At 70.8% G+C, this 56,004-nt stretch carries 51 protein-coding genes, 1 tRNA gene and 1 pseudogene (1 of these 53 only partly in view); 24 read left to right on the forward strand and 29 right to left on the reverse strand.

Annotated features, from left to right (window positions below):
* Positions 1 to 154 precede the first annotated feature (154 nt).
* Positions 155 to 382, forward strand: a complete 228-nt coding sequence (locus tag ABD366_RS05185) for a DUF5133 domain-containing protein (protein ID WP_324767572.1) — start codon at positions 155 to 157, stop codon at positions 380 to 382.
* Between the two features lie 64 nt (positions 383 to 446).
* Here ABD366_RS05185 and ABD366_RS05190 read toward each other — a convergent pair whose 3' ends face one another.
* Both ABD366_RS05190 and ABD366_RS05195 read right to left on the reverse strand, forming a co-directional pair.
* Positions 447 to 1,187: a VOC family protein gene (locus tag ABD366_RS05190; RefSeq protein WP_324767570.1), complete on the reverse strand. Its 741-nt coding sequence runs from the start codon at positions 1,185 to 1,187 to the stop codon at positions 447 to 449.
* Between the two features lie 81 nt (positions 1,188 to 1,268).
* Entirely contained in the window at positions 1,269 to 2,312 is a 1,044-nt protein-coding gene (locus ABD366_RS05195; RefSeq protein WP_324767569.1) for a LacI family DNA-binding transcriptional regulator, read from the reverse strand.
* Between the two features lie 219 nt (positions 2,313 to 2,531).
* On the opposite strand from ABD366_RS05195, the gene ABD366_RS05200 reads away from it, so the two are divergent.
* From ABD366_RS05200 to ABD366_RS05240, 9 genes are all read left to right on the forward strand, one after another.
* Positions 2,532 to 3,677: a Gfo/Idh/MocA family protein gene (locus ABD366_RS05200; RefSeq protein ID WP_324767568.1), complete on the forward strand. Its 1,146-nt coding sequence runs from the start codon at positions 2,532 to 2,534 to the stop codon at positions 3,675 to 3,677.
* Complete coding sequence (locus ABD366_RS05205; protein WP_324767567.1) at positions 3,674 to 4,594, forward strand: DUF6807 domain-containing protein; 921 nt, start codon at positions 3,674 to 3,676, stop codon at positions 4,592 to 4,594. The genes ABD366_RS05200 and ABD366_RS05205 overlap by 4 nt, the downstream gene beginning before the upstream one ends.
* A 50-nt stretch (positions 4,595 to 4,644) precedes the next feature.
* Positions 4,645 to 5,979 (forward strand): ABC transporter substrate-binding protein, encoded by a 1,335-nt coding sequence (locus ABD366_RS05210; protein WP_324767566.1) that lies wholly within the window; start codon positions 4,645 to 4,647, stop codon positions 5,977 to 5,979.
* Positions 5,976 to 6,941, forward strand: a complete 966-nt coding sequence (locus ABD366_RS05215; protein ID WP_324767565.1) for a carbohydrate ABC transporter permease — start codon at positions 5,976 to 5,978, stop codon at positions 6,939 to 6,941. Before ABD366_RS05210 ends, ABD366_RS05215 begins: the two co-directional genes overlap by 4 nt.
* Positions 6,938 to 7,774: a carbohydrate ABC transporter permease gene (locus ABD366_RS05220; RefSeq protein WP_324767564.1), complete on the forward strand. Its 837-nt coding sequence runs from the start codon at positions 6,938 to 6,940 to the stop codon at positions 7,772 to 7,774. Before ABD366_RS05215 ends, ABD366_RS05220 begins: the two co-directional genes overlap by 4 nt.
* A 6-nt stretch (positions 7,775 to 7,780) precedes the next feature.
* Complete coding sequence (locus ABD366_RS05225) at positions 7,781 to 8,395, forward strand: hypothetical protein (protein WP_324767563.1); 615 nt, start codon at positions 7,781 to 7,783, stop codon at positions 8,393 to 8,395.
* 56 nt (positions 8,396 to 8,451) lie between these two features.
* Positions 8,452 to 10,248 (forward strand): glycoside hydrolase family 2 protein, encoded by a 1,797-nt coding sequence (locus ABD366_RS05230; RefSeq protein ID WP_324767562.1) that lies wholly within the window; start codon positions 8,452 to 8,454, stop codon positions 10,246 to 10,248.
* Between the two features lie 67 nt (positions 10,249 to 10,315).
* Positions 10,316 to 13,240: an alpha-glucuronidase family glycosyl hydrolase gene (locus tag ABD366_RS05235; protein WP_324767560.1), complete on the forward strand. Its 2,925-nt coding sequence runs from the start codon at positions 10,316 to 10,318 to the stop codon at positions 13,238 to 13,240.
* Positions 13,241 to 13,360: 120 nt separating this feature from the next.
* Positions 13,361 to 14,794: an MFS transporter gene (locus ABD366_RS05240; RefSeq protein WP_324767559.1), complete on the forward strand. Its 1,434-nt coding sequence runs from the start codon at positions 13,361 to 13,363 to the stop codon at positions 14,792 to 14,794.
* A gap of 21 nt (positions 14,795 to 14,815) precedes the next feature.
* On the opposite strand, the gene ABD366_RS05245 is transcribed toward ABD366_RS05240, so the two are convergent.
* The gene (locus ABD366_RS05245; RefSeq protein WP_324767558.1) at positions 14,816 to 15,928 is read right to left on the reverse strand and encodes a MerR family transcriptional regulator; all 1,113 of its coding nucleotides are present in this window, start codon (positions 15,926 to 15,928) and stop codon (positions 14,816 to 14,818) included.
* A gap of 159 nt (positions 15,929 to 16,087) precedes the next feature.
* On the opposite strand from ABD366_RS05245, the gene ABD366_RS05250 reads away from it, so the two are divergent.
* Positions 16,088 to 16,699: a dihydrofolate reductase family protein gene (locus ABD366_RS05250; RefSeq protein ID WP_324767557.1), complete on the forward strand. Its 612-nt coding sequence runs from the start codon at positions 16,088 to 16,090 to the stop codon at positions 16,697 to 16,699.
* Between the two features lie 85 nt (positions 16,700 to 16,784).
* Here the strand turns inward: ABD366_RS05250 and ABD366_RS05255 are convergent, their stop codons facing one another.
* A complete protein-coding gene (locus tag ABD366_RS05255; RefSeq protein ID WP_324767556.1) occupies positions 16,785 to 16,949 on the reverse strand; it encodes a hypothetical protein in 165 nt (54 codons plus the stop codon).
* Between the two features lie 197 nt (positions 16,950 to 17,146).
* Between ABD366_RS05255 and ABD366_RS05260 the strand changes: the two genes are divergently transcribed.
* The gene (locus ABD366_RS05260) at positions 17,147 to 17,800 is read left to right on the forward strand and encodes a histidine phosphatase family protein (protein WP_324767555.1); all 654 of its coding nucleotides are present in this window, start codon (positions 17,147 to 17,149) and stop codon (positions 17,798 to 17,800) included.
* A 38-nt stretch (positions 17,801 to 17,838) separates the two neighbouring features.
* Here the strand turns inward: ABD366_RS05260 and ABD366_RS05265 are convergent, their stop codons facing one another.
* Entirely contained in the window at positions 17,839 to 18,612 is a 774-nt protein-coding gene (locus tag ABD366_RS05265; RefSeq protein ID WP_324767553.1) for an SDR family oxidoreductase, read from the reverse strand.
* Positions 18,613 to 18,717: 105 nt separating this feature from the next.
* Between ABD366_RS05265 and ABD366_RS05270 the strand changes: the two genes are divergently transcribed.
* The 4 genes and pseudogenes from ABD366_RS05270 to ABD366_RS05285 all read left to right on the forward strand — a co-directional run.
* On the forward strand, positions 18,718 to 19,605 hold the full coding sequence (locus ABD366_RS05270) for a sigma-70 family RNA polymerase sigma factor (protein WP_324767552.1): 888 nt from the start codon (positions 18,718 to 18,720) through the stop codon (positions 19,603 to 19,605).
* A 101-nt stretch (positions 19,606 to 19,706) separates the two neighbouring features.
* Positions 19,707 to 20,876, forward strand: coding sequence for a winged helix DNA-binding domain-containing protein (locus ABD366_RS05275; protein WP_324767551.1), 1,170 nt, complete (start codon positions 19,707 to 19,709; stop codon positions 20,874 to 20,876).
* A 208-nt stretch (positions 20,877 to 21,084) separates the two neighbouring features.
* Positions 21,085 to 22,107, forward strand: a complete 1,023-nt coding sequence (locus tag ABD366_RS05280; RefSeq protein ID WP_344441181.1) for a DNA-directed RNA polymerase subunit alpha — start codon at positions 21,085 to 21,087, stop codon at positions 22,105 to 22,107.
* Between the two features lie 306 nt (positions 22,108 to 22,413).
* Positions 22,414 to 24,771, forward strand: a pseudogene (locus ABD366_RS05285) (GH92 family glycosyl hydrolase); the annotation flags it as partial.
* 45 nt (positions 24,772 to 24,816) lie between these two features.
* On the opposite strand, the gene ABD366_RS05290 reads toward ABD366_RS05285, so the two are convergent.
* The 9 genes from ABD366_RS05290 to ABD366_RS05330 all read right to left on the reverse strand — a co-directional run bounded on the left by ABD366_RS05290 (position 24,817) and on the right by ABD366_RS05330 (position 31,287).
* On the reverse strand, positions 24,817 to 26,055 hold the full coding sequence (locus tag ABD366_RS05290; RefSeq protein ID WP_324772807.1) for a cytochrome P450: 1,239 nt from the start codon (positions 26,053 to 26,055) through the stop codon (positions 24,817 to 24,819).
* Positions 26,056 to 26,084: 29 nt separating this feature from the next.
* Entirely contained in the window at positions 26,085 to 27,281 is a 1,197-nt protein-coding gene (locus ABD366_RS05295; RefSeq protein ID WP_324772808.1) for an NAD(P)/FAD-dependent oxidoreductase, read from the reverse strand.
* Positions 27,278 to 27,478 (reverse strand): ferredoxin, encoded by a 201-nt coding sequence (locus ABD366_RS05300; protein ID WP_324772810.1) that lies wholly within the window; start codon positions 27,476 to 27,478, stop codon positions 27,278 to 27,280. The genes ABD366_RS05295 and ABD366_RS05300 overlap by 4 nt, the downstream gene beginning before the upstream one ends.
* Positions 27,479 to 27,509: 31 nt before the next feature.
* Positions 27,510 to 28,160 (reverse strand): TetR/AcrR family transcriptional regulator, encoded by a 651-nt coding sequence (locus ABD366_RS05305; RefSeq protein WP_324772812.1) that lies wholly within the window; start codon positions 28,158 to 28,160, stop codon positions 27,510 to 27,512.
* Positions 28,161 to 28,340: 180 nt separating this feature from the next.
* Positions 28,341 to 28,652 (reverse strand): hypothetical protein, encoded by a 312-nt coding sequence (locus ABD366_RS05310; protein WP_324772814.1) that lies wholly within the window; start codon positions 28,650 to 28,652, stop codon positions 28,341 to 28,343.
* A gap of 162 nt (positions 28,653 to 28,814) precedes the next feature.
* Positions 28,815 to 29,303 carry an NUDIX hydrolase gene (locus ABD366_RS05315; RefSeq protein WP_324772816.1) on the reverse strand — a complete coding sequence of 163 codons (489 nt, stop codon included), beginning with the start codon at positions 29,301 to 29,303 and terminating at the stop codon, positions 28,815 to 28,817.
* 146 nt (positions 29,304 to 29,449) lie between these two features.
* A tRNA-Ser gene (locus ABD366_RS05320) sits at positions 29,450 to 29,519 on the reverse strand.
* A gap of 111 nt (positions 29,520 to 29,630) precedes the next feature.
* Positions 29,631 to 30,557, reverse strand: coding sequence for an NADP-dependent oxidoreductase (locus tag ABD366_RS05325; RefSeq protein WP_324772904.1), 927 nt, complete (start codon positions 30,555 to 30,557; stop codon positions 29,631 to 29,633).
* Positions 30,558 to 30,711: 154 nt separating this feature from the next.
* Positions 30,712 to 31,287 carry a TetR/AcrR family transcriptional regulator gene (locus tag ABD366_RS05330; protein WP_324772818.1) on the reverse strand — a complete coding sequence of 192 codons (576 nt, stop codon included), beginning with the start codon at positions 31,285 to 31,287 and terminating at the stop codon, positions 30,712 to 30,714.
* An 86-nt stretch (positions 31,288 to 31,373) separates the two neighbouring features.
* On the opposite strand from ABD366_RS05330, the gene ABD366_RS05335 reads away from it, so the two are divergent.
* The gene (locus tag ABD366_RS05335; RefSeq protein ID WP_324772820.1) at positions 31,374 to 32,267 is read left to right on the forward strand and encodes an NADP-dependent oxidoreductase; all 894 of its coding nucleotides are present in this window, start codon (positions 31,374 to 31,376) and stop codon (positions 32,265 to 32,267) included.
* A 269-nt stretch (positions 32,268 to 32,536) separates the two neighbouring features.
* Here the strand turns inward: ABD366_RS05335 and ABD366_RS05340 are convergent, their stop codons facing one another.
* From ABD366_RS05340 to ABD366_RS05355, 4 genes are all read right to left on the reverse strand, one after another.
* Positions 32,537 to 32,959: a PPOX class F420-dependent oxidoreductase gene (locus tag ABD366_RS05340; protein WP_324772822.1), complete on the reverse strand. Its 423-nt coding sequence runs from the start codon at positions 32,957 to 32,959 to the stop codon at positions 32,537 to 32,539.
* 191 nt (positions 32,960 to 33,150) lie between these two features.
* Entirely contained in the window at positions 33,151 to 33,498 is a 348-nt protein-coding gene (locus tag ABD366_RS05345) for a YciI family protein (protein ID WP_324772824.1), read from the reverse strand.
* Between the two features lie 53 nt (positions 33,499 to 33,551).
* Positions 33,552 to 34,193 carry a CatB-related O-acetyltransferase gene (locus ABD366_RS05350; protein WP_324772826.1) on the reverse strand — a complete coding sequence of 214 codons (642 nt, stop codon included), beginning with the start codon at positions 34,191 to 34,193 and terminating at the stop codon, positions 33,552 to 33,554.
* A 31-nt stretch (positions 34,194 to 34,224) separates the two neighbouring features.
* The gene (locus ABD366_RS05355; RefSeq protein ID WP_324772828.1) at positions 34,225 to 34,623 is read right to left on the reverse strand and encodes a VOC family protein; all 399 of its coding nucleotides are present in this window, start codon (positions 34,621 to 34,623) and stop codon (positions 34,225 to 34,227) included.
* Positions 34,624 to 34,828: 205 nt separating this feature from the next.
* Here ABD366_RS05355 and ABD366_RS05360 point away from each other — a divergent pair, with 205 nt between their 5' ends.
* Positions 34,829 to 35,419: a TetR/AcrR family transcriptional regulator gene (locus ABD366_RS05360; protein ID WP_324772830.1), complete on the forward strand. Its 591-nt coding sequence runs from the start codon at positions 34,829 to 34,831 to the stop codon at positions 35,417 to 35,419.
* Positions 35,420 to 35,519: 100 nt separating this feature from the next.
* Here ABD366_RS05360 and ABD366_RS05365 read toward each other — a convergent pair whose 3' ends face one another.
* Together ABD366_RS05365 and ABD366_RS05370 are read right to left on the reverse strand one after the other, a co-directional pair.
* Positions 35,520 to 36,548: a zinc-binding dehydrogenase gene (locus ABD366_RS05365; RefSeq protein WP_324772832.1), complete on the reverse strand. Its 1,029-nt coding sequence runs from the start codon at positions 36,546 to 36,548 to the stop codon at positions 35,520 to 35,522.
* Between the two features lie 88 nt (positions 36,549 to 36,636).
* Complete coding sequence (locus ABD366_RS05370; protein WP_324772834.1) at positions 36,637 to 37,614, reverse strand: aldo/keto reductase; 978 nt, start codon at positions 37,612 to 37,614, stop codon at positions 36,637 to 36,639.
* Between the two features lie 215 nt (positions 37,615 to 37,829).
* On the opposite strand from ABD366_RS05370, the gene ABD366_RS05375 reads away from it, so the two are divergent.
* The 3 genes from ABD366_RS05375 (at position 37,830) to ABD366_RS05385 (ending at position 40,202) form a co-directional block, all read left to right on the forward strand.
* A complete protein-coding gene (locus ABD366_RS05375) occupies positions 37,830 to 38,738 on the forward strand; it encodes a helix-turn-helix transcriptional regulator (protein ID WP_324772836.1) in 909 nt (302 codons plus the stop codon).
* A 115-nt stretch (positions 38,739 to 38,853) separates the two neighbouring features.
* Positions 38,854 to 39,852 carry a DNA polymerase Y family protein gene (locus ABD366_RS05380; protein WP_324772838.1) on the forward strand — a complete coding sequence of 333 codons (999 nt, stop codon included), beginning with the start codon at positions 38,854 to 38,856 and terminating at the stop codon, positions 39,850 to 39,852.
* Between the two features lie 5 nt (positions 39,853 to 39,857).
* Positions 39,858 to 40,202 (forward strand): DUF6233 domain-containing protein, encoded by a 345-nt coding sequence (locus tag ABD366_RS05385; protein WP_324772840.1) that lies wholly within the window; start codon positions 39,858 to 39,860, stop codon positions 40,200 to 40,202.
* A gap of 99 nt (positions 40,203 to 40,301) precedes the next feature.
* On the opposite strand, the gene ABD366_RS05390 is transcribed toward ABD366_RS05385, so the two are convergent.
* Entirely contained in the window at positions 40,302 to 41,027 is a 726-nt protein-coding gene (locus ABD366_RS05390) for a TetR/AcrR family transcriptional regulator (protein ID WP_324772842.1), read from the reverse strand.
* 208 nt (positions 41,028 to 41,235) lie between these two features.
* Between ABD366_RS05390 and ABD366_RS05395 the strand changes: the two genes are divergently transcribed.
* A complete protein-coding gene (locus tag ABD366_RS05395) occupies positions 41,236 to 42,690 on the forward strand; it encodes a serine hydrolase domain-containing protein (RefSeq protein WP_324772844.1) in 1,455 nt (484 codons plus the stop codon).
* 13 nt (positions 42,691 to 42,703) lie between these two features.
* Here ABD366_RS05395 and ABD366_RS05400 read toward each other — a convergent pair whose 3' ends face one another.
* Positions 42,704 to 43,762, reverse strand: a complete 1,059-nt coding sequence (locus ABD366_RS05400; RefSeq protein WP_324772846.1) for an MASE1 domain-containing protein — start codon at positions 43,760 to 43,762, stop codon at positions 42,704 to 42,706.
* Between the two features lie 78 nt (positions 43,763 to 43,840).
* Positions 43,841 to 44,665 (reverse strand): PP2C family protein-serine/threonine phosphatase, encoded by an 825-nt coding sequence (locus tag ABD366_RS05405; protein WP_324772848.1) that lies wholly within the window; start codon positions 44,663 to 44,665, stop codon positions 43,841 to 43,843.
* A 127-nt stretch (positions 44,666 to 44,792) separates the two neighbouring features.
* Between ABD366_RS05405 and ABD366_RS05410 the strand changes: the two genes are divergently transcribed.
* Positions 44,793 to 46,052: an ROK family transcriptional regulator gene (locus ABD366_RS05410; RefSeq protein WP_324772850.1), complete on the forward strand. Its 1,260-nt coding sequence runs from the start codon at positions 44,793 to 44,795 to the stop codon at positions 46,050 to 46,052.
* A 44-nt stretch (positions 46,053 to 46,096) separates the two neighbouring features.
* Here the strand turns inward: ABD366_RS05410 and ABD366_RS05415 are convergent, their stop codons facing one another.
* Genes ABD366_RS05415 through ABD366_RS05430 form a run of 4 tightly spaced genes read right to left on the reverse strand, consistent with a single transcriptional unit; the run spans position 46,097 to position 50,522 of the window.
* Complete coding sequence (locus ABD366_RS05415; protein ID WP_324772852.1) at positions 46,097 to 47,500, reverse strand: GH1 family beta-glucosidase; 1,404 nt, start codon at positions 47,498 to 47,500, stop codon at positions 46,097 to 46,099.
* 10 nt (positions 47,501 to 47,510) lie between these two features.
* The gene (locus ABD366_RS05420; RefSeq protein ID WP_324772854.1) at positions 47,511 to 48,353 is read right to left on the reverse strand and encodes a carbohydrate ABC transporter permease; all 843 of its coding nucleotides are present in this window, start codon (positions 48,351 to 48,353) and stop codon (positions 47,511 to 47,513) included.
* 5 nt (positions 48,354 to 48,358) lie between these two features.
* Positions 48,359 to 49,303 (reverse strand): carbohydrate ABC transporter permease, encoded by a 945-nt coding sequence (locus tag ABD366_RS05425; RefSeq protein ID WP_324772856.1) that lies wholly within the window; start codon positions 49,301 to 49,303, stop codon positions 48,359 to 48,361.
* Positions 49,304 to 49,319: 16 nt separating this feature from the next.
* Complete coding sequence (locus tag ABD366_RS05430) at positions 49,320 to 50,522, reverse strand: ABC transporter substrate-binding protein (protein ID WP_324772905.1); 1,203 nt, start codon at positions 50,520 to 50,522, stop codon at positions 49,320 to 49,322.
* A 576-nt stretch (positions 50,523 to 51,098) separates the two neighbouring features.
* Here ABD366_RS05430 and yicI point away from each other — a divergent pair.
* Positions 51,099 to 53,327 (forward strand): alpha-xylosidase, encoded by a 2,229-nt coding sequence (yicI, locus tag ABD366_RS05435; RefSeq protein WP_324772858.1) that lies wholly within the window; start codon positions 51,099 to 51,101, stop codon positions 53,325 to 53,327.
* A gap of 19 nt (positions 53,328 to 53,346) precedes the next feature.
* Here yicI and ABD366_RS05440 read toward each other — a convergent pair whose 3' ends face one another.
* Complete coding sequence (locus tag ABD366_RS05440; RefSeq protein WP_324772860.1) at positions 53,347 to 54,696, reverse strand: family 43 glycosylhydrolase; 1,350 nt, start codon at positions 54,694 to 54,696, stop codon at positions 53,347 to 53,349.
* Positions 54,697 to 54,708: 12 nt separating this feature from the next.
* On the reverse strand, positions 54,709 to 56,004 hold the 3' portion of the coding sequence (locus tag ABD366_RS05445; protein ID WP_324772907.1) for a sulfatase family protein. It continues 192 nt past the right edge of the window; 1,296 of the gene's 1,488 nt are visible here — the last part of the coding sequence; its start codon lies beyond the right edge, outside the window — the gene reads right to left on this strand; its stop codon occupies positions 54,709 to 54,711.

The following is a 56,004-nucleotide window of genomic DNA, read 5'->3' on the forward strand; positions in this document are numbered from 1 at the left end:
CCCTGCCCAGCAGGTCACACACCACACCACGACCGAGACAGACCTAACGGAGTCCTAGCCAGGCCTGAGGAAAGAACGATCAAGGAGGTGTGGGCAGGGGATGCCCGGGCACGGGGGACTCGAATCGCCCACCGTGCCCGAAGGAGTCGACGTCATGCTGATGGCGCACCCGGCTGTCCTCAACGACCTCATCCAGCAGTACGAGACGCTTCAGGCGCTCAACGCCTCGCAGGGCAGTGCGCGGGTGCGGCAGCGGATGGATGACGTCGCCTACACGCTGTGCATAGCGACCGGCACCGCCGACATCGACGCCGCTCTGATCGCCGCCCGGCACCGACTCCCGGGAGCCCGCCCCGAGGACGACTCCCTCGCGGCCGCCTGAACCCCTTCGGACCTGTTGCGGCGCCGGGCCCCGTGGCCCGGCGCCGCAGTGGTGCAACCCTGCGTCAGGAACGGCCGAGGACGCAGAACTCGTGCCCCTCCGGGTCGGCCAGGCACGTCCACGGAACGTCGCCCTGACCGAGGTCGAGGTCGGTGGCGCCGAGGGCCCGCAGCCGGTCCACCTCCGCGTCCTTGTCGTCACCGGAGTACGGCAGCAGGTCGATGTGCACACGGTCCGGCACGGTCTTCGCGCCCGAGCGCAGGAACTCCAGGTACGGGCCGACCCCCTTGGCGGAGCGCAGCACCGCACGGTCGTCGCTCACCTCGTGCAGGGTCCAGTCCACCGCCCCGTCCCAGAACCGGGCCATGGCCCGCGGATCCACGCAGTCGATGACGACCGCGGCGATCGGCCCGGTGTCCCGGTAGATCTCCCGGGGCTCCAGCACACAGAACTCGTTGCCCTCCGGGTCGGCCAGGACCGTCCACGGCACGTCGCCCTGGCCCACGTCCACGGGCGTCGCACCGAGGGCCTTCAGGCGGGCGACCGACTCCGCCTGGTGCGCCGCCGAGGTGGTGGCGAGATCGAGGTGCACACGGTTCTTCGTCGCCGTCTTGGGCTCCGGGACCTTGACGACGTCGATGCAGACGGCCGTCGCGTCGGGCCAGACGAAGCCGCCGCCGGGTTCGACGTTGGTCACGCCGGGTCCCTCGCTGGAAACACCCCAGCCGAGCGCTTCGGCCCAGAACCGGCCGACCACCTCGTCGTCCAGGGCCTTGAAGTTCACGTTCACAGGTCGCAGTGCCATGCCGGCGACCCTATGCACTGCACCACGCCCGGCGCACGTGGCTTGTCCGATCGGAGATCAACTCGGCGGTCGGGGCCGCTTTCAGAGGGTCAGCGGCCGTCGGACCGCCGCCGTGGACTCGCGGACGTCGAGCCAGTGCGGGGCCACATGCACCTCGAAGGGCAGCGGCTCCGCCGAGCGGATGCGGGCCGCCAGGCACTTCACGGCCAGGGAGGCGATGGCCCCCTTGTCAGGAACCAGCGTCGTCAGTGACGGCGTGCTGTACAGGGCCTCCTCGGACCCGTCGATACCCGCCAGCGCGATGTCACCCGGCACACTCAACGCCGCTTCGTGCACGGCCCGCTGCGCCCCGACCGCCAGCAGGTCGCTGAAGCAGAAGACAGCGTCGGGGCGGATGTCGGGGGGCAGGGCCAGCAGGGCCCGCATCGCCAGCAGACCGTTGCCGCGGTTGAACTCCGTGATGGTGGGGGCGAGCCGCGGATCGAACGGCAACCCTGCTTCGTGCAGGGCCAGTTGGAACCCCTCGAGACGCTGACGGCTGGTGGCCGACGCCTTCACGTCGGCGCCGATGGCCGCGATGCGCGTACGGCCCAGACCGATCAGGTGGCCGGTGACGTCACGCGCCGCCGCGACATTGTCGATGAGGACGTGGTCGGCGACCACGTGATCGCGCTGGTAGCTGCGCTCGCCGAGGAGGACGAGCGGGAACGCGTCGGCGACCGGCGCGAGTTCGGTCGTGGTGACGTGCAGCGGCGAGAGGATCACCCCGTCCAGCAGGGACGCGCCCACCCCGGTGGCCAGGCGCAGTTCCTCCGCCGGGTCTCCGAGCGTCTCCTCGATGAGGACGGTCAGCCCCAGTGCGGTGGCCTCCGCGCGGATGTGGTGGGCGAGCTCCGCGAAGTACGGCGTGGTCAGGTCCGGGACGGCGAGGGCGATCAGACCGCTGCGGCCCGTACGCAGTCTGCGCGCGGACGGGTTGGGACGGTAGCCGAGCTCGCGGACCGCGCGCATCACCCGCTCCCGCGTGTCCGCCGACACCTTGGGCGCATCGCGTACAACGTTGGAAACCGTCTTGATCGACACACCTGCGCGCATCGCCACGTCTTTGAGTGTCACGGCTGTCACGGATCGGCCCCCTAGTTCAAGTTGCCCCCTGATTATGCACTTCCGTGCACCCCGGGCCGGCGCGCAGCCGAGAAAGACTGGTGCGTGACGAAGGGTTGACCCCGTGGACACGCGGCGGTTACAACGTTGGAACCACATCGACGGCAAGCGCTTGCTGCGGCCTTTTCGCGCTTGCTGCCGCATCGCCGGGCGCGCCCGTCCGTCTCCCGAGAGGACCGCATGTCTTCGCTTCGCTCACCTCTTCCGCTGCGCACCGCCGTGATCGGCACCGGAGGGATCGCGCGCTCCAGCCATCTGCCGGCGCTGCGCAAGCTGGCGGCGGAAGGGGGAACGGAGGTGGTCGCGGCGGTCGACACGGACGCCGGTTCCGTCGGCAGATTCGCCGACGACTTCGCGATTGCCTACCGGACCACGGATCTCGCCGCCATGCTCAGCGAAGTGCGGCCGGACCTCGTGGTGCTGTGCACTCCGCCCGCCGTCCACCGTGAACAGGCCGAGGCCGCGCTGCGGGCCGGAGCCTGGGTGTGGTGCGAGAAGCCGCCCTGCCCCTCGCTGGCCGACTACGACGCCGTCGCGGCGGCGGAGCGGGGCGGCGGCTCGGACCCGTACGCGTCCATCGTCTTCCAGCACCGCTTCGGCTCCGGGGCCCGGCACGTGCGGCATCTGCTGCGCGAGGGCGCCTTCGGGCGGCCGCTCGTGGCGCACTGCCAGACGACCTGGTACCGGGACACCGCCTACTACGCCGTTCCGTGGCGGGGCCGCTGGGCGACCGAGGGCGGCGGCCCGGCGATGGGCCACGGCATCCATCAGACGGATCTGCTGCTCGACCTGATGGGGCCGTGGAGCGAGGTGCGCGGCATGGCGGCCCGCCTCGTGCACGACGTGGAGACCGAGGACGTGTCCACCGCCCAGGTCCGGTTCGAAAGCGGCGCCCTCGCCACGGTCGTCAACAGTGTGCTCAGCCCGGACGAGGTCAGCCGGATCCGCATCGACTGCGAGCACGCGACCGTCGAAGTGACCCATCTGTACGGCTACCGCAACGCGGACTGGCGGATCACCCCGGCTCCCGGCGTGCCCGAGGAGACGGCGGCCGCCTGGCGGGACTTCGGTGTCGACGAGCCCAGCTCGCACCTGGCCCAGCTGCGCGCGCTCGTCGCCGACATCCGGGCCGGGCGACGCCACGCCACCAGCGGGCAGGGCGGCCGGCAGACCCTCGAGTTCATCACCGCCCTGTACAAGTCCGCGTTCACCGACGCGCCCGTCCACGCGGGCTCCATCGGCCCCGGCGACCCGTACTACACCCAGCTGCACGGCGGCGCCCCGCAGTGGGCCCCCGCCACGCACCCGGAAGGGACCTCCGTATGACACTCGCGCTGACCCACGCCCACGGCGACCGCATCACCGTGGCCCACGAGGCTTCCGGCACCGACCTGTTCTCCTACGTGTACCGCCCCGAAGCGGCGTGGGAGGCGCCCAAGCCCTATCTGCACCCGCTGCGCACGCTGTCCGGCGCCCTCGTCACCGACTACCGCCCCAACGACCACCGTTGGCACAAGGGACTGCAGCTGACGGCCTCCCACCTGTCGGGGCAGAACCTGTGGGGCGGAAACACCTACGTCCACGGCGAGGGGTATCTCGCCCTGCCCGACCGGGTCGGCTCGATGGCACATGTGTCCTTCGAGGAGGTCTCCGCCTCGGGCGAGCACGCCGTCATCGCCGAACGCCTGACCTGGCACCCGCACGACGGGGAGCTGTGGGCCGAGGAGGAACGCCGGATCGAGGCCCGCGTCGACGCCGGGACCGGAAGCTGGTCGCTGACCTGGACCTCGGCCGTCACCAACCGGCGTACCGAACCGCTGCGCTTCGGCAGCCCCACCACCCACGGCAGGCCGGCGGCCGGTTACACCGGTCTGTTCTGGCGCGGCCCGCGCGCCTTCCGCGACGGACGGACCTTCACCTCGGAGGCCGACGACGGCGACCTGATGGGCACGCGGGCCGACTGGCTGGCCTACGTCGGTGAGCACGACGGCCGCGACGGCCACGCGACGCTCGTCTTCGAGCACGCCCCGGCCAACGACCACAGGGGCGAGAAGGGGACGCACCCCGCGCACTGGTTCGTCCGCAGTGATCCGTTCGCCGCGGTCGCCCCTTCCTGGGCGTTCCACGACGAGCTCGTCCTCTCCCCCGGCTCCACGCTCAGCCGCGGCTACCGCGTGACCGTCGCCGACGGCGCCTGGGACCGCGCGCAGGTGACCTCGCACCTGCGGGACCTCACCTGGTGAGCACCGGCAACTGACCCACAGCCCCCTCCCCCTCCCTCTGGAAGGCACCCATGCCCGAGCCCCGAAGCGGCGAACGCCGGCTCCCGGCCCGCCGGGCCGTCCTGGCCTCGGCCGCCGTCGGCCTCAGCAGCGCCCTGACCGCCGGTCTCTCCGGCTGTTCCACCGCGAGCGGCAAAGGCGGCGGCGTCTCGCTCACGTTCGCCTGGTGGGGCAACGACGACCGTGCCGCCCGCACCGAGAAGGCGGTACGGCTCTTTGAGAAGGAACACCCCGGCGTCACCGTCCGCACGTCCAACGCGGAGTTCGGCGCGTACAAGCAGAAGCTGGCCACGCAGGCGGCGGGCGGCGGCATCCCCGACGTCGCGCAGCTCGACTACCGGCAGGTCTCCCAGTACGCGGGAGGCGGCGCGCTGCTGTCCCTGGGCGACATCATCGAGAAGCAGCAGATCCGGACGTCGGAGATGGACAAGTCCTTCCTGCGCACCGGGAGTTATGAGGGCGAGCAGTACGCCGTGCCGATGGGGCGCGGCATCACCGGTTACGCCTACGACGCGGCGATCTACAAGAAGGCGGGTATCCCCACACCCCAGCCGAGCTGGACGTGGCAGGACTGGGCCGAGGCGAACAGGAAGATCGCCGCGCTGGGGCTCAAGTCCCCCGACGGACGCCCGCTCACGGGCTGCAACGACGGCGGCGGCAACGAGGACGTCTTCGAGGACTGGCTGCGCGGCCGCGGCGGACGGCTCTACGCGAGCCAGACGCGGCTGGGCTTCACCGAGGACGACCTGACGGAGTTCTGGACCTTCTGCGACCGGCTCCGTAAGGACGGCTCCGTCGCGGCGGCCCGGGACTCGACGCAGGCCAAGTCCACCGAGACCAGCCCGATGGGCCGCGGCCTGGCCGCCGCCGACTTCACCTGGGACGCCCCCTTCCCCGGCTACCCGGCGCTGCTCGGTGACGACGTGCACTACGCGCCGGTCCCGACCACCGGCGGACGTCAGGGCGCCTACTTCAAGCCCTCGATGCTGCTCGGCGTAGGAGCACACACCGCGCACCCGAAGGAAGCCGTCGCTCTGGTCGACTTCCTCCTCAACGACCCGCGGGCCGGCGACATCCTCAGCTTCACCCGCTCCACGCCTCCCAACCGGAAGATCGCCGCCCGGGTCGCCGCCACTCTGGAGGGCGCGGAGCGGGAGATCTACGACTACGCCCAGAAGCTGGAGAAGTACGGCCTGGACGCGCCTCCCACCGCCCCGCCGAAAGGTGACATCCCCGTCCAGATCGCCTTCGGGCGTGCGTACCAGCGCGTGATGTTCGAGCAGGCCACACCGCGTCAGGCGGCACGCGAACTCATCGACGAGGCCAACCGGGAGCTGCGGTCATGAGCACAGTCACGACCGGCGCGCCGCCGCGCGCCGACGACACCACCCCGCCGCGCCCCGCGTCCGGGCGCCGCCCACGGCGTGAACGGCAGTGGCCCGCCTACGTGTTCCTCTCCCCCTGGATGATCGGCGCGCTCGTCCTGACGCTGATCCCGATGGCGGTGTCGCTGTACCTGTCGTTCACGGACTACAACCTGTTCGACCCGCCGCACTGGGTGGGCCTGCGCAACTACACGGAGATGCTCACCGAGGACCCCCGCTACTGGCGGTCGGTCGGCACCACCCTGCTGTACGTGGTGATCGCCGTACCGCTGAAGCTGGCCTTCGCGCTCGGCGTGGCCATGCTCCTGCGCAGCCTCGGCCGCGGCCGCGCCTTCTACCGCTCCGCCTTCTACGCGCCCTCGCTGCTCGGCGCGAGCATGACGATCGCGCTGGTGTGGCGGGCCCTGTTCAACGACGGCGGCTCCGTCACCCACGTCCTGGACGCGGTCGGCATCCACACCGGCGGCTGGATCGGCAACCCGGACCTGGCCGTGTACGCGGTCGTGCTGCTGACGGTCTGGCAGTTCGGCGCCCCGATGGTCATCTTCCTGGCGGGGTTGCAGCAGATCTCGCCCGACCTCTACGAGGCGGCGGCCCTGGACGGCGCGGGCCGCTGGCGGCAGTTCGTCTCCATCACCGTGCCCATGCTGTCCCCGGTCGTCTTCTTCAACCTGGTCCTGGAGATGATCCAGTCCTTCCAGGTGTTCACCCCGGCCTTCGCCATCAGCGGCGGCGACGGCGGCCCCGCCGACTCGACGCTCTTCTACACGCTCTACCTCTACGAGCGCGGATTCACCGCCTCGCACATGGGCTACGCGGCGGCGATGGCCTGGATGCTGCTGATCGCGGTCGGCGTCATCACCCTGATTCTCTTCAGGACGTCCCGGTCCTGGGTCTTCTACGCGGACGAGGAGGGGCGATGAACCTCGCCACCAAACGCTGGCTGCCGCACACGATCGCGGCCGTGGCCCTGCTCCTCCTGCTCTACCCCCTGGCCTGGCTGCTCGCCACGTCCCTCAAGCCGGCCGACGAGGTGGTGACCAGCCTCGACCTGTGGCCCAGCCACCTGGAGTGGTCCAACTACACGACCGCCCTGGACGGCGTCTCCGGCATCTCGGTCACCCGCCTGCTCGGCAACACCCTGACCATCGCGATCGGCGCGGTCATCGGCAACGTCCTGTCCTGCTCGCTGGCCGCCTACGCCTTCGCCCGGCTCCGCTTCCGGATGCGCAAGGGCATGTTCGCGTTCATGGTGGCGACGCTGATGCTGCCGCACCACGTCGTCCTGATCCCGCAGTACATCATCTTCAACCGGCTCGGCCTGGTGGACACCTACTGGCCGCTGATCCTGCCGAAGTTCCTGGCCACCGAGGCGTTCTTCGTCTTCCTCATCGTCCAGTTCATGCGCGGCCTGCCCCGCGAACTGGAGGAGTCCGCCCGCATCGACGGCTGCGGCGCCTTCCGCACCTACTGGTCCATCACCCTGCCGCTGAGCCGGCCCGCGCTGATCACCACCGCGATCTTCACGTTCATCTGGACGTGGAACGACTTCTTCACGCAGATGATCTATCTGTTCGCGCCGGAGAAGTTCACCATCACGCTCGCCCTGCGCAGCTTCGTCGACCAGTCCAGCACCTCCGCGTACGGGCCCATGTTCGCCATGTCGGTGATCTCCGTGCTGCCGATCGTGCTCTTCTTCTTCGTCTTCCAGCGCTACCTGGTGCAGGGCATGGCCACCTCCGGACTGAAGGGCTGAGCGACCATGACGACCCACACGCCCGCACCGCCGCGCGAACGCCGCGAGCCCGGAGAGGTCTTCGGCTCGGGGTTCTCCCTCTTCGCCGACATGCTGCTCGTCGGCCTGCTCACGAGCCTCGCCTGCCTCCCGGTCCTGACACTGCCCGCCGCGTTCTCCGCCGCGTCCGCCACGCTCGGAGCGAGCGCCCGCACCGGCGCGCCGGTCACCACCGCCACGTACGTACGCCATCTGCGGGCGCACCTCTCCGCGCGCAGCCTCGCCGGCGGGTTGCTGCCCCCGCTGCTGGTCCTGGTGCTGCTGACCGATATGGCGCTGCTGGACAGCGCGCTGCCCGGCGCGCCCGTCATGGCACCCGCGCTCGTCCTGCTCGCCCTGGGCATGACGACCGTGGCGCTGCGCTCCACCGCGCTCGACGGCGCGCACCGTCTGTCCCTGCGCGAGGCGCTGGTCCGCTCGGCCGCTGAGCCGCGCTCCACCGTCCTGCTGGCCGGCGCCGTGCTCCTCGCGGCGGTCCTCGCCTGGTCGATGCCGCTGCTGGTGCCGCTGCTGCCCGGGCCGCTGGCGTTCGCCGCCACCGTTGTGGACCTCCGCTCCCCCGCGCGCACCGAGGAACGCTGAACCGGCACAGCGCCGCCTTCCCCCGAGATCCCGTACGACATCACGGAGTTCATCGCATGCCCCGCACTCATCTGGAAGCCGCCGGTCACCCGCGCCCGCAGCTCGTCCGTGACCCCGGCTGGCACGACCTGAGCGGCACATGGCAGTTCGCCCACGACGACGCGGACGACGGCCGGACCGGCCGCTGGATGGATCCTGACGTGACCGCGCCCTTCACCGGCACTGTCACCGTCCCCTATCCGCCCGAGTCCGAGGCTTCCGGCATACAGGACACGGACTTCCACCCAGTGCTCTGGTACCGGCGCACGATCGACGTGCCGCGCCCGGCGGCCGGCAAACGCCTGCTGCTGCACTTCGGGGCGGTCGACTACCGGGCCGAGGTCTGGCTGGGCGGCCGTTTCGTGGGCCGGCACGAGGGCGGCCACACCGGCTTCACCTGCGACCTCACCGACGCCGTCGACCGGGACGGGGAGCAGGTCCTGGTGGTCCGCGCCGAGGACCAGCCGCTCGACGCCACGCAGCCGCGCGGCAAACAGGACTGGCGCCGGGACCCCCACGTCATCTGGTACCACCGCACCTCGGGCATCTGGCAGCCGGTCTGGCTCGAGGAGGTTCCGGACGAGCACATCGCGTCCCTGCACTGGACCCCCGATGTCGCCCAGGCCCGCGTGCGCTGCGACGTGCGCCTCGGCCGGTGGCCCCAGCGCCCTCTCGCCCTGACGGTCCGTCTGACACAGGGCGAGCGGGTGCTCGCCGAACAGCGGGTGCTGACCGACGGGCAGGAGACGGCGTTCGACGTCGCGGTCCCCGCTCTGCGGCACGGGCAGGACCTCGACGACCTGCTGTGGAGCCCGGAGCACCCCCGTCTCGTCGACGCGACGGTGGTCCTGAGCGGCGCGGAGGACGACACCGCCGTCGACCGCGTCGGCTCCTACCTCGGGCTGCGTGACATCGGCTGGGACGACGGTGTCTTCCTGCTCAACCACAAGCCGTACTTCCTGCGCATGGCACTGCAGCAGGGCTACTGGCCCGCCTCCCATCTGTCCGCCTCCGCCGACGAGCTGCGCCGCGAGGCCGAACTGGCCAAGGAGATCGGCCTCAACGGACTGCGCATCCACCAGAAGATCGAGGACCCGCGCTTCCTCTACTGGGCCGACCGGCTCGGCCTGCTGCTGTGGGAGGAGATGCCGTCGGCGTACGTCTTCGGCACCGCGACCGTCGAGCGGGTCGTCGCCGAATGGACCGAGGCGATCGCGCGGGACCGCAGCCATCCCTCGATCGTCGCCTGGGTGCCGGTCAACGAGTCCTGGTCGGTGCCGAACCCGGCGCTCGTGCCCGCCCAACGCCATTTCATGGACGCCCTGTTCCATCTGACGAAGGCCCTGGACCCGTCCCGTCCCGCCGTCTCCAACGATGGCTGGGAGATCTCCGCCGCCGACATCTGGGGCGTCCACGACTACACCCAGCGCGCGGAGGTCCTCGAGGAGCGCTACGGCCACGCCTCCTTGCGCCAGGGCGAGATCGCCGAGCAGTGGCCCGGCGCCAAGCGCCTGACGCTGGACGGTGTCCGCCACCGCGGGCAGCCCGTCGTCCTCAGCGAGTTCGGCGGAGCCACGTTCGAACCGGCCGAGGACGCCGAGTGGTTCGGCTACGACACCGTGGCCACGCAGCAGGACTTCGCCGACCGGCTCGCCTCCCTGGTCGGGGCGGCGGTGAACTCGGGCCTCGCGGGCTTCTGCTACACGCAGTTCACCGACACCGAGCAGGAGACCAACGGCCTGCTCACCCCCGATCGCCAACCCAAGATCCCCCTGGCAGACCTGTGCGCGATCCTCACCCGGACCCGCACGTAGACCCCGACGCCAGGGCGCGCAGGCACCGTTCGTTCATCCACGGAAGTCATCGACGGAAGTGAGAGACATGAGCTCAGGAATACGCCGCCGCTCCCTCCTGACCGCGGCCACGCTCGGCAGCGCCGCCGGATCACTCGCCCTGGCCGTACCGGCATCGGCCGCGCCGGCTCCTGGTACTGAAGCCCCTGCGGGCGGTGCGCCGCCCGCCGAGGACGGCTACGAACTGTGGCTCCGTTACCGCAAGGTGGAGGACCCCGGACAGCTCAAGCGCTACCGGGCCGCCTTGAGCAACCTCGTCCGGCAGGGCGGCGGCCCCCTCCAGAAGTCGGCCGCCGACGAGCTGGCCCGGGGGCTGTCCGCACTGCTCGGCACCAAGGTGACACCCCGCGCCGCCGCTCCCTCGGGTCCGGCGCTGGTGGTCGGCACACGGGACAGCTCCCCTCTCATCAGGTCGCTGGTCCCCGCGGCCGACCTCGCCGACCTCGGCGAGGAGGGGTACGTCGTCCGCCGGGTCACGAAGAACGGCAGCTCACACGTGGTCGTGGCGGCCCACGGCGACCGCGGTGTCCTCTACGGCGCTTTCCACCTGCTGCGACTCGTCCAGACCTGCCGGCCGCTGGAACACATCGACCTCACGGAGTCGCCGGCCGCCCCGCTGCGCGTCGCCGACCACTGGGACAACATCGACGGATCGATCGAGCGCGGCTACGCGGGCCTCTCCTTCTTCGACTGGGCGGAGCTGCCGAAGCTCGACGAGCGGTACACGGACTACGCGCGCGCCCTGGCCTCCCTCGGCATCAACGGCGCCGTGATCAACAACGTCAACACGCCCGCGACCTACCTCGCCGAGCCGTTCCTCACCAAACTGGCCGCCCTGGCGGGCGTACTGCGCCGCTACGGCGTCACCCTGTACGTCACCGCGAACTTCGCCGCGCCCATCGATCTGGACGGCCTCGCCACCGCCGACCCGTTCGACCCGGGGGTGCGGAGCTGGTGGTCGAAGAAGGCCGACGAGATCTACCACCGGATCGAGGACTTCGGCGGCTTCCTGGTGAAGGCCAACTCCGAGGGCCGGCCGGGGCCGCTGGACTACGGCCGCACCCACGCCGACGGCGCCAACCTCCTCGCGGACGCGCTGAGACCGCACGGCGGCATCGTCATGTGGCGGGCGTTCGTGCACGACACCGACGCGAAATGGGACCGGCAGGGCTACCTCGACTTCACACCGCTGGACGGCAAGTTCGCCGACAACGTGGTGCTGCAGATCAAGAACGGGCCCATCGACTTCCAGGTCCGTGAACCCGCCCATCCCCTCTTCGGCTCCCTCCCCCACACCAACTCGATGATCGAACTCCAGGTGACCCAGGAGTACACGGGCCACTCCACCCACGTCTGCTACCTCGTCCCGCAGTGGAAGGAGGTCCTGGACTTCGACACGCTCAAGGCCGGTCCGGGCAGCACGGTGGCCGCCGTCGTCACGGGCGAGGTGCACTCCTACACGCACTACGGTTTCGCCGGCGTCATGAACTTCGGCGACTCCAGGAACTGGACGGGCTCCCACCTCGCCGCCGCCAACACCCACGGCTACGGACGACTCGCCTGGAACCCACGGCTGTCGGCGGCCGAACTCGCCGACGAGTGGACCCGGCTGACCTTCGGCAACGACCAGCACGTCGTCACCACCGTGACCACCCTGCTGCTCGGCTCCTGGCACACGTACGAGGACTACACCGCGCCCCTGGGCACGGGCTACATCACGCATCCGCCGGACGGCTCGGTCACCGGGCACTTCGACCCCAGCCCGACCACGACCACCCAGTTCCACAAGTCGGACCGCGACGGCATCGGCTACGACCGCACCGCCGCCACCGGTGACGGCTACACCGAGCTGTACGCCCCGGCCGTCCGCGACGCCTACGAGTCCCTGGAGAACTGCCCCGAGGAACTCCTCCTCTTCCTGCACCACGTCCCGTACACCCACCGCCTGGACAGCGGGAAGACCGTGATCCAGCACATCTACGACACACACTTCTCCGGCGCCGCGAAGGTCGGGGAGATGCGCGAGGCCTGGAACGGGCTCCGCCGCCGCGTCGACCGCCGCCGACTCACCGACGTGGACCGGCAGTTGGGCGAGCAGCTGACGCAGGCGGCACGGTGGCGGGACACCCTGGTGGCGTACTGGTTCGAGCTGAGCCGGATCCGTGACGAGCACCGCGGCTGGCTCCAGGCCGTCGTCGCCCCGGCCGACACCGCCCTGCTGGGCGGCGAGCGCAACGAACTGCCGGTCCAGGTGGTCAACGCGACCGGCTCCGGACTGCGCACGGACGTCTCCCTCGACGTGCCGGAGGGCTGGGCCGCGGAGCCGGCGACGTGCTACGTGGCCTCGCGCGAGGACGAGACGGTGAAGCTGACCGTCGTCCCGCCCCTCGCCCCCGCACTCACCACACTGCACGCACGGCCGAGGTCAGGTGCGGTGCAGGTCCTCGACTCCTCGCTGCGCAGCATGGCCGACACGGTCGTCGTCCCGCCGGCCGCCCGCTGCGTGCACGCGCTGGACGCGGGCCCGGCGACGGCGCCGGTCCTGAAGGACTACACCCGCCTCGCCCCCGACAGCACCTGGCACGACGGCGCGGACTTCGGCTGGGTCGACAACACGCCCGACGCGACCGACACCGGCCTCTTCGACGTCGTACGCCGTGACTACGTACGGGACAGCGCACCCGCCGTGCTCCGGCTCAAGCTGCCCGCCGGCCGCTGCACCGCCCACCTCCTCACCGGCGACCCCAACACGTTCAACCGGACACTGATCGTCCGCGTGGACGGAACCGAGAAGGCCCGCAGCGAACGGCTGGACGGGCGTGAGTTCACCTGGCTCCGAGTCCCGCTGGACGGCGGGCCCACCGGGCGGGAGGTGGACGTGGAACTTTCCGGCAAGGAGAAGGAGACCTGGCACCTGACCGCGTGCGTCGTCCTGGCGGACGGGACGCCCTAGCGGCGCGGCGCGGGCCCTCGTCACCCGGCGCCCGATGACGAGCCCGGTGCGAGGCAGACGCGCTCGATGGTGGCTTTAAGGCGTGGCGGCCATGGCTCGCCGCTCGGTACGGTCGCGGCCATGTCGAAGCAACGGGCGCGGAACGGCGCGGTGTTGACCGTCTCCGCGGGGTCCAGGGGCGGCCGGGGCTGGGCCGTGCTGCTCGTCCTGTGCGGCACGATCTTCCTGGAGGGCAGCGATGTCGCCATGCTGGCCGTGGCCGTCCCCACCATCCGCGCCGACCTCGGCCTGACCACCGGCACCGCGGCGTGGGTGATGAGTGGCTACGTCCTCGGCTACGCCGGTTTCACCCTGCTCGGCGGACGCGCCGCTGATCTGCTGGGCAGGCGGCGGATGTTCCTCACCTGGCTGGGTGTCTTCCTGGTCTTCTCCACGCTGGGCGGCTTCGCGACCAGCGGCTGGATGCTGGTCGCGGCTCGGTTCGTCACCGGCGTGGCGGCGGCGTTCATGACCCCCGCCGCCATGTCGATCATCACGACCTCGTACCCCGCGGGACCCCGGCGCGACAAGGCCCTGCTGGTCTTCGCCGGTGTCGGCGCCGCCGGGTTCTCCCTGGGCCTCGTCATCGGCGGGCTGCTGACCGAACTCGGCTGGCGCTGGGTGTTCTTCGCGCCCGTGTTCCTGGCCGCCGCCATCCTGCTCGCGGCACTCAGGCTGCTCCCGCCCGAGGTCCGCCCCGGGTCCGCCCGGCGCGGCTACGACCTGCCGGGCGCGGCGGCCGCGGCAGCCGCCATGCTGCTGTTCGCCTACGGCATCGTCCGGCTCGAGCACGGCGGCGAGGGACTCGGCCTGACGCTCGGCGCACTCGCCGCCGGAGCGGCACTGGTGGCCGTGTTCCTCCTGATCGAGCGACGCGCCGAGGTGCCGCTCGTCCGGCTGGGGATCTTCCGCAAGGCCGCGATGGTGCGGGCCGACGTCTGTGCTCTGCTGTTCCTTGGCGCGTTCTTCGGCTTCCAGTTCATCGTCACGCTCTACTTGCAGGAACTGCGCGGCTGGTCCTCCCTCCAGGCCGCGATCGCGCTGATCGCCATGGGCTGCGACGCCGTGCTGGCGCCCGCCCTCACCCCGCGACTGGTGCGCCGCTACGGCACCGGCCGGGTGATCCTGGGCGGTTTCCTGCTGGCGATCGCCGCCTACGGGCTCTTCCTGCCGGTCGGCCTGGACTGGTCGTACGCGGCGATGTTCCCGAGCCTGATCATCGCGGGCATCGCCTTCGCCCTCGCCTACGGCCCGCTCACCATCGCCGCGACGGACAGCGTGGACATGGACGAACAGGGCCTGGCCGGCGGGCTCCTGTACACGTTCACCCAGTTCGGCGCGGCGGTCGGCATCTCGGCGGTGACGGCGGTGTACGGAATCACGGCGTCCGGCACCGACGGCTCACCGGCCGCGGCACTGGACGCCTACCGCACCGCGCTGGCCGTCCCGGTGGCCATGGTGCTCCTGGGAGCGGCACTCAGCGCCTTCGGGTCACGCGAAGCCGAACGCCGCTGAGTTCCGCCGCCTCCCCTGCGGCTACGGCAACGTCACCACATCGGCGACCACGCAACTGACGTTGTCGTCACCGCCGGAATCATTGGCCAAGGCGACCAGTTCACGGACCGCTCGCCCGGGCTCCGCGGCATCGGACAGCACCCGGCGTATCTCCTCGGCCCGGACGAAACTCGACAGGCCGTCGGAGCACAGCAGGTACCGGTCTCCTTCCAGGGCATCGTGGAGACGCAGGTCGGGAGTGCCGTCGGCGCCCTGCCCCAGAGCACGTATCAGCAGTGACCGCTGGGGGTGGGAGACCGCTTCCTCCGGGCTGAGGCGCCCTTCGTCGATCATCGACTGGACCATGGTGTGGTCGTGGGTGATCTGGAACAGCTCTCCGTCGCGCAGGAGGTAGCCGCGAGTGTCGCCGATGTGCACGAGGGCGAGCTGTGATCCGGTCCAGAGCATGGCGGTGAGGGTGGTCCCGGCCTCTCGGTCAGTGGATCCGGTCGCGGTTTCCGTCACCGCCCCCGTCTCCGTCTTCCTCCCGGCAAAGCCGTGTACGGCCTGTTCCGCCTGAGCGATCGCGTCTTCGAGCACGTTGAGGAGATCGCCCGCCTGGATGCCGTCGGCTTCGAGGCGCTTGAGCGCGTCGACGGCGGCCGCGCTGACGGAACCTCCCCGACCGCCGAATCCGTCGGCGACGGCAAGCAGCCGGGAGCCTGCGTAAGCCATGTCCTGATTGCTCTCACGGACGCGCCCGGCATCGGAGAGCACGGCGTGACGGATTCCGAGGGACTTCACGGTCGGAGACATGGCGGGGTCCTTCCTGGACAGGTGGTCGATGAGGAAAGCGGCCAGATCGCGCCGGACGACGGTTTCGGCTTCGGCCTGCGCCCAGAACGCACGGATCTCCTGGGCCGCCGGGCCCGCCTCCAACGCGCAGACCCGCTCGATGCGGGTGAGAGGCATCCCCAGTCGTCGGAGCCAGGCGATCAGTCGGGCCTGGTCCAGTTGGTCCGGTGCGTACAGGCGGTAGCCGGTCACCGGGTCGACGCGAGCGGGGGGCAGCAGACCGAGTTCGTCGTAGAGACGCAGCGCCTTCGGTGACAACCGTGACGCTCTCGCGAACATGCCGATGGTCAGCAACCCCATGCCCGTTCCTCCTTGCCCGGGCACGTCGCCCGGCCCCACCGATGCTGCGGGCTCCCCCAGGGTGAAGGTCAACCACGGCCCGACCGATGAGTTTCCGCGCGGCCGGGCGTCTGGGAAGAGTGAGGGTCAGGCCGCTGCCCCCGGAGAGAACGGTGTGCGATGAGACTGGTACTGCAGGAGTTCCTGTCGCTGGACGGCGTCTACCAGGGCCCGGGGTCCCCGGACGAGGACACCAGCGACGGGTTCACCAAGGGCGGCTGGTTCGTGCCGCACATGGACGAGGAGTTCGAGCGGCGGGCCGGCACCTGGCTCGAAGGGGCGGACGGGTTGCTGTTCGGCCGCCGTACCTACCTGAGCTTCGCGCGGGACTGGCCGAAGATGACCGAACATCCCTTGGCGCACATCATGAACGGGCTGCCGAAGTACGTCGCCTCGCACAGCCTGGACCGAGCCGAATGGAACCCGGCCACGATCCTGTCCGGTGACATCCCCGCCCGGGTCGCCGAAGTGAAGCGGCAGTCCGGCCGTGAGCTGCAGATCCACGGCAGCGGCCGGCTGGCCCAGTCCCTGCTGGCCGCCGGCCTGATCGACGAACTGCGCCTGGTCATCGCCCCGGTCGTCGTGGGCGAGGGCCGCCGCCTCTTCCCCGACGGTGGCGCCCCGGCGGGCCTGCGGCTCCTGAGCAACGAGACAACCCCCGGCGGACTGGCCGTCCACGTATACGAGTCGACCGGGCTTCCTGCCTACGGGACATACGGGGCCGGCGCATAGCCGCCCCGGGCCGAACCCCCGATGGTGCCGCGCCACGCACCAGGCGTCGGCGCGGCACCAAAGGGTTCAATGCCTGCTGTTCCGGTCAGTCCAGTTCCATGTCGCCGAACTGAACGACGTTGGTGTCGTGGTTGACGACGGCGGTGTCGCCGTCACTGAAACCGTCGTTGTCGGCGGCGGCGAAGCCCGCACCACCGAGAACGGCGAACGCGGCAAGAACGGTGGCGGTGACAGCTGTACGCAAACGCATGAGGCAGTCCTCTGCTTCGTGGGTGGAAAGATCGAACGAACGGAGGCTTATCCGATCTGTCCGGTTCGTACACGGGATTCGTACAGCCCCACTCGTCCGTGGGTTCCATTCGGCCGATACGCGGAGCGCATTCAGGGGCGCACAATCGGCTGCGACCCGTACCGCGAACCCGCCACCTACCAGGAGGACACGCGCCCATGCGCACGCTTCACGTCGTCACTCACCCCGAGGCCACGCACCATGTCGAGGGGGTCGTCGGCGGATGGCACGACTCGCGGCTGACGCCCGCCGGTGTCCGTGCGGCGGCGGCCGTCGCCCGGGCGTTGCGGTCCCGGGTCCCGGACGGAGCGCCGGTGCGGTTGATCTCCTCGGACCTGCGGCGCACCGTACGGACGGCCGAGGAGGTGGCCGAGCTGTTCGGCGTGCGGCCGGTCCTGGACCGTCGGCTGCGGGAGAAGTCCTACGGCGAGGCGGGCGGAAGGCCGCAGGAGTGGCTGGACCGGCGCTTCGTCCCGCCGCCGGCCGTCGGGGAACGAATGGACCACGACGAGGGCGTGGCAGGCGCCGAGACCAAGGCGGAGTGGGCCCGGCGCATCTACGAAGCCATGGACGAGATCCTGCGGGACCCCTGCGAACACCAGATCATCGTGACCCACGGCGGCTCCCTGACGTTCGTCGTCGCGGCCTGGATCAAGATGCCGATCCAGTCGGCCGACCACGTCAGCTTCCGGGCGCCCGCCGGCAGCATCACCACCCTTCGCGAAGACGACTACTTCCATAACCGTCAGGTCGTCACCCTCGGAGACATCCGCCATCTGGACCCCGCCCAGGGTGCTCGGGACGGGCGCTGAACCTTTCGGGCGGGGACGCCGTCGGCGCGGCGGTGCCGTCACGCGGCCCGCTCCGCCAGGAACGCCTCCCACGTACGGTCGCCGTGGACCGCCTGCGCCGACTGCGCGAGGTTCACGCCGTCGCGGTAGGCGCGGCCAACCTTGCCGGGCATCCGCATCCCGAGGACCGGGCGGCGGCGTCCGGTGGCGCCCAGGTAGCGGCGGACCACGTCGTCCATCGTGTAGACCGTCGGGCCGGCCAGCTCCGCCACCAGACCGGCCGGTGCTCCCAGGGTCAGCTCGACCAGGCGCTGGGCGACGTCGCGGGCGTCGACCGGCTCCAGGCGCATCCCGGGCGCCGGGACGAGGGGCAGCTTGGCCATCTTGGAGACCATCGTGTGCACCAGGTCGTGGAACTGGGCGGCCCGCAGCAGCGTCCACGGGATCCCGGAGCCGGTGATCACTTCCTCCGCCGCGCGCTGCGTCGCGAACCACGCCATCGGCATCCGGTCCGCGCCGATCACCGAGATGTGCACGATGTGCCGCACACCTGCCTCGCGGGCCGCCTCGACCAGGTGCGTCGCCACGACGTCGTCGCCCTTGGCGCCGCCCGCCAGGTGCAGCACCGTGTCCACCCCGGCCATCGCGGCCGCGACGTGTTCGCCGGTCATCAGGTCGCCGGTGACGTACGTGATCCCGTCGGCGTCCGGCCGCTCGCCGCGGCTGAGCACCCGCACCCGACGGCCGGGCGCCGCCTGCCGGAGCAGCGGGAGCACGTGGCGGCCGAGCGTGCCGGTGCCACCGGTGACGAGGATCGTGGTGTCAACAGACATGATGTACCCCTCAGTTACTGGTTCTCGTGGTGTGCTCGTGGCGTTCTCGTGCTGTGCGAGCTTCGGTTCTGCCGCTCTGACACGCCGCGAAGGGGGATGTGACGGATGAACGAAAAGAATCTTGAGAAGAGTCTTCGGGCCGGGGATTTCGAGGCCCACCGCCCCCACCTGCGCGCGGTCGCCTACCGCATGCTCGGCTCCCTCGCGGAGGCCGAGGACGCGGTGCAGGAGACCTGGCTGCGGGCATCGGCCGCCGAGACGGGCGATGTGGAGAACCTCGGCGGCTGGCTCACCACCATCACCACCCGGACCTGCCTCAACGCCCTGCGCTCCCGCGCCACGCGCCGCGAGGAGGCGCTGGAGACCACCTTCGGCACCGGCCGCCCGGACGGCCGCCCCAACCCCGAACAGGAGATGGAGGCAGCCGACGCGGTGGGCATCGCCCTGCTCGTCGTGCTCGACACCCTCACGCCCGACGAACGGCTCGCCTTCGTCCTGCACGACCTCTTCGCGGTCCCCTTCGACGAGATCGCCACGATCCTCGAGCGCAGCCCCGCCTCCGCCCGCCAGCTCGCGAGCCGGGCCCGGCGCCGGGTCCGGGGCACCACCCCGGCCGCCCCCGACTCCTCCCGCCAGCGCCGGGCCGTGGAGGCGTTCCTCGCGGCGACCCGCACCGGCGACTTCGAGGCGCTGGTCGCCCTGCTCCACCCGGATGTGGTCCTGACCGCGGATCCGGCCGTGACCCCGACCCCGGAGCCGGTCGTCGTCCTCGGCGCGCACACCGTCGCCCGGGGCGCGATGGCGGCCGCCGGACGCGCCCAGTTCACCGGCCCGGCGCTGCTGGACGGGATCCTCGGTCTGGCCATGGCCCCGCTCGGGCGCCTTCGCCTGGTGCTCGCCTTCACCGTCGAGGCCGACAGCGGGCTGATCACCGCCGTCGACGTGATCGCCGAACCGGAGCGGCTCGCCGAGCTTGAACTCGCGGTCGCCTGACCCGACCGGCACGCCAGGACGGCATGTCGAGCAGGACGGCACCTAGAGCAGGACGGCCAAGTAGGACAGGCCCTGACCTAGCCCGGCGCTAGCGTCGAAGCATGCCGACGACGACACGCACGGTGACCTGGTCCGGGGCCAACGCCCGCCGTATCGGGCGCCAGGGCCTGGCCACCCCCGTCCCCGCCTCACCCACCGCGGTCCCGGACCTCGCCGCCACCATGCTGGGCGCGCACGCCCAGGTCCTGTCAGCGGCCGAGCTCTCGCTCGGGCTGCGCATCGAGGGGGCGACGCGCACCGACGTACGTACCGCGCTGTGGCAGGAGCGGTCGCTGGTCAAGACGTACGGTCCGCGCGGCACCGTGCATCTGCTGGCCGCCGGGGACGTGCCGATGTGGACCGGCGCGCTCTCCGCCGTTCCCGGCCGCGTCGGTCAGCAGGGCGCGGGCATCAGGCTCACGGCGGAACAGACGGACGCCGTCGTGGCGGCTGTCGGCGAGGCGCTGACCGGCGCGCAGCTGACCGCCGACGAGCTGACGGAGGCGGTCGTGGCGCGGACCGGGAGCTGGGCCGGCGACCTCGTGATGCCCGCGTTCCAGGGCATGTGGCCGCGCTGGCGCCAGGCGACGCACACGGCGGCCCACCGCGGGGTGCTCGCCTTCGGGCCGAACCGGGGACGGCAGGTGACGTACACCAACCCTGGTGCGGCGCCGATGGAGGAGCACGCCGCGCTCACCGCACTCGTCCGCCGCTATCTGTACGCCTACGGGCCTGCCACCCCGCAGCACTTCGCCAAGTGGCTTGCCGCGCCCCGGGGTTGGGCGAACGACCTGTTCGCGGAGCTGGCCCGGAGCGCGGTCCTCGAGGAAGTGCGCTTCGAGGGCGTCGGACCGGCGTGGGTGACGGCAGGCGACACAGAGTTCCCCGAACCGGGGGACGCGGCCCGCGGGGTGCGGCTGCTCCCCTACTTCGACGCCTTCGGGATCGCCTCCCAACCTCGCGAACTGTTGTTCCCGGGGAAAGCCTCCGAGCGTGCGCTGGCAGACGGCCAGGCAGGAAATTACCCGCTGCTTCTCGTGGACGGGGCGGTGGCCGGCGTGTGGCACCAGCGCCGCTCCGGCAAGCGCGTCGCGATCACGGTCGAACCGCTGGGCAGGCTGACGGCCGGACAGCTCGAGGAGCTGGAGCGACAGGCGCTGCGGATCGGCGGAATCACCGAAGGGCACGCCGAGTTGACGGTGGGGACGGTGACGGTGGGACCGCACGCTTAGCAGGGCACTCCCCCCGGCCCCGAAACGCCGAGCAGGCCGTGACGGAGCCACTACGGACGTGCGCGTGAGCGTGACTTCGACCACTTAACATGAACCCATGCGGGGCGTCGCGGGGCGGGGCTGCACTTGCGGCACTCATTCGCCCGTTACGCTTCGCAGTGTTCAAGGCGCCAAATAGCGGGCGCCGATTACTGGAGGCAAACACTTTATGCTGATCGCTCAGCGTCCCTCGTTGACCGAAGAGGTCGTCGACGAATTCCGCTCCCGGTTCGTGATCGAGCCGCTGGAGCCGGGCTTCGGCTACACCCTCGGCAACTCTCTGCGCCGTACGCTCCTCTCCTCGATCCCCGGCGCGGCGGTCACGTCCATCCGCATCGACGGTGTCCTGCACGAGTTCACCACGGTGCCGGGCGTCAAGGAAGACGTCACCGACCTCATCCTCAACATCAAGCAGCTCGTCGTCTCCTCGGAGCACGACGAGCCGGTCGTGATGTACCTGCGCAAGCAGGGCCCGGGTCTGGTCACCGCCGCCGACATCGCGCCCCCGGCCGGTGTCGAGGTGCACAACCCCGACCTCGTCCTCGCCACGCTCAACGGCAAGGGCAAGCTGGAGATGGAGCTGACCGTCGAGCGCGGTCGCGGCTACGTCTCCGCCGTGCAGAACAAGCAGGTCGGTCAGGAGATCGGGCGCATCCCGGTCGACTCGATCTACTCGCCGGTTCTCAAGGTCACGTACAAGGTCGAGGCCACGCGTGTCGAGCAGCGCACCGACTTCGACAAGCTGATCGTCGACGTCGAGACCAAGCAGGCCATGCGTCCCCGTGACGCCATGGCGTCCGCCGGCAAGACGCTGGTGGAGCTGTTCGGTCTCGCCCGCGAGCTGAACGTCGACGCCGAGGGCATCGACATGGGTCCGTCCCCGACGGACGCCGCGCTCGCCGCCGATCTGGTGCTGCCGATCGAGGACCTCGACCTCACCGTCCGGTCGTACAACTGCCTCAAGCGCGAGGGCATCCACTCCGTGGGTGAGCTCGTGGCCCGTTCCGAGGCCGACCTGCTCGACATCCGCAACTTCGGTGCGAAGTCGATCGACGAGATCAAGGCCAAGCTCGCCGGCATGGGTCTCGCCCTTCGGGACAGCCCGCCCGGATTCGACCCGACGACCGCCGCGGACACCTTCGCCGCCACCGACGACGCGGACGCCGGCTTCATCGAGACCGAGCAGTACTGACCCGCTCAGTACTGAACGCCACAACCGGGCCCCGGGGTGACCGCCGTCACCTCGGGGCCCGGGGCGTGTCCCGGCGGATCGTCGCCGCCCTCTTGACACCCCGGTCCTTGATCGGAAACATCGCCCGCGTTCTTTGACATCGTTATCAAGCCCTCCCCACAAGGCCTGTACACGCGTGCGACGGGCGTAAGAAGGCACCGTATGACGACGACAGTTCCCCCCACCCCCACCGTGACCCCACGCGCCCGCCGCAGAGCCCTGCTGGCCGGCACCGTGGCCGCCGTGCTCACCGGCGGTCTGCTCACCATGACGGCACCGGCGGTCGCGGCCCCGGCCCCCGCCCTGGTGGCCGACCCGGTGAGCGCGGTCGACCCCCTGATCGGCACCAGCAACGCGGGCAACACCTATCCCGGCGCGGTCCGCCCCTACGGCATGCTCTCCTGGAGCCCGCAGACCTCCACGGGCACCCAGACGAAGAACCCGGCTCCGGGCGGCTACCGCTACGACGCGACGCGGATCCGCGGCTTCTCGCTCACCCACCTCAGCGGCGTCGGCTGCTCCGGCGCCGCGGGCGACATCCCCGTCATGCCCCATGTGGGCGAGGTGACCAGTTCCCCGTCGGCGGACACCGGCGATGCCACGTACGCCTCCGACTTCAGCCACGCCAAGGAGAAGGCGACCGCCGGGCGCTACCAGGTCGCGCTGGGCAGCGGCGCGACCGCGGACCTGACCGCCACCACCCGTACCGGCACCGGCCGCTTCGGCTTCCCCGCGGACAAGCCCGCCTCGATGCTCTTCCGCACGTCGAACTCCGAGAGCGGCAGCACCGACGCGCACATACGGGTCGACGCCGCCCACCGCACCGTCACCGGCTCCGTCGACGCCGGCAACTTCTGCGGCCCGCAGAGCGAGAACAACCGGCACCAGCTCTACACCCTGCACTTCACCGCCCACTTCGACACCCCCTTCGCGGCCACCGGCACCTGGCACGACAGCGACCTGCGTCCGGGCGGCACCGAGGCCTCCGGCGGCACCGGCTACGACACGAACGGCAACCCGCAGCCCGGCAAGGGGTCCGGGGCCTACGTGACGTTCGGCAAGGACGTACGCCAGGTCCAGATGAAGGTCGGTATCTCCTACGTGAGTGCCGCGGGCGCCGAGGCGAACCTGCGGGAGGAGAACCCCGCGTCGGCCTCCTTCGACGACACGGCTTCGGCGGCGGCCGCAGAGTGGCGCACGGAGCTGCGCAAGATCGGCATCGGCGGCGGCAGTGAGGCCCAGCGGCGCACGTTCTACACCGCGCTCTACCACTCCATGCTGGAGCCGACCGTCGCCAACGACGTGGACGGCCGCTACGCCGGCGCCGACGGCCGCGCCCACCGGCTGGCGAAGGGCCAGAGCACGCAGTACGGGACCTTCTCGGGCTGGGACCAGTACCGGGCCCAGGTCCAGTTGATGGCGTGGCTGTCGCCGAAGGCGGCGAGCGACTACGCGCAGTCCCTCTACGCGTACGCCGGTCAGCGCGGCGGCGAATGGGACCGCTGGCTGCTCCAGCAGGGCAGGACGAGCGTGATGTCGGGCGACCCGTCGGCCGTGGCGCTCGCCGGCATGTACGCCTTCGGCGCCAGGGACTTCGACGTGCGCGGCGCGGTCGACTCCCTGGTCCGCGCGGCCACCGTGCCGACCGCGAACGACACGTCCGACGCGGGCTGCCAGGTCGAGTGCGTAGGACAGCGTCCCTCCCTCGACTTCTACCTCACGCACGGCTACGTCCCGGCCGACGACTGCCACTGCTGGGGCGGGGCCGCGGAGACGCTGGAGGACGCGGCCGCCGACTACGGCCTGTCGGAACTGACCGGCGCGCTGGGCAGGCGCGGCCAGCAGGCCGGCTTCCTGCGCCGCTCCGGCACCTGGAGCAACGTGTTCGACCCGGACGCCACACCCCAGGGCGGCTGGATGCGCGACCGCAACCGCGACGGCAGCTGGGCCGGGGACTCCTTCGACCCCGGTACGGGCGACGGGTTCGTCGAGGGCAGCAGCGCCCGCTACACGTGGATGGTCTACTCCGACGTCGCCGGCCTTGCGCGGGCCATGGGCGGCCCGGACAAGGCCGTGGAGCGCCTGGACTCGTTCTTCCGTACGCCCGAGGGAGCCTTCGACTTCTCGGCGAAGGACGACACCCGGTACGACCCGACGAACGAGCCGGACATCAACTCGCCCTACTTGTACAACTACTTGGGGCAGCCCGCCCGTACCCAGGAGACCGTCCGCGCCGAGTTGGACCGGCTGTGGACCGACACGCCCGGCGACATCCCGGGCAACGACGACGCGGGCACCATGTCGGCCTGGTACGTGTTCTCCGCGCTCGGCGTCTATCCGCAGGTCCCGGCCCGCGCCGACCTGGTGCTCACCTCGCCGCTGTTCCCGCGGGCCGAGGTGCACGGAGGACTGGGCCGCACGCTGCGCATCGACGCGCCCGGCGCGGGCGCGTCCGCCCCGTACATCCAGGGCGTACGCGTCGACGGCGCGGCCACCGACCGGACATGGGTGCCGGGCTCGACGGCGCTGCGGGGCGGGAGCCTGCGGTTCTCGCTCGGCGCCACGCCCGGCAAGGAATGGGGCACGGGCCCGCAGGACGCGCCGCCCTCGTTCCCGGCCGGCGGCTGACGGCCTGAACGGTGTGGGGGCGGGTCCGGCGGGCCCTCCCCCTCACCAGGTCACGGGCAGTGCGTGCAGCCCGTAGATGACGGCGTCGTACTTGAAGGGAATCGCGTCGAGGTCGTCGACGGCGCGGAGGGTCGGGATGCGGCGCAGCAGCGTGGGATAGACGACCTGGAGCTCCATCCGGGCCAGGGGCTGGCCGACGCAGTGGTGGCTGCCGCCGCCGAAGGCCTGGTGGCGGCGGGCGTCGCGGGTGAGGTCGAGCCGGTCGGGGTCGGGGAAGACGGCGGGGTCGCGGTTGGCGAGTTCGCCGAGGAGGATGACGCCGTCGCCTTCGCGGATGGTGTGACCCGCGACCTCGATGTCCGCCAGGGCGGTGCGGCGGCGGCCGAGATGGACGATGGAGAGGTAGCGCAGGAGTTCCTCGACGGCGTCGCGGACGACGGCGGGATCGTCCGTGTCCCGGATCAGGGCGAGTTGCCCGGGATGCTCCAGGAGCAGGAGCGTACCCAGGCTGATCATGTTGGCGGTGGTCTCGTGCCCGCCCAGGAGCAGGAGCACGCCCATCGTGGCGGCCTGGCGGCGGGTGAGTTCGCCGCTCTCGATCTGCTTGCAGAGGCTGGAGAGCAGATCGTCGCCGGGCTCGGTGAGCTTGCGGCCGACGAGGTCATCGAGGTAGCCGGCGAGGTTGCCGTGGGCCGTCTGCCGTTCCTGGGGCGTGGCGACGGCGGAGACGATCGTCTTGCTGTTGGTCTGGAAGAACTCATGGTCCTCGTACGGGACTCCGAGCATCTCGGAGATGACGAGCGAGGGGAGCGGCAGCGCGAGCGCCTGGACGAGGTCTGCCGGGTTCGGGCCCGCCAGCATCGCGTCGATGAAGTCGTCGGCCATCTGCTGCACCCGGGGGCGCAGCGCCTCGACCCGCTTGATGGTGAAGGCCCCGCTGACCATGCGGCGCAGCCGCGCGTGCTCGGGGTCGTCCATGCCGACGAAGCTCAGGTCGGTGCTGCCCGCGTGGGCGTGCGCCGGATCCACGGGGCTGGGGAAACCCGGCCGGGTGAACTCCACGCTCAGCCGCGGGTCGGAGAGCAGTGCTTTCTGTTCGGCGTGCCCGGTCACGGCCCAGGGCGTGCTGCCGCCCCAGGAGCGGACCCGGGTGAGCGGGCCGTACCCGGACAGGGCCCGCAGGTCGGGAGAGGGGGCGAAGGGGCATTGCGCGGAGCGCGGCGGGGGGAAGTCGGGGATGTCGAGGTCGCTCGTCTCGGCGGTGAGGGAGGTGCTGGTCATGGTCTCTCCGGTGGGGCGGGGGGCTCGGGTCATCGCGCGGCGGCCGGTTCGGGCCGGACGTACTGGTCGAGGATCTGCTGACGGTGCAGGCGGGTCTGCTTGGGCATGTTCCAGCCGAGGACGGCGATGGGGTGTCCCTCCTCGTCGAGGTAGCGCACGACGAACCGGCCCTGCTCCGCATCGCCTTCGACGAGGTGCACGGCGGCGGTGGGCGTGGGCAGCCCGAACACCTGGATCTTGACGCCGAACTGGTCGGTCCAGAAGTAGGGCACGGGTTGATAGGGACGGTCCTCGCCGAGGATGTTCGCCGCGACCCGCATGGCCTGCTCGGTGGCGTTCGTACGGTTCTCGAGGCGCAGCGGCCGGCGACGCCCCTCGTGGTGGAAGCGGGCCACGTCTCCTACGGCGTAGATCCCGTCGGCGGCGCGGCAGCGGGCGTCGCACACCACGCCGTCCGCCAGTTCGAGGCCGCTGTCGGCCAGCCAGTCGGTGGCGGGGGCGCCGCCGACCGCCGAGACGACGAGATCGGCGCGGAGGAGGTCGCCGCCGACGGCCCGCACACCGCTGACGCGTCCGCCGGTCGTCTCCACCGCCTCCACGAGCGTGTCCGGGCGCAGCCGTACGCCGTGCTCGGTGTGCAGCGCGGCGAGCCGCTGGGCGATGTCCGGGCCCAACTGCTGCCGCATCGGCGCCGGTTGGGGCCCGACGAGCGTCACGTCCGCGCCCATGAGTCGGGCGGTCGCGGCGATCTCGGCGCCCAGCACCCCGTCGCCGACGACCACGACGTGTTCGGCCTCCAGCAGTTCACCGCGCAGCCGTGCGGCATCGTCGAGGGTGCGCAGTACATGCACGCCCGCTGCCTCCGACAGGCCGGGCAGCCGGCGGGCGGACAGTCCGGTGGCCAGGACGAGGGCCTCCGCGCTCAACTCCGCCCCGCTCGCGGTCCGTACGGTGCGCGTGGCGGCGTCGAGGGCCACCGCGCGCTCACCGAAGGCGAACTCGGCATCCAGAGCGTCCAGCACGTCACGCGTACGCAAGTGCGTCCGCTCGGCCTCCCAGGTGCCGGCCAGTACCTGCTTGGACAGGGGTGGACGGTCGTACGGCAGACCGGGCTCCTCGCCGAGCAGCGTGATCCGCCCGTCGTAGCCCTTGCGGCGCAGGCTCTCCACTACGGCCAGGCCCGCGGCGCCGGCCCCGACGACCAGTACGTCCGACGGGGTGCTCACGCGTCCTCGTGGACGTCGATGGCGGCGGCCGGGCAGACGAGGGCGGACTCGCGGACTGCCTCGTGCCGGTCGGCGGGGGGCGCGGCGTCGAGCAGGACGACGATGCCGTCCTCGTCGCGCTGGTCGAACACCTCAGGTGCTATCAGCACGCACTGGCCTGCGCCGCAGCACTTCTCCTCGTCCACGGTGATCTTCATTCGGGCTCCTTTCTCGGGGTCTTCGCGGGTCTCAGCGACGGGTGGTGGGCGCGGCGAGCAGTCCCACCAGGGCGTCCTCCAGGGCGTCGGCGGTGCGCTCCCAGGACGTGCCGGGCTCGGCCGTGGCCTCGGCCAGGGCGCGTTCCCGCTCGGCGCAGGTGTGGGTGATCAGATGCCGGGCCATCTCGGCGCGTGCGGGGCGGATCTCCGGGGGCACGGTGTCGTGCAGGCACCGGCCCAGTCCCTGGAGCGTGCGGCGCAGGCTGTCCCGCGTGAGGGACTCGTCCGCCACCAGCGTCCGCAGCAGCGGGTCCGTCATCACCTGGACGGCGAACCGGGCGTACCAGGAAGGAACGCCGAGGGCCGCGTTGTGCTCGGTCACCGGGCGCAGCAGGCACCGCACCCAGTCCCGCAGGTCGGTGCTGTCGCCGGCGGCTTCCACGTAGCGCGTGCGGATGACGTCGACGTGCTCACTGTGCCGGGTCATGATGGCCCGTACGAGCGTGGCCTTGCTGCCGAAGTGGTAGCTGACGGCGGTGGTGTTGCCCTGGCCTGCCGCCTCGCCGATCTGCCGGTTGGAGACGCTGGACAGTCCGTGCTCGGCGTAGAGGCGTTCGGCCGCCGTCATGATCGCGACTCGTGTGTCGGCGCCCCGGCCTGTGCGGGGTTCGGTTCTGGTCATCGGCCGCGCCCCTGCGCTGCACTCATGCCGGCCTCCTCGTGGCGTTAGTCCTGACGACGATCTAGGCATCGCGAAGCCCATTAAGTCAATCGACTGACTTAAATGTGGGGGATGCTTGACGGAAAAACCACAGGAGCCGCCCTCGCGTCGCCCTCGTCAGGGCCACCGGCCACCCCTCCGTCACCCCTCCTCGAGGCGCTTCAGCCCCTCCTCCCACCGCTGCTGACGCTCCGCCTTCGACTGCTCCCACCAGGCGGCGCCTCGTTCGCCGAGCGCGGTCTTCGCCAACTGCACCCGAGCGCGAGCCCGCCGTTCGGCCTCGGCGTCCTCCTGCTTCAGGGCGTCCCGCACGGCACGGCGGGCTGCCATGAGATGCCGCCGCAGCTCAGCGGCGGTCTCCTCCGGGACCAGCGGGTCGGTGGCTCGCCACTTCCGTCCGTCGACCACGATGTAGCGACCGTCGTCGCTCGTCTCCACGTTCTTCTTCTGCACGGGACGAGTCTGCGCCGAGCACACTGCGGACGGCGGCAGGCGGGCTGCGCATGTCCGGCCGCCGGCACGGCTGGTTCGACGTCCGCGTCCACCCCGATGCATTGCGCCGGCTCGGACTCCACCCCGACCAGCCCGCCGCCACGGTCCCCGGGCTCTGCCCCGTCAATAGCGCACGGCGCGCGCGATCAGGTCGTGGATCAGGAACTCCCCGGGGCCGCGGTTCTCTTTGAGCCGGTCGAGGTCGTCGGGGCCGAACCAGCCGTAGGCGGAGTTCTTGGACCATTCCAGTGCGGGGTGGTTCAAGTCCCCCTCGACCTCGACGAGAAAGTCGGCCTCGTGACGCAGCCCGGCGCCGTCGTCACCGTTCCAGGTGGTGGTGCCCAGAAAGCGCCGGACACGGCGGAGACGCCACCCGGTTTCCTCCTCGACTTCCCTCGCGAGGGCGTCGAGGAGTGTTTCCGCGGGCTCGACGTGGCCGCCCACGATGTCCCAAGTGCTGGGAAAGAGGCGCCGTTGCGGGCTTCGTCGTTGTGCGAAGGCCTCGCCGGCGGGGTTGAGGATGACCGCCCCGGCGGTCCACAGCTCACCAGGTGCCGGGACGGGCAGCTCGACGTCTCGATCCACTGTGAACGGTCCGTGGTGTGCGGGCATGGGCGACAGCGTAGGCCCGGTGTGTCCGCGCTTCCCTCTCGTGTGTCGGCTAGCGCAGCGGCTGACGCATCCAGTGGGTGCCGTCGGCCATTCCGGAAAGGACCGGAAACGGTCGGAAGCTGCTGCTCAGCGTCGTCGTTCATAAGCCGACGTGGCAGGTGCCCCCTGCGCCCTCCGGGTCTCGAGCCCGGCGCTCTGCTACTGAGCTACACGTCGATGCTCCAGGATCGTGAGTGCGGGCCACGCACACGTACAACACACTTTTCGACGCCCCACACACTCACAGGACTCGACACATTTACAAGGCCGGGCGCGGGGCCGCGCCTGTCACTTGTCCGAGACGTGGATGAGGATCTTGCCGTGTACGTGTCCCTCCTGGCTGAGTTCGAAGGCGTCCGCCACGCGCTCCAGCGGGAAGGTCTCGGCCACCGGTACCCGCAGCTGCCCCTTCTCCGCCAGGTCCGCCAGGGCGCGCAGCCCGGCCGCGTCCGGGCGGGCCCACATCCACTGGCCGCCCGCATCAATGACGTCCGGGTCGGCGATGGACGCGTGCCTGCCGCCTTCGCGGAGCACCGCACGCGTGGTGTCCAGGACCCCTCCGACATAGTCGACGACCACGTCCACGCCCTCGGGGGCGAGCGCCTTGACCCGGTCGGCGACGCCGTCCCCGTAACTGACCGGTTCGGCGCCGAGTTCCCTGAGCCGGTCGTGGTTGCTCTCGGACGCCGTGGCGATGACGCGGGCGCCCAGCGCCTTGGCGATCTGCACGCCGAACGTGCCGACACCGCCGGCCGCGTTGTGGATCAGCACCGTGTCGCCGCTGCCCGTGCCCAGGCGGGTCAGCGTCTGGTACGCGGTCAGCCCCGCGAGCGGCACGCCCGCCGCCTCGCCCCAGCTCAGGGACGCCGGCTTGGCGACCAGGGCACGCACCGGGACCGTCACGTACTCCGCGAACGTCCCGCCGTGCACGTAGTCCTTACGGGCGTACGAGAAGACCTCGTCGCCCGCCGTGAACTCCGGGGCGTCGATGCCCACGCGCTCCACGACTCCGGAGACGTCCCAGCCCGGGATCACGGGGAAGACGGTGTCCATCATCGCGTCCAGGCCGCCGGACATGACCTTCCAGTCGACCGGGTTCACGGCGGCATAGCGCACCCGGACAAGGGCCTCGCCGGGGCCCACCTTCGGCAGGGGCTGTTCGGTGAGGGAGAGGACTCCGTTGTCGCCGTACTTGTCGTAGGTGATGGCCTTCATGGTGGCCTTCTCGCTCTGGTCGTTGCCCATGTCTCACTCCGGCGGGACGCGTGGTGTTATTCGGAAGAATGTCCGGTACCCATGTTTGCCGGAGGCAGTCAGCGCGGCCACCCGTGCCCGCGCCGCGAGTCTCGCGTCTGAGCCGTCGGACGGCTCAGACGGACTCCCAGGCAGCCTCGATCATGCGGAAGATCTCGTCGACCGCCGCCTGCGGATCGGCCGCCTCGCGGGCCAGCGCGTAGGCGTCGATCACGAACCTCGCGGTCGCCCGGCAGGCCGTCTCGGACCGCGCCTGTGACAGGCCGGGATCGGCGGCGATGGCCGTCCCCAGCGTCTGGGCATGGCGCAGCCGCATCGACTCGTCGTACTTCCGCAGGGCGGGTGACGCGTCGATCATGCGCCAGACAGGGGCGGCACTGTCCGCCGTGCAGTGCCGCACCAGAGCGTGGATCTCGCGGCGCAGCGCCGGGACGAGCGGCTCGTTCGGCGCCCGGTCGGTGACCGCCCGCGTGACGCGCTGCTCGAAGTCGTCGTCCCGCTCGAAGACCAGGGCCTCTTTCGAGGCGAAGTGGGAGAAGAGCGTGGTGACGGCCACGTCGGCCTCTTCGGCCACGTCACGGATGCCCACCGCGTCGTAGCCGCGCTCCAGGAAGAGGCGCATGGCGGTGTCCGCGATCTTCTGGCGGGTCGCGGCTTTCTTGCGCTCACGGCGTCCGGTCGGCACGGTCATGCCCTCAAGCTAGCAGGTGCAAAGGAGTATCTGTTTTGAAGATGCACTCGTTTCAAAACCCTAACCGTTAGTGCTACGTTCGGCGCATGAAGAAAGTGAGCTTCGCCGAGTTCGGTGGCCCGGAAGTCCTGCAACTCATCGACGCCGAGGAGCCCCACGCGGGCCCCGGCCAGATACGTGTCGCCGTGCGCGCGGCAGGTGTGAACCCCGTCGACTGGCGGGTCCGTGAAGGCCAGGTCCTGGGGGCGCATCCGACCCGACTGCCTTCCGGGGTCGGGCTCGACGCCGCAGGGGTGGTCGACGAGGTCGGTGCGGGCGTCGAAGGGATCGAGGCCGGTGACCACGTGTTCGGGGAGGGTGTGAGCACCTATGCCGAGTTCGCCGTGCTGACGGCCTGGGCCCGGATGCCCGGGGGCCTGACCTTCGAGGAGGCGGCCGGATACCCCTCCGTGGTGGAGACCGCGCTGCGCATCATCGGCGAGACCGGCGTGCGTGCCGGACAGACCCTGCTGGTCAGCGGCGCCTCCGGCGGAGTCGGATCGGCGGTGCTCCAGATCGCCCGCGACCGCGGCATCCCGGTGATCGGCACGGCCGGGGCGGCGAACCAGGACTATCTACGGAGCCTGGGCGCCCTCGCCACGACGTACGGCGACGGATGGGTCGAGCGCGTGCGCCGGCTCGGCCGGGTCGACGCGGCGCTCGACCTGGCCGGCTCGGGCGTCATCCGCGAACTCGTCGAGCTGACCGGGGATCCGCGGAAGGTGGTCTCCATCGCCGACCTCGGCGCCCCGCAACTCGGCGTCCTCTTCTCCGGCGTGGCCGGCAGCGTGCCGGACGCGCTCGCCGAGGCCGCCGCCCTTATCGCGCGGGGAAAGCTGCACATCCCGGTCGAGAAGTCGTACACACTCGCCGACGCCGCGGCGGCGCACGCCGACAGCCAGGCAGGCCACACGCGCGGCCGCCGGGTGATCGTGATCTGACCCCGCGCGCGCCAATCCACGCACGGCCACGCGCAGTTGTACGCATGTGCAGTTGTGCGCACGCTCAGTTGTACGGTCCGTCCAGACACAGACACAGACACCGGTGCCGCAATCGAGTCGCCGCAGCACTATTGCCCGGTCAACTGACGAATGGTCCGGCACCAAAGGCGCCCGGCTCGAATCGCTCCGCCGCGCCGGTCTTCTTCGGCGCACCGGAACGCCCGCGCTTCGCGGGCCGGCAGTGAGGGCGTGAGCCTGCGCCGGAGCTCTCAGGTCGAGGCCTGGTCGCTGTCCCGGTGCGTGCCCCAGCCGTGCCAGCGGTCGATCTCGATCACGGCGCTGTACCGGGTCCGCACCTGGTCCGGGTAGGCCTCGCCGGTGTAGTGCGTGGAGATCCGGTCGATATCGGCCAGGCCCTTGTCCTCGTACATCTCGACGACCCGGCCGATGAGGGTGACGTGGTCGTACCAGTTGGTCTCGTCGAGGACCGTCAGGGTCACCCGCGGGTCCCGCCGCAGGTGCTTCAGGCGGACCCGGCCCTCGTCCAGGCTGATCAGCACGTGGTCGTCCTCCCACACGTACCAGGTGGGGGTGGACACAGGTGTGCCGTCGGAGCGCAGCGTGGCCATGACGGCGGGATTGGGGCGGCGCAGCATCTCGACGGCCTCGGGCGGCAGCGGCGGCTTGGACATACGTGCTCCTCGGTTTCTCCGGCGGACGTCCTACGCATTCCGGTGGACGTCTTACGAACAAGGTCGAAAAGAGCTTGTCAGAGAGGAGGCGAGTCGGCCTGTCCGGCCGGGGCCCGGGCGGGCCCGGGCGCTTCCGAGAACGACCCGGAGCCGTCCGGACCACCCGAGCCGTCGGACCCTACGCACCCGTGTCAGGCGGATTCCAGGATCGGGCGGATCTCGATCGTCTCGGGGGTGGGCAGGCCTCTGGCCAGTTCGACGGCTTCCTCGCGGTCGGCGACCTCGAGGACGAACCAGCCGCCGAGGGTCTCCTCGCCCCGGTACGCGGCTGCCTCGGTCACCTGGGTCGCACCGTCGGATGTCTTGCGTACGGTGACCGGGCCGGTGTGCTCGGTGTCGAAGGCTTCGCCGCCGACCAGCTTTCCGGTCGCCGCGATCTGCCCGATCCAGGTCTCGTACGCCGTGCGGTAGGCGTCCCGGTCGGCCTGGATCCTGCGGCGCGACTCCTTCGTCTCGAAAATCATTAGTGCGAACTTCACGAGTACTCCTTTCCGGTCTCCGCGCGGGAGACCGGGACTGTTCGGATGCGGGGTCAGCGGATGCCGGCGGCGATGCGTTCGATGTCGGCCGGTGTTCCGGCCATGACGGTGCGGGCGTGTTCGGTGACCAGGTCCGCGGGCCAGTCCCACCAGGCGGCGCGCAGCAGCCGCTCGATGTCGGCGTCGTCGAAGCGCTGCCGGATCGGCCTCGCCGGGTTGCCGCCGACGATCGTGTAGGGCGGGACATCGGCGGTGACGATCGCGCCGGCCGCGATGATGGCGCCGTCGCCGATCCGTACGCCGGGCATGACGGTCGATCCGTAGCCGAACCAGACGTCATTGCCGACGACCGTGTCGCCGGGGCTGGGCATGGCGGTGACGATGTCCAGCGTCTGTTCGGCCCACCGGCCGCCGAACATGGTGAACGGATACGTGGACACCCCCATCGCCGGATGCTCGGCACCGGCCATCAGGAACCTGGTGCCCGCGGCGATCGCGCAGTACCTGCCGATGGTCAGGCGCTCGGGCCCGTAGGCGTAGAGGACGTTGCGGTGCTCGAAGTCCGTGGCGCCGTCCGGATCGTCGTAGTACGTGTACTCCCCCACGGTGATGTTCGGAGAGGTGACCAGCGGTCCGAGGAACACCACGCGCTCGTGGGCGGGCAGGGGGTGGAGGGTGGTCGGATCAGGTGACAAGGCTGAGGTCCTTAACCGGGTCGCGGGGCTGTCAGGTGTGTTCGGGGGCGGACGGGGTGACCCACTCGACGAACTGGACGATCACGCCGTTGGGGTCGGTGACCTGGAAGAGGCGTTCGCCCCAGGGCTCGTCGCGCAGCGGCATGGTGATCTCGACGCCCTCGGTGCGCAGCCGCTGCTCCTCGGCCTCGATGCCGGTGCTCGTGAAGGCGAGGATCAGGCCGGAAGCGTGCTGGTCACGCTGGCCGGCGGGGAGCACCTCGTTGCCGCGGGCGAGCAGGACGATGTCCACCGCGGCGTCGTCGCGGGAGAGCGAGGCGAACCCCTCGGCGGCAGCCTGCTCGACGTAGCCGAGGTGGGTGGTGAAGAAGCGGTGGGACGCGGCGATGTCGTCGACGGTGAGCGAGACGGTGGACGCGGTGATCTGCAAAGGGTTCTCCTCGTGGCTCTGGGCTCTGGGCTCGGTGCTCTGCGGGCCGGGGCTGGTTCCGACGCCGAACAGGCGGACGTCGGCCCGGAACGCGCCAACGCCACCGCAACGGCGTATCGGCACCCCGTGTGCCGTTCAGGCTGAGAGCGTGCCATCGCGAGCGGAGACTGTCAACGGCACACGGAGTGCCGATACACTGGCCCGCATGACCGAGTCCGCCCACGCTCCGCGACGCCGGGGTGCCGTCCGCACCGAGGAGATCCTGCAGGTCACCCTCGACCTGGCGGTCGAGGTCGGCTACGCGGGCCTGAACATCAAGGCCGTCGCCCAGCGAGCCGGCGTCGGCAAGCACACGATCTACCGTCGCTGGCCGTCCCTGCCCGCCCTCCTCCTCGACGCGCTCAGCCACGTCTGGGCCAACGACCTGGACTACCGCGACACCGGGGACGTCCGCCGGGACCTGCGCGAACAGTTCATCCGCTCGTCCGGCGTGCTGAGCACCCCACCGATCGGCCCCGTGTACCGAGCCGTGATCGCCGAGGCCCAGGCCGATCCCGAACTACGGGAGACCATCCACGAACGGTTCCTGGCCGCCGTCGAGAACAGCACGCTGCACCGCATCACCCTCGCGCAGCACACGGGCGAACTGAACCCGGACGCCGACCTCACCTTCGCCGCCGAAGTGCTGTGCGGCGCCCTCTACTACCGGAACCTGCTGTCGAACCGCCCCATCGACGAGGCCGCCATCGACGGGCTCCTGGACATGTTCATCGCCGCTTACGCGACGCGCGACTGAATCCGGCGCTCCTCGCGGCGCCCCGCGAGCCGGGTGACGACATGGCGATGACACCGCGCCGGGTCAGCCGGCGCGGCACGCCCTGTGGGCGAGTTGGGGTTCAAGGGCGGATGAGGGCCTTGAGGACCTGGCGGCCGGCCATGGCCCGGTAGGCATCCGGGGTCTGATCCAGGGAGAAGGCCCGGTCGAAGACGCGGCCGGGGACGATGGTGCCGTCCAGGACGTCGGGCAGCAGCTGCTCGATGTAGGCACGCGCGGGGCTCGCGCCGCCGGTCAGCGTGACGTTCCGCATGAAGACCGCCGGACCGATCGGCCCCTGCTCGTACTGGGGAACGCCCAGGCGGCTGATGGTGCCGCCGTCCAGGACCGCGCCGAGCGCGGTGTCCAGTGCCTGGCGGGTGCCGACGGCCTCGATCACCTTGTCCACGCCGCCGGTCAGCTCGCGGATTCGGGCGACGCCCTCCTCGCCGCGCTCGGCGACCACGTCGGTGGCGCCGAACTCCCGGCCCAGATCGGTGCGGGCTCGATGGCGGCCGGCGAGCACGATCCGCTCGGCACCGCATCGCTTGGCGGCGATCACCGCGCACAGGCCGACCGCGCCGTCCCCGACCACGAGCACCGCGTCGCCGCGGATGACGCCGGCGGTGACGGCGCCGTGGTGACCGGTGGTCATCACGTCCGACAGGGCCAGCAGGGACGGCAGGAGCGCGGAGTCGGCCGCCACCGGCAGCTTCACCAGGGTGCCGGCGGCGTACGGGACGCGGACGACCTCACCCTGCCCGCCGTCCACACCGTCGAAGCCGTACCGTCCGCCGTTGCGGCACGAGATGTGCAGGCCCTCAGCACAGTAATCACAGGTGTTGTCGCTGTACGTGAACGGAGCCACGACCAGGTCACCGGGGGCCAGGCCGGCGACGTCCGCACCGGTCTCCTCGACGACGCCGAGGAACTCGTGGCCCATGGGGCGGCCGGCGCCGGTGGCGGGCATCGACCGATACGGCCACAGGTCGCTGCCGCATACGCAGGCGGCGAGCGTGCGCACCACCGCGTCGGTCGAATCGACGATGGTCGGGTCGGGCCGGTCCTCGACGCGGACGTCGCCGGCCTTGTACATCACTGCTGCACGCATGAGAGCTGTACTCCAGAGGGGGTCGTGCGGGGGGTGGCGTGGGTGACGGGTGACGGGTGACGGGTGACGGGTGACGGGTGATGGGTGATCAGCGTTCGAGCATCCGTGCCTGGGCCGCGGTGTGGGTGTCACCGGCGGCGGGCGGCAGACTGCTGAGCCGGTGAAGCTGCTCGTCGGTGAGCGTGACGGCGTCGGCGGCGGTGTTCTCCTCGACGCGGGACACGCGCTTGGTGCCGGGGATCGGGGCGATGTCGTCGCCCTGGGCGAGCAGCCAGGCCAGCGCCACCTGACCGGTCGTGGCACCGGCCTCGTCGGCGAGGGCCTTGACCTCGTCGGCCAGCGCAAGGTTGCGCCGGAAGTTCTCACCCGTGAAGCGGGGGTTGCCGCGCCGGAAGTCGTGCTCGTCGAACTGGTCGGTGGAGCGGACGGTGCCGGTCAGGAAGCCGCGGCCCAACGGGGAGAACGGCACCAGACCGATGTTCAGCTCCCGCAGGACGGGCAGCACGCGCTCCTCGACGCCACGAGTGAAAAGGGAGTATTCGGACTGGACGGCGGTGACGGGCTGGACGGCGTGGGCGCGGCGGATCGTATCCGGGCCGGCTTCCGAGAGGCCGAAAGCGCGGACCTTGCCCTCCGTGATCAGTTCGGCGACGGCGCCGGCGGTCTCCTCGATCGGCGTGTTCGGGTCGACGCGGTGCTGGTAGTAGAGGTCGATGTGGTCGGTACCCAGCCGCCTCAAGGATCCCTCGACCGCGGTGCGGATGTTGGCCGGGCCGGAGTCCGGGTTCCACGCGCCGTCGCCGCCGTGCGAGACCAAGCCGAACTTGGTGGCCAGCACCACCCTGTCCCGGCGGCCCTTCAGCGCCCGGCCGAGGAGTTCCTCGTTGATGTAGGGGCCGTAGATCTCGGCCGTGTCGATGAGCGTGACGCCCAGCTCCAGCGCCCGGTGCACGGTCCGGACCGACTCCGCGTCATCGGTGCCCGAGCCGGTGTAGCCGTGGGACATACCCATCGCGCCCAGCCCGATCCGGGAAACCTCCAGGTCACGCAGGTTGATGTACCGCATCTCGCCTCTTTCGATCCGTGGTGTACCCGGCCCCCTCACTCTCACCCGGTCCGGCCGGCCGGCCTGGGGCGACGGAAGAGAGACCGGGGTGCCGGTGTCTTGCTCCTTCACCTTCGCCCGGAATCCGCCCATGCGGCAGGGCGGGTCCTTCAGGGGTAAGGACAGGGCCCCCTTCGGCTCTGCGCGGCAGGCGCTCGGCGGGTGAGACTGGAGTCATGCCATCGACGAGCGCGCACAGCGAGGGAGCCGAGCTGGGCCGCTACCTGCGTGCCCGCCGCACCCAGACCAGCCCCGGACACGTCGGCCTCACCGTCGGCGCCGGCATCCGCCGCACCCCCGGCCTGCGCCGCGAGGAGCTGGCCACCCTCGCCGGCATCAGCATCGACTACTACGTGCGCCTGGAACGCGGCAAGGAGACCCGCCCCAGCCCCGCCGTCCTCGACTCACTCGCCCGCGCCCTGCACATGGACGACCAGGAACACCAGCACCTGCGCGAACTCGCCGCCCGCGCCGCCCGCTACGTCTCCGAGCCGCCGCCCGCGCCCACCCGCACCGTGCGCCCCCACCTCAAGCTGCTTCTCGAAGCACTGCGCCCGAACCCCGCGTACGTCATCAGCCGCAGCATGGACATGCTGGCCTGGAACCCCGGCGGGCAGGCCCTTTACGTGGGTCTTGAGGACTGGCCGGTCAAGCACCGCAATCTGGCCCGCTACCTCTTCCTGCACCCAGCGGCCCGGGGCCTCTTCCCCGACTGGGACCGGCAGATCACGGCATGCGTCGCCCGTCTGCGCGCCATCGCCGGCACCGCTCCGGACGCACCCGACCTCACCCATCTCGTCGGCGAACTGCTGCTGAAGAGCCCGGACTTCGCGGGCCTGTGGGAGCGCTACGAGGTGACCGGACGCAAACCCGCCCACAAGACGTTCCAGCACCCGCAGGTCGGAACCATCACCCTCACCTCGCAGTCCCTGCACGTCGAAGGCACCCCGGGCCAGCGCATCGGCGTCTACACCGCGGAACCCGGCACCCCCGACCACGACGCCCTGCTCCTCCTCGACATGACCGCTCCCTCCGCCGCGACGCCCCGCACAACACCCGACAGGAATCGACTCGGCGACCTCTAGCGGTGCGGCACGCCTGTGGAGCGTCGCGCTCCCCGATCCGCCTCACCCCGCGCGAGCGGCCGACACTCGCGTGTTCGAATTCTAGTTCGATATTGTGGGGGTGGGAGGTGCCGTGATGGCCAGGACTGATGGTGTGGCGTCGGTGATGCACGTGCGGGTTCCGGCAGGTCTGGCCGAGCCCGCTTACCGCGAGGTGCTGGAGGTGCTCGCGGAGATCTCGCCCGTGGTGCAGGCCCTGCCGCCCGGCGCCGCCGTGGTGGAGCTGCGGGGTGCGCTGCGCTACTTCGGCGTTCCGGCCGCGCGGCTGTGCGAGCGGGCCCGGGTCCGGTCGCTGGCCCGGCTCTCCGTCGATCTGCGGATCGGGCTCGCGCCGACCTGGGCGCTCGCCGCCACCGCCTCGGCGCGGACCCCGGAGCACGGCGGGCTCATCACGGTCGAACCGGACCAGGTCGGTGACTTTCTCGCGCCGCTGCCCGTCGACGCCCTGCACGGGATCGGACCGGTACAGGCGAACGCGCTCACCGACTACGGCATCCACAGCGTCGGCATGCTGGCCGCCCTGCCGCCGGCCACGATCCAGCGGGTGCTCGGCGGCCGCGCCGGACGCATGGCGGCCGACCGGGCCCGCGGCATCGATCCACGCCCGGTGACACCCAGGTCCCTGCCCATGTCGGCAGCCGTGCGGCACCGCTTCGAACGCCAGGAGATGGACGGCGCGACCGTACGGGCCCGGCTCCTGGACCTCGTCGTCCGGCTGGCCGCCACCCTGCGCTCCCGCGAGCAGGTCGCCCGCGGCCTGACCCTCCAACTCGACTTCGCCGCCGGCGCCCGCTGGACCAAGACGCTGCGCCTGCCCGAGTCCTCCGCCCACGACGAGGACCTGCGCGCCGCCGCCTACCGGCTCATGGACCGCGCGGGACTCCAGCGCGGACGCCTCGCGGGCCTGCTCGTCCGCGCCGAGGACCTGGTGGCCGCCGGCGCGTCCGCGGAGCAGATCACCTTCGACCACAGCCGTGAGATGCGGCTGCGCGCCGAACAGGCCGTCGACCGCGCCAACCAGCGCTTCGGCCACGGCAGCGTCGGCCCGGCGGCCCTGCTGCACAAGGCGGCCTGAGAACCGTGAGCGCCGACCCGATTCCGGCCGACCGGCTGGCCCAGCTGCAGTTCCTGGAGCGCGTGCAGGAGCGGGACCTCGCCCGTACCCGACGCTGGATCGAGGACGAGAAGCGCCGCCGCACCGAACACGCGCGCGGCGAGGCAGCCCGGCCCGAACCACCGGACTGGCTCCTGGAAGTCGGCCTCACCGGACGCGCCGCCGTCTACGTCCACGCGGGCAGCTGCCACATGGCCGGCAAACGCTCCCGCCCCCTCACCGCCGACCAGGCCCGCGACGCGCTGCACCACGGCCCCGTACCGGCCTGCCCGCACTGCCGCCCCGACTCCGCCCTCGGCCTGACCGGCTGAGCGGGTGAACCGGTGAGCGTGCGGCCAAGCGGACGGGTGAACGGGTGAACACGCGGCCGACCCGCCTACCGACGGGCCACCCCGGCGTGTCGCCTCGGCTCAGTGATCGAGCCGGGCCGACAGGCCGTCGAGCACCCGCTCCAGCCCGTACGAGAAGTCGGCGTCCCGGGTCTCCCGCGGGTGCACATCCGGCTGCGCCGAGTCCGCTTCCCGCAGCCGCGGATCGTGCTGCGACGCCTCGTCGAACGCGGGCCGCAGACTCGCCACCCACTCCCGCTCGGTCTTTCCACTGCGGGCGATCAGGGAGAGGTAGGCGGCCTCGGACGTCGCGATCCCGATGACGTACGCCGTGACCGTCCCCGCCGCCCGCTCCCTCTCACCCGGGGGAAAGCCCGCCGCGTCGAACTGGGCGAACAGCCCCGAGGTCATCCGCATCGCGTTCGGGCCGATGTGGACAAGGCCGACCTGCCCGAGCTCCGGCGCGATCCAGGGGTGGCGCAAGGTCATCGCCCGCAGATCGGCGGCGATGCCGGTGACGGCCGCACGCCAGCCAGGCCGCCCGGCGGTCGCCGGCAGCTCGATCTCGCCGTAGACGTCGTCCACGACCAGTTGGATCAGCTCGTCCCTGTTGGCCACGTGCCGGTAGAGAGAGGTGGCACCGGCGTCCAGGCGGCTGCCGAGCTTGCGCATGCTGAGCGCCTCGGTGCCCTCCTTGTCCAGCAGGTCGATCGCCGCGGTCACGATCTGCTCGCGCGTCAACTGCTCCCGCTGCGGACGGCTCGGCCGGGTCCACACCGATGCGGTCGGCTTCTCGTCGGCTGGCATACGGCCCCTTCTCTCCGCGCGTACCACGGACGCCCGCGGCTTCTCGCGGTCTCCCGCGATTCCCGCGATTCCCGCTCAGCCTAGCGCACGCTGTACGCAGCTTGCGTACAGCGTTCCGAGTTGCGTACGGTGTGCGCAACGTGAGAACGCCGTGCGCAAGCAAGCAGTACGCGCACCCGAGCCGTAAACATCCGAGGGGGAGACAGCCATGTCGACGAACGTGAGCTGGGACGAGCAGGGCAACTGGGACGCAAGGGACAGCTGGGGAGCCCGCGACTCCGCGGGGCGGAAGCTGGACCTCGCCCACTGGCAAACCCGCCTCGACGCCCTGCGCGCCAAGCACCACGTCCCGGGCGCGTCCCTCGCGCTCCTCGTCGACGGCACCGTCCACGAGCTGGCCAGCGGCGTACTGCACCGGGGAACGGGCGTGGCGGTGACGACCGACTCCGTGTTCCAGATGGGCTCGATAGCCAAGATCTACACGGCCACTCTGATTTTGCGGCTCGCCGAGTCGGGCGCACTGGACCTCGACGCGCCGGTCGTGGACGTACTGCCGGAGTTCTCGGTCGCCGACCCCGAGGCGACCCACGCGATCACCACACGTCGGCTGCTCAGCCACACCAGCGGTCTCACCTGCGACTTCAACCATGACAGCGGGCGTGGTGACGACTGCCTCGCCAAGTATGTCGAGGCGGCCAAGGGGGTCGCGCTCGACTGCCCGCCCGGCACCGGCATCTCGTACAGCAGCGTCGGCTACAACGTGCTCGGCCGGATCATCGAAGTGGTGACCGGCAAGGTGTGGGACCAGGCGCTGAAGGATCTGCTGCTGACCCCGCTCGGCCTGACGCACACCATGACCCTGCCCGAGGAGGCGCTGCGGTTCCGCGCCGCGATGGGGCACCTCGGCGAGCCGGGCCGGGCGCCGGACCCCGCGCCGGAGTGGGACATGATGCCGCGCTCGGCGGGCCCCTACGGCAGGGTCATCGCCTCCGCCGGAGACCTTGCCCGGCTCGCGCGGATGCACCTGTCCGGCGGCATCGCCGAGGACGGCACACGTGTGCTGTCCGAGGAGACGGTCGCGCTGATGCAGCGCCGGGTGGTGGACTGCCCCGACAAGTGGACGGTCAGCTCGGACGGCTGGGGCCTGGGCTGGACCCTGTACGACTGGAACGGCGTCCCGGGCTACGGCCACGACGGCGCCTCCATCGGGCAGTACGGCTACCTGCGCGTGGTGCCGTCGGCCGGCGTCGCGGTCGCGCTCCTCACCAACGGCGGCGGCGCCCGGGAGGTGTACGCGGCGCTCTACCGTGAGCTCCTCGCCGAACTCGCCGGGGTGACCATGCCGGAGCCCTTCGCCCCGCCCGCGCAGCCGCCCGTGGTCGATTTCGCGCCGCTGGTCGGCACGTACCGGCGCGAAGGTGTCGTCATCACCGTGACCGAGCGGGACGGCGCGGGCCAGGCGCTGTACGAGTTCGTCGACGGCATGAAGGACTTCTCCGAACCGCTGCGGATCGACCTGCTGCCGGTGACGGAGACGGTCTTCGCCGGTACGGGCGTGGGCGCGGCCTTCAGTCAGGACTACATGCCCGTGGTCTTCTCCACGCTGCCCGACGGCACCGGCTGCGTCTACATCGGCATGCGCTGCGGCCCGAAGGTCGCGTGATCCCGGGCCGCTCCTACGCCGGCCCGGACGGCCCGTGCCGGCTGCCGAGTGAGCCCCGCCGCCTGCGTGGCGCGTCGTCGGCGTCGGTGCCGATCGCGTGGCTGGTGGACGGCTCCGGCGGGGCCCCGCCTGCGGCGAGGTGTTCGAGCACCTCCGCGAGTTCGTCGCAGGCGTTCTCCACCGAGCGTCGGGTCGCGCGCTGTTCGGTGACCATCGCCGACAACAGCACGGCGGTCAGCGCCACGGCGCCGTTGAACGCCTGAAGCTTGATCATGATCTCGACGGCGGACAGCTGCTCGAACGCTCCTTCCCGGGCGTTCGCCTCGAACGTGGTCAGCACGGACGCGAACAGCGCGCACAACATGCTGCCGGCCAACTGGAAACGCAGGGCCGCCCAGATCAGCAGGGGGAACACGAGGTACAGCAGGCTCATCCGGCTGAGCGCCGCCACGGGAACCAGGATCGCGGCGGCCAGGACCAGGCACACCAGTTCCGTCCAGCCGCCCCGGCGCATTCGTCCCGCGGCCCCCACGAGCACCAGCAGTAGCGGAGTGATCAGCAGGACGCCCATCGTGTCGCCCACCCACCAGGCGAGCCACACGGACCAGAACTCCCCCGTCTCCAGTGCGCCGGTGAGCACCTGCAGTCCCACGCCCGCGGTCGCGCTGACGAGCATGGCGCCGAGCCCGGCGAGGACCAGCGCGAGCCCGTCCCGCAGCCGCGAGATGTCGAGCCGGAAACGGACCCTGCGCAGCAGCAGCATGGCGCAGAGCGGTCCGGCGGTGTTGCCCAGCACGGTGAGCAGGGTGGTGGCCCGGGGAGTGGTCAGGGACATGATGACGAGGAACGAGCCCAGCGCGATCCCCGGCCACGCCCGTACGCCGTACACCAGCAGGGCGGCGACGGCGACGCCGGTGGGCGGCCAGATGGGGGTCACCACCACGCCCTCCACGACGAGCCGGCCCAGCAGGCCGAGGCGCCCGGCCACGTAGTAGCAGGCGGCCACGGCCAGTGCCTTGAGGACCGGCTCCACGGACAGCCGGATCGGCCGAGTCACCAACACAGCAGCCATCACACACCGGCCGGGGCCACTCGGCCATCGAAGCGCCCCTGTCCGTGTAGTCCGTGTAGTCCGTGTAGACAGAGGCGGCTATTGCATGCCGCCGTCGTGGCCGACGACCAGGACCGCGGCGTCGTCTTCATGCCCCACCGTGTCCGCCAGCTTCATCACGCCGTTGGCGAGGGCGTTGATGCCGAGGCCTGCGGCTGCGGTGACCTCGGCGAGCCGTTTCACCTGTCCCAGTCCGTCGTCGAGGCTCAGCGACGGCCCCTCCACCACTCCGTCGGTCAGCAGCACGAAGACTCCGCCCGCGGTGAGCCGATAGCAGGCGACGGGGTACTCGGCGCCCTGGAGCACACCGAGCGGAGGGCCGCCGTCCCCGTTGTCGATCCCGGACTTCCCGTCGGCCGTGGCCCAGATGTGGGGGATGTGGCCGGCCCGCGCACACTCCAGGACGCCGCTGGCCGGATCGAGCCGCAGGAAGGTGCAGGTCGCGAAGAGGTCCGCGTCGAGGGAGACGAAGAGATCGTTGGTCCGTGCGAGCAGTTCTCCCGGATCTCCGGTGACGGAGGCCAGCGCCCGCAGCGCCACGCGGACCTGCCCCATGAACGCGGCGGCCTTGATGTTGTGCCCCTGCACGTCTCCGATGGACAGGCCGACCCGGCCGTCGGGCATGCTGAAGGCGTCGTACCAGTCCCCGCCGACGTTGAGCCCGTGGTTGGCCGGTGAGTACCGCACGGCCAGCCGGACGCCCGGCGGCTGGGGCAGGGTCTGGGGCAGCATGCCGCGCTGCAGAGCGACCGCCAGCTCGACCCGGGAACGCTGCCGCCGCGCCAGTTCCCGTGCCCGTGCGGTCAGCGCCCCGAGCCTGGAGAGAAGCTCCTCGCCCTCGTCGGCCGCCCCGATGCGGAACATGCCACCTACTCTGGCGGCAGAAGGCCGCACCTGCATCCTTTCCGGGGCGCCGACAGCGGCCCGTGCCGATGTGCGCGACGCTCCCGGATCATGGTCCTGGGAGGTGTCCCATAGGCTCGTCACCACGATGAACAGCAACAATCCGTCCGCGACCCCGCACAAGGCGGACAAGGCGACCGTGCGCCGGCACAACCTCAGCCTCGTACTGACCACCGTCCACGACGAGGGCGAGGCGACCCGTGCGGGTGTCGCCTCCCGGGTCGGGCTGACCCGGGCCGCGGTCTCCTCGCTCGTGGACCAGCTCCTGACCGACGGCTTCCTGACCGAGTGGGGCAAGACGTTCAGCGGGCAGGCGGGGCGCCCCGGCACGGTGCTGAAAGTGGCGCGGACCGGACCCGCCGGGCTCGGCGTGGAGATCAACATCGACTACATCACCGTATGCGTGGTCGACCTTGCGGGGACCGATCGCGTCCGGCTCGTGGAGCGGCGCGACAACCGGGGCGCCGCGCCCGCCGCCGTGCTCTCGCAGGCGGCGCGGATCGCGGCCCGCGCCATCGAGTCGGCCGCCGAGCAGGAACTGCGCCCGGTGGCGGCCGAGTTGGCGCTGCCCGGCCTGGTGTCCGGCGGCGCGGTGCGACAGGCGCCGAACCTCGGCTGGAACCGGGTGGCCGTCGAGGGACTGTTCGCGCAGGCGCTGACCGCGCTGCGGCCCACCCACCGCGCCCTGCCGGTCAGCGCGGACAACGAGGCGAATCTGGCGGCCATGGCCGAGCTCTGGTTCGGCGGCTGCGCGGGCGGCGACGGTGAGCCCCGGGTGAGCAGCTTCATCTATCTGACCGGTGAGATCGGGATCGGCGGCGCGCTGGTCCTCAACGGTCAACTGCTGCGGGGCGCCCACGGATTCGCCGGCGAGATCGGCCATGTGGTGGTGGAACCGGACGGGCCCGAGTGCCGCTGCGGTGCGCGGGGCTGTCTCGAGCAGTACGCAGGTCAGGCGGCGCTGCTGCGGACGGCGGGGCTCGACGAGACGGCGGGCGCTGCCGGTGTCGCGGAGCTGGAGAGCCGGGCCGGCGCGGGCGACCGGGCGGCTCTGGGCGCGCTGGAGGACGCGGGCCGGCGCCTGGGCCGGGTGCTGTCGGGCGCCGTGAACCTGATCGATCCGGACGCGGTGATGCTCGGCGGCGTCTTCCGCGGGTTCATGCCGTGGCTGGCCCCCGCCGCCGACCAGGAGCTGACGGCGCGCGTGGTGTCGGGCCTGTGGACACCCGGCAACGGCCGGCTGCGCGCGTCGTCCTCGTCGGGTGACGCGGCGCGCGGCGCGGCCGCCCGCGGAGTCCGTGAGGTGCTCGCGGACCCGGCGGCGTACGCGGAGCGCGTGACGGGCTGAGAGCCTGTCCCGCGCTCCGGGGCCACGAGGCCCATGACAATCAGTCAGCCGCGGTGCGCCGCGATCAGCCCCTGGTACCAGCGGTAGCTGTCCTTGGGTGTGCGCTGCTGGGTGTCGTAGTCGACGCGGACGATGCCGAACCGCTTCGCATAACCCAGGGCCCATTCGAAGTTGTCCAGGAGCGACCACACGTAGTAGCCGCGTACGTCGACACCCTTGTCCATGGCCGCGCGCAACGCCGTGAGGTGACCGTGCAAGTAGGTGACGCGGTCGGCGTCGTGCACGGCGCCGTCCTCGGCGACCTCGTCGTGCTCGGCGGAGCCGTTCTCGGTGATGTGGACGGGCGGCAGCGCGTCGCCGTAGGTGGCCTTCAGGTCGGTCAGCAGGTCCGTGAAGGACTCCGGGACGACCGGCCAGCCCATGGCGGTGCGCCGCACGTCCGGGTAGCTGCCCTCGGCGTACCGGTTGTCGGTGGCGACCCGGCGCGCCGGGTCCGCCTCGCGGTACGGGGCGTCGGCGACGACGATCGGCCGGTAGTAGTTGATGCCCAGGAAGTCCAGGGGCTGCCCGATGAGTTCCAGGTCGCCCTCGCGCCGGAAGTCCTGGCCCGTGATCAGCTCGCCCCACGTCTCCTCGTCCGAGGCCGGGTAGCGGCCCGCGAGGATCGGCTCGGTCCATACGAGGTTGTGCTGGGTGTCGGCGCGCAGTACGGCGGCACGGTCGGCGGCCGAGTCGGTGGCGGGGACGTTGCGGTCGAGGTTGAGGGTGATGCCCGCCTCGCGCACCCCGGCCGCCCGCAGCTCCTTCATCGCCAGGCCGTGGCCGACGAGCAGGTGGTGTGCGGCGGCGAGGGCGCCCCTGCCCTCCTGCGCGCCGGGTGCGTGGCGGCCCACGGAGTAGCCGAGGAAGGCGCTGCACCACGGCTCGTTGAGGGTGATCCAGCGCGGCACACGGTCGGCGAGGTGCTCGGCGACGATTCCCGCGTACTCGCCGAACCGCTCGGCGGTCTCGCGCACCCGCCAGCCGCCCCCCGCGGCGGAGCCGCTATTGGATGGAGTTTCCAGGGCCTGCGGCAGGTCCCAGTGGTAGAGGGTGGCGGCGGGTTCGATGCCCGCCTCCAGCAGCTCGTCCACCAGGCGCGAGTAGAAGTCGAGGCCCTTCTGGTTCGCGGGCCCCTTCCCCGTCGGCTGGATCCGCGACCAGGCGATGGAGAAGCGGTACGAGTCCACGCCGAGGTCGCGCAGGAGCGCCACGTCCTCGGGGTAGCGGTGGTAGTGGTCGCAGGCCACGTCGCCGGTGTCGCCGCCGTCCGTGCGGCCGGGTGTGTGGCTGTAGGTGTCCCAGATGGAGGGGCCGCGGCCGTCCTCGGTGGCGGCGCCCTCGATCTGGTACGAGGCGGTGGCCGCGCCGAACACGAAGCCTTCAGGGAAAACGGGCAGGTCGCTCATGAAACAGGCCTTACTTGACGGATCCGCCGGTGATGCCGGCGGCGATGTACTTCTGGGCGAGGACGAGCAGCACGGCCGCCGGGATCGCGGACAGGACGGACGCGGCCATGACCGAGCCCCAGTCGCCGACGTGGGCGCCGATGTACTGGTAGATGCCGAGGGTGACCGGCTTGACGTCGTCGGTGGTGTTGAGCGTGAGCGCGAACATGAAGTCGCTCCACGCGTACAGGAAGGAGAACAGGCCCGCCGTGATGAGGGAGTTGCGGCTCATCGGCAGCACGACCCGGACGAACGTGCGCAGCTTGCCCGCGCCGTCGACCTCGGCCGCCTCGATGACCTCCTTGGGGATGGCCACCATGAACGAGCGCATCAGGACGATGGCGAAGGGGATGCCGAGCGAGGCGTCGGCGAGCATCAGGCCGAAGTAGGAGTTGACCAGGCCGAGATCGACGTACGCGCTGTAGAGGGCGTTGGCGATGACGATGCCGGGGACCATCTGGGTGATGAGGGTGCCGAAGACGATGGTGCGGGTGGCGCGCAGCCGGAACTGGGCGAGTCCGTACGCGGCGGGCGCGGCGATCGCGAGGCAGATGACGACGGCGCCGAGGGCGACGGCGAGCGAGGTCAGCAGGTGTCCGCCCTGCTCGCTGATGGCGGAGGTGAAGCCGGACAGGTCCAGGGAGTGCGGTACGGGCGAGACTTCGAGCAGCCCGGACTCGGGCTGCAGCGCGGTGTTGATCATCCAGTACAGCGGGAACAGCATCACGCACAGGATGACGACGCCGGCGACGGTGGCGCCCCAGCGGCGCTTCGGCCTGGTGGTCTCGCTGGTGGTCTCGGAGACGGTTGCCATGCCGGTCACTTCCCCTCGGAGCGGTTGGCCCGCAGGTAGAACACCGCGAACACGGCGGAGATCAGGATCAGGATGTTGCCGACGACGGCGCCCGCGCCGAAGTCGAGCTGCACGAAGGAGTTCTGGTAGGTGAGGGTGCCAAGCGTCTGGGTGGAGTCGGCGGGGCCGCCGTCGGTCAGGGCCAGGATCAGGTCGAGGATCTTCACCGTCGACATGAAGCCGAGCACGAGGACGACCGTGATCACCGGCTTGAGCAGGGGCAGCGTGATGGAGCGGAAGGTGCGCCAGGCGGAGGCGCCGTCCAGGGAGGCGGCCTCGTACAACTCCTTGGGGACCTCCTGCAGTCCGCCGTAGAGGATCACCATGTTGAACGGGATGCCGATCCAGATGTTCACCATGATCACGGAGAACAGGGCCATGCCGGGGCTGGTCAGCCATGGCGTGTGACCGCCGAGGCCGAGGGTGTCGAAGAAGGAGTTGAGGACTCCGGTGTCCTGGTCGAGGATGCGGCGCCAGACGATGCCGGAGACGACCATCGGCACCAGCCAGGGCAGCAGGATCAGTGAGCGCAGGACGCCGTTCAGCGGGAACTTCTTGGTGAAGAAGACGGCGAGCGCGAGTCCGATGCCGAACTGGCCGATCAGGGACCCGATCGTGAAGACGATGGTGTGCCACAGCGCCTTGCCGAAGAGGTCGTCGTGGAAGACCTTGCTCCAGTTGTCGGTGCCGTTGAAGGGCGACTTGCCGTCGAAGAACGTGGACGGCGAGTAGTCCTGGAAGCTCATCACGACGTTGCGGACGAGCGGGTAGCCGAAGAACAGCAGCATGAAGACGACAGCGGGGACGACGAAGCCCCACTGGGAGAGCTTGCGGCGGCGGCGCGCGCCGTGCGGCTTCGCGGGCGCGGCCGGGACCGGGCCGGCGACAGGGGCCGTGGTGGTGGTCGACATGATCGTTTGAGTCCCCTCAGTTCCCGCTCGTGGCGCGGGTCTGCGCCTTCTTCAGCGCGGCCTCGCTGGACTGCCCGGTCAGCGCCGACTGGAAGGCGCTCTGCAGGGCCAGCGACACCGACGACCAGCGCGCCCCGACCTTCGCGGTACGGGAGCGGGCGGTGGCCACCTGGTCGGCGAGGGCGTCGAGTTCGGGTACTTCCTTGCGCCAGAGCGCGGCGGCCTTCTCGTTGGCCGGCACCATCCAGCTGTTGCGCGCGTAGGAGATCTGCTCCTTCTCGCTCGACATACAGGCGATGATCTTCGCGGCGGTCTTCTGGCGCGCGGTGTCATCGGTCTTCGGCACGGTCAGCACGGCGCCGCCGAGCGGGCCCACCGACTTGTCGCCGTCCTTCGGGACCGGGATCTGGGCGATGCCCCAGTGCAGGTTCTTCTTGGTGTTGAGGGTCTCGACCTGCCAGGGGCCGTTGATCATCATGGCGGCGTTGCCCGCCATGAACTGGTCGTTCACGTCGGCCTGCGTCCAGTTGACGGTCGACTTGGACAGGGAGCCGTCCTTGAGGAGGCTCTTCCAGTAGTCGAGCGCCTGGGCGACATTCTGTGTGGCGAGGTCGCTCTCGTCGCCGCCGTTGGACCACATGAACGGGGTGAACTGGAAGACGCCGTCCTCGGCGCCGCCCGCGCTCAGGGCGATGCCGTACTGCTTGCCCTGGGTGAGCTTCTTCGCGGTCTCCTGCATCTCGGCCCAGGTGGTGGGCACGGGCAGACCGGCCTTGTCGAGGATGTCCTTGTTGTAGAAGAGGGCGAGGGTGTTCACCGTCCGCGCGGCCCCGTAGTACGTCCCCTTGTACGAGCCGAAGTCGACGATGCCCTGGGGGATGTCCTTGGTGGACAGGCCGAGGGAGCGCAGGTCGACCAGGCCGCCCGGCTCGGCGAAGGTCGGCATCTCGGAGGCGTCGAACTGGATGACGTCCGGCAGCGACTTCGACGACGCCATGCGCAGCGACTTCGTCATGACCTGCGCGGCGGGCACGCTCTGCTGCTGGATGCCGATGCCCAGCTGCTTGCTGCACCGGGCGAGCGTCGCGGCGTCCCAGCCGTGGTAGGAGTCGTCGGTCGAGGAGTTGAGGACGGTGTACACGTCGTCGTCGCGCTGGGCGCCGCAGCCGGCGAGCGCCGCGCCGGCGACGAGAGCGCCTACGACGGTGAGCGGGAGCATGGCCCGTCGGCCGGGGCGCCGGCGCCTGATGCGCGTCGCGTCCGGTGGGGGAACTGCTGTCACGGTGGTTGCCCTTGCCTGGGAGGGATGGCCGGCCCGGCGGGACTCCGGTGTCCCGAGGGGTGTTCGCGCGCCCCGGTACGGCTCCGACCCGTGCCGTGGGGACTGCCGCGCCGAAGAGGCCGGCGTCAGCCGATGCCGAGCCGGTGCTCGGTCCACGGGCTGAAGGTGATCCCGCCGCCAGGGGTGGGAGTGAAGCGATCGGACATGGTGCGGCCCTTTGCTGCTACGCGACGACCCGGCGTCCACCGGTCGTTTGTTTTCTTACTTGACTAATACGCCAAGACGCGTCGAAGCGCTAGACCCCCAGACCTGGATCACGCTCGGGTCACCCATCGTTACCAGGCAATACACCTATCGAAGCGCTTCGACGAATCTGCCCGTCCGCTTCTTGCTCTTTTGTTTTCCGTACGGTCAAATGGCGTCGGCAGAACCTTCGTGGGCCGGGTCTCACACCCCGTGACCGAGCGGCTGTCCGCCCCACCGACCGAATCACCTCTGCTCCCAGGGAAGAACATGAAGTTCACCGACGGATTCTGGCTGATGCGCGACGGGGTCGAGGCCTCGTACGCGACCGAGGTCCGCGATGTCCGTGCCGGCGTCGACAGCTTCACCGCGTACGCCGCCGTCAAGCGCGTCGAGCGCCGTGGCGACACCCTCAACTCCCCCTTGCTGACCACCGACTGCTTCTCCCCCGCCGAGGGTGTCATCGGCGTCCGCACCACGCACCTGGCGGGCAAGAGGCGGACCGGCCCCGACTTCGCGCTCACCGCCCCGGACGCCTCCGCCGCCCGCGTCCGGCGCGACGGCGACGTCGTCGAGCTGACCAGCGGCGCCCTGTCGGTACGGCTCGACACGGCCGAGCCCTGGACGCTGTCCTTCCGCGACGGCGAGGGACGCGAGGTGACCAGCGCTGGCCGCAAGGGCACCGCCTTCTTCACCGACGGCGACGGCGCCCACCACATGGCAGGCCAGCTGACGCTCGGCGTCGGCGAGCAGGTCTACGGTCTCGGCGAGCGCTTCACCCCGTTCGTCAAGAACGGCCAGGTCGTCGACATGTGGCAGGCCGACGGCGGCACCAGCAGCGACCAGGCGTACAAGAACGTCCCGTTCAGCCTGCACCTCTCCCCCGCCGGCGCGTACGGCGTCTTCGTCAACCACCCCGGCCGGGTCAGCTACGAGATCGGCTCCGAGTCCGTCGGCCAGATGCAGTTCAGCGTCGAGGACCAGAGCCTGGAGTACTACGTCGTCGCGGGTCCGACCCCGAAGGACGTGCTGCGCCGCTACACCGCGCTCACCGGCCGCCCGGCACTGCCCCCGGCCTGGTCGTTCGGCCTGTGGCTGACCACGTCGTTCACCACGCAGTACGACGAGGCGACGGTCACCTCGTTCGTCGACGGGATGGCCGAGCGCGACATCCCGCTGAGCGTCTTCCACTTCGACTGCTTCTGGATGCGCGAGTACCAGTGGTCGGACTTCACCTGGGACCCGGACGTCTTCCCGGACCCGGTGGGCATGCTGGCCCGGCTCAAGGAGCGCGGCCTGCGGATCTCCGCCTGGATCAACCCGTACATCGCCCAGAAATCGGCCCTCTTCGAAGAGGCCGCCGCGAGCGGCTACCTGGTGAGGACGGCAGGCGGTGACATCTGGCAGTGGGACCTGTGGCAGGCCGGCATGGGGCTCGTCGACTTCACGAACCCCGAGGCCTGCGCCTGGTTCCAGGGCAAGCTGAAGGTCCTCCTCGACCAGGGCGTGGACTGCTTCAAGACCGACTTCGGCGAGCGCATCCCCACCGATGTGGTCTGGCACGACGGCTCGGAGCCGGAGCGCATGCACAACTACTACACGCACCTCTACAACCAGGTCGTCTTCGAACTCCTGGAGAAGGAGCGCGCGATCGGCGAGGCCGTCCTGTTCGCCCGGTCGGCGACGGCGGGCGGCCAGCAGTTCCCCGTGCACTGGGGCGGTGACTGCTTCTCCTCGTTCGGCGCCATGGCCGAGTCGCTGCGCGGCGGCCTCTCCCTCTCCCTGTCGGGCTTCGGTTTCTGGTCGCACGACATCGGCGGTTTCGAAGGCACCCCCGACACGGCGGTGTTCAAGCGCTGGCTCGCCTTCGGCCTGCTCTCCTCCCACAGCCGGCTGCACGGCTCCAGCTCGTACCGGGTGCCGTGGGAGTTCGGTGACGAAGCGGTCGACGTGGCCCGGAAGTTCACCAAGCTCAAGCACCGCCTCATGCCGTACCTGTACGGCGCCGCGGCCGAGGCCCATGCCGCGGGTGTGCCGCTGATGCGGCCGATGCTCCTGGAGTTCCCGGCCGATCCGACCGCCCGCGCCCTGGACCGGCAGTACATGCTGGGCCCGGACGTGCTGGTCGCGCCGGTCTTCTCCGCCGACGGCGACGTGGAGTTCTATCTGCCGGAAGGCACCTGGACCCACCTGCTGACCGGCGAACAGGTCCAGGGCCCGGCCTGGCGCCGCGAGACCCACGGCTTCGACAGCCTGCCGCTGTACGTACGCCCCGGCGCGGTGCTCCCGTTCGGTGCGGACGAGCAGCGCCCCGACGGCGACTGGACCGAGGACCTGACCCTGCTCGTCGCCCCCGGCGCCCACGACGTGACCGTCACGGTCCCCGACCATCACGGCCGGCAGGCCGCCGCGTACCGGGTGACGCGCGACGCGGACGGTGGCGTCCTGACGGTGTCCGCGTCCGACGGAGCCCCGGCGCCCACGCTCAAGGAGCTGTGACGCCGGGGGCGTGAGGGTCCTACCGCTTGACGTACAGGCGGTTGCCCTTCGGGCCGGTCCATTCCACGCGGACGACGCCGGGCACCGCGGCGTCCTCGACACGGGACGGATCGGCCCAGTACCCGGCGGCCGGGTTACGGAAGAAGGTCGCCCACAGTTCCCCGTCGCGGTCCTTGAAGAAGTTGTTGTGCCCGGCGCCCACGCCCGCGGTCCAGCGTTCGGAGTACGGGCCCTCGAAGTGGTCCGCGACGGCGACTATCACGTCGTACTGGTACTGGGTCCGCCCGGCGGCCCCGACCTCGTAGGCGTAGCGGGGGCTGCCGTAGGCGTCGATCGAGGTGCGGTCCCACGCGGCGTGCAGCAGGTAGTACTTGCCACCGTGTTTGAACACGTATGCGCCTTCGAGGTACGGCTCGGGTGTGTACGGCTTCTGCTCGAACAGCGGGAGGTCCGTCGTCGGTTCGATGTCCTCCATGTCCGCGCGGAATTTGGCGTAGAGGTGGTTGTGCAGCACCAGCCAGGCGTCCTTGCCCTCGGTGTAGATGCTGCCGTCGATATGGAAGTACGCGCCGGGCTTGATCCACGACGGTCCGCCGATGAAGGACTCACCGAAGGGCTTGTCGTGGTTGCCCTCGATCAGTCGGTACGGGCCCTCGACGCCACCCTCGCTGACCAGGACGAACGAGCCGACCTTCGTCGAGTGGTCGCCCATGCACGCGACGAGGTACCACTTCTTGCGGAAGTAGTGCAGCTCGGGCGCCCACGCGTTGCCGCGCTTACCGAACTGGCCGTCGTCGTACCAGTACTCCTGCCAGGGCGCGACGACCGTGCGGCCGGGCCGGTTCTCCCCGACGAACTCCGGTGACCAGACCTTTCCCCGCTCGGCGTCGGGCCGGATGCCGGTGGTGTCGGCCAGCTTCCACGGGCCGTGCAGGGACCGTGCCGTCCACACGAAGATGCCGTCGTTCCAGGGGCCGGCCGCGGGGAGACCGGGCACACGTGTGGTGCCGGTCGCGACATAGAGGGGGCGGCCGTCGACCTCGAAGCAGTTGACGTAGGTGTCCCGCATCCAGACTCTGCCCAACTCCTCGTCGCGGGGTCGGAGTTCGAGGGGGAGGACGAAGGAGTTGTCGTCGCGCGGCCACAGTTCCTCACGGGCGTCCGCGCGACCGTACGGTTCGAGAGCGGGCCAGTTCGCCGGGTGACGGGTCGACGGCCGGTGCGTCGTGCTCGCGGCGTCCTTCGCCGACTGGGTCTGGGACTGGGCCTCGGCCGCACCGGCGGGCAGCGCCACCGCGCCCACGGAGCCCGCGATGCCGGCCAGTACGGACCGCCGGCCGAAGTTCGAGTCGTTCGTGGAGCTGGTCATCAAACGGTCTCCCTAGTCGTGAGAAAGCTGCGTGCCGTCGTTCTCGAAGGCGGACAGCGTCGTGTCGTAGTCCGTCTCCACGTCGTACATCGGCGTCATCCAGTGGAAGAAGTTGTCGCCGCGCTCGCGGAGCAGGTCGTAGAGCCGCCGGGTCAGCGCCGTACGTATGTCGCGCAGTTCGGGGTCGTCGTAGCGGTTGTGCAGCTCGTCGGGGTCGGCGTCGAGGTCGTACAACTCGTTGCGGGACTCGGGGTTGATCACCAGCTTGTGGCTCCTGGTGCGCAACATCCGCTGCGGGTAGGGGAAGTGATGGCCGTGGAACTCGGCGAGATGGTGCTGGTCCCAGCGTGGGTGCTCGCCGCGGACGAGGGGCAGCAGGCTGCGGCTGTCCACGGCCGGCCCGGTCCTGCTGCCCGCCAGATCGAGGATGGTGGCGGTGCAGTCGGTGAGGGAGACGAACTCCTCACGCACCTGGCCCCGCGGGCCGCCGGGGACCTTCAGCAGACCGGGGATGCGGTAGATGTCCTCGTACATCGCCGGGCCCTTGTCGTGCAGCCGGTGGGCGCCGGTGAACTCGCCGTGGTCGGCGGTGAAGAAGACGGCCGTCCGCTCGTCCAGGCCCAACTCCCGCATGGCGTCGAGGATGCGGCCGATCTGCTCGTCGATGAGCGTGACATAGCCCCAGTAGACGGCGATCAGCTTCCGCGACTCCTGCGCACTCATGGTGTCGAAGGCCCACAGCTTGCTGTAGTTCTGCTGGACGGGCGGCTTCTCCGCGAAGGTCTCACCGACAGAGGCGGGCAGTTCGACGAGTTCGGGGTCGTACATGTCGTAGTAGGCCTCCGGCAGGATGTACGGCAGATGCGGCCCGAAGAAGTGCGTGGCCAGGAAGAACGGCGCGCCGTCCCCGTCGTCCTCCTGCGCGGCGAAGCGCTGGAGCATCTCGATGGTGCGCGTGGCCAGGTAGTACTCGAAGGTGGCCTCGACCGGCTGGTGCAGGCGGGCGGCCAGGAGGTTGCCCGGGCTGCCGTTGGGCGTGGTTCCGCGCACCGGATCGGTGATGCGGTACGGGGGCAGGTCCCGCTCCGCCAGGTAGGCGAGGTAGTCGGGGTGGTCCACGGGGTTGTGCCAGCCGGCCAGGTCCGGGCCCTCGAAGCCGTAGTCGGCGGCGGTACGCCGCACGCCGCCGTGCCACTTGCCGAGCAGGCCCAAGTTGTAACCCTCGGAGCGCAGTTGCTCGGAGAAGGTGAACTGTCCCTCCGCCAGATCCTCCAGATACCCCACGTTGCGCTCGTAGTTGGCGAGCAG

The sequence above is a fragment of the Streptomyces kunmingensis genome (genome assembly GCF_039533535.1).
GTDB lineage: Bacteria > Actinomycetota > Actinomycetes > Streptomycetales > Streptomycetaceae > Streptomyces > Streptomyces kunmingensis.

Bases quoted from the DNA above. Each gene is read 5' to 3' on its own strand.
- ABD366_RS05185 (WP_324767572.1), top strand. From the start codon at position 155: ATGCTGATGGCGCACCCGGCTGTCCTCAACGACCTCATCCAGCAGTAC.
- ABD366_RS05190 (WP_324767570.1), bottom strand. From the start codon at position 1,187: ATGGCACTGCGACCTGTGAACGTGAACTTCAAGGCCCTGGACGACGAG.
- ABD366_RS05200 (WP_324767568.1), top strand. From the start codon at position 2,532: ATGTCTTCGCTTCGCTCACCTCTTCCGCTGCGCACCGCCGTGATCGGC.
- ABD366_RS05205 (WP_324767567.1), top strand. From the start codon at position 3,674: ATGACACTCGCGCTGACCCACGCCCACGGCGACCGCATCACCGTGGCC.
- ABD366_RS05210 (WP_324767566.1), top strand. From the start codon at position 4,645: ATGCCCGAGCCCCGAAGCGGCGAACGCCGGCTCCCGGCCCGCCGGGCC.
- ABD366_RS05215 (WP_324767565.1), top strand. From the start codon at position 5,976: ATGAGCACAGTCACGACCGGCGCGCCGCCGCGCGCCGACGACACCACC.
- ABD366_RS05220 (WP_324767564.1), top strand. From the start codon at position 6,938: ATGAACCTCGCCACCAAACGCTGGCTGCCGCACACGATCGCGGCCGTG.
- ABD366_RS05225 (WP_324767563.1), top strand. From the start codon at position 7,781: ATGACGACCCACACGCCCGCACCGCCGCGCGAACGCCGCGAGCCCGGA.
- ABD366_RS05230 (WP_324767562.1), top strand. From the start codon at position 8,452: ATGCCCCGCACTCATCTGGAAGCCGCCGGTCACCCGCGCCCGCAGCTC.
- ABD366_RS05235 (WP_324767560.1), top strand. From the start codon at position 10,316: ATGAGCTCAGGAATACGCCGCCGCTCCCTCCTGACCGCGGCCACGCTC.
- ABD366_RS05240 (WP_324767559.1), top strand. From the start codon at position 13,361: ATGTCGAAGCAACGGGCGCGGAACGGCGCGGTGTTGACCGTCTCCGCG.
- ABD366_RS05245 (WP_324767558.1), bottom strand. From the start codon at position 15,928: ATGGGGTTGCTGACCATCGGCATGTTCGCGAGAGCGTCACGGTTGTCA.
- ABD366_RS05250 (WP_324767557.1), top strand. From the start codon at position 16,088: ATGAGACTGGTACTGCAGGAGTTCCTGTCGCTGGACGGCGTCTACCAG.
- ABD366_RS05255 (WP_324767556.1), bottom strand. From the start codon at position 16,949: ATGCGTTTGCGTACAGCTGTCACCGCCACCGTTCTTGCCGCGTTCGCC.
- ABD366_RS05260 (WP_324767555.1), top strand. From the start codon at position 17,147: ATGCGCACGCTTCACGTCGTCACTCACCCCGAGGCCACGCACCATGTC.
- ABD366_RS05265 (WP_324767553.1), bottom strand. From the start codon at position 18,612: ATGTCTGTTGACACCACGATCCTCGTCACCGGTGGCACCGGCACGCTC.
- ABD366_RS05270 (WP_324767552.1), top strand. From the start codon at position 18,718: ATGAACGAAAAGAATCTTGAGAAGAGTCTTCGGGCCGGGGATTTCGAG.
- ABD366_RS05275 (WP_324767551.1), top strand. From the start codon at position 19,707: ATGCCGACGACGACACGCACGGTGACCTGGTCCGGGGCCAACGCCCGC.
- ABD366_RS05280 (WP_344441181.1), top strand. From the start codon at position 21,085: ATGCTGATCGCTCAGCGTCCCTCGTTGACCGAAGAGGTCGTCGACGAA.
- ABD366_RS05290 (WP_324772807.1), bottom strand. From the start codon at position 26,055: ATGACCAGCACCTCCCTCACCGCCGAGACGAGCGACCTCGACATCCCC.
- ABD366_RS05300 (WP_324772810.1), bottom strand. From the start codon at position 27,478: ATGAAGATCACCGTGGACGAGGAGAAGTGCTGCGGCGCAGGCCAGTGC.
- ABD366_RS05305 (WP_324772812.1), bottom strand. From the start codon at position 28,160: ATGACCAGAACCGAACCCCGCACAGGCCGGGGCGCCGACACACGAGTC.
- ABD366_RS05315 (WP_324772816.1), bottom strand. From the start codon at position 29,303: ATGCCCGCACACCACGGACCGTTCACAGTGGATCGAGACGTCGAGCTG.
- ABD366_RS05325 (WP_324772904.1), bottom strand. From the start codon at position 30,557: ATGAAGGCCATCACCTACGACAAGTACGGCGACAACGGAGTCCTCTCC.
- ABD366_RS05330 (WP_324772818.1), bottom strand. From the start codon at position 31,287: ATGACCGTGCCGACCGGACGCCGTGAGCGCAAGAAAGCCGCGACCCGC.
- ABD366_RS05335 (WP_324772820.1), top strand. From the start codon at position 31,374: ATGAAGAAAGTGAGCTTCGCCGAGTTCGGTGGCCCGGAAGTCCTGCAA.
- ABD366_RS05340 (WP_324772822.1), bottom strand. From the start codon at position 32,959: ATGTCCAAGCCGCCGCTGCCGCCCGAGGCCGTCGAGATGCTGCGCCGC.
- ABD366_RS05360 (WP_324772830.1), top strand. From the start codon at position 34,829: ATGACCGAGTCCGCCCACGCTCCGCGACGCCGGGGTGCCGTCCGCACC.
- ABD366_RS05365 (WP_324772832.1), bottom strand. From the start codon at position 36,548: ATGCGTGCAGCAGTGATGTACAAGGCCGGCGACGTCCGCGTCGAGGAC.
- ABD366_RS05370 (WP_324772834.1), bottom strand. From the start codon at position 37,614: ATGCGGTACATCAACCTGCGTGACCTGGAGGTTTCCCGGATCGGGCTG.
- ABD366_RS05375 (WP_324772836.1), top strand. From the start codon at position 37,830: ATGCCATCGACGAGCGCGCACAGCGAGGGAGCCGAGCTGGGCCGCTAC.
- ABD366_RS05380 (WP_324772838.1), top strand. From the start codon at position 38,854: ATGGCCAGGACTGATGGTGTGGCGTCGGTGATGCACGTGCGGGTTCCG.
- ABD366_RS05390 (WP_324772842.1), bottom strand. From the start codon at position 41,027: ATGCCAGCCGACGAGAAGCCGACCGCATCGGTGTGGACCCGGCCGAGC.
- ABD366_RS05395 (WP_324772844.1), top strand. From the start codon at position 41,236: ATGTCGACGAACGTGAGCTGGGACGAGCAGGGCAACTGGGACGCAAGG.
- ABD366_RS05400 (WP_324772846.1), bottom strand. From the start codon at position 43,762: ATGGCTGCTGTGTTGGTGACTCGGCCGATCCGGCTGTCCGTGGAGCCG.
- ABD366_RS05405 (WP_324772848.1), bottom strand. From the start codon at position 44,665: ATGTTCCGCATCGGGGCGGCCGACGAGGGCGAGGAGCTTCTCTCCAGG.
- ABD366_RS05410 (WP_324772850.1), top strand. From the start codon at position 44,793: ATGAACAGCAACAATCCGTCCGCGACCCCGCACAAGGCGGACAAGGCG.
- ABD366_RS05415 (WP_324772852.1), bottom strand. From the start codon at position 47,500: ATGAGCGACCTGCCCGTTTTCCCTGAAGGCTTCGTGTTCGGCGCGGCC.
- ABD366_RS05420 (WP_324772854.1), bottom strand. From the start codon at position 48,353: ATGGCAACCGTCTCCGAGACCACCAGCGAGACCACCAGGCCGAAGCGC.
- ABD366_RS05425 (WP_324772856.1), bottom strand. From the start codon at position 49,303: ATGTCGACCACCACCACGGCCCCTGTCGCCGGCCCGGTCCCGGCCGCG.
- ABD366_RS05430 (WP_324772905.1), bottom strand. From the start codon at position 50,522: ATGCTCCCGCTCACCGTCGTAGGCGCTCTCGTCGCCGGCGCGGCGCTC.
- yicI (WP_324772858.1), top strand. From the start codon at position 51,099: ATGAAGTTCACCGACGGATTCTGGCTGATGCGCGACGGGGTCGAGGCC.
- ABD366_RS05440 (WP_324772860.1), bottom strand. From the start codon at position 54,696: ATGACCAGCTCCACGAACGACTCGAACTTCGGCCGGCGGTCCGTACTG.